The organism is Actinopolymorpha pittospori (assembly GCF_014873875.1).
Classification (GTDB): domain Bacteria; phylum Actinomycetota; class Actinomycetes; order Propionibacteriales; family Actinopolymorphaceae; genus Actinopolymorpha; species Actinopolymorpha pittospori.
In genome coordinates, this window is sequence record NZ_JADBEM010000001.1 from 2,456,003 (window position 1) to 2,512,619 (window position 56,617).

58 protein-coding genes and 4 pseudogenes (1 of these 62 only partly in view) are annotated in these 56,617 nt (G+C 65.8%); 29 read left to right on the top strand and 33 right to left on the bottom strand.

Annotation, left to right across the window (positions count from 1 at the left end):
- Both istA and istB read left to right on the top strand, forming a co-directional pair.
- Positions 1–1,097: the 3' portion of an IS21 family transposase gene (gene istA / locus HEB94_RS11625; protein WP_192749910.1), read on the top strand. 184 nt of this gene lie to the left of the window's left edge; 1,097 of the gene's 1,281 nt are visible here — the last part of the coding sequence; the start codon falls outside the window, past its left edge; the stop codon is at positions 1,095–1,097.
- Positions 1,094–1,891 carry an IS21-like element helper ATPase IstB gene (istB, locus tag HEB94_RS11630; RefSeq protein ID WP_192749911.1) on the top strand — a complete coding sequence of 266 codons (798 nt, stop codon included), beginning with the start codon at positions 1,094–1,096 and terminating at the stop codon, positions 1,889–1,891. The genes istA and istB overlap by 4 nt, the downstream gene beginning before the upstream one ends.
- A gap of 38 nt (positions 1,892–1,929) precedes the next feature.
- Here istB and HEB94_RS11635 read toward each other — a convergent pair whose 3' ends face one another.
- The 5 genes from HEB94_RS11635 to HEB94_RS11655 form a co-directional block, all read right to left on the bottom strand.
- Positions 1,930–2,667, bottom strand: coding sequence for a M48 family metallopeptidase (locus HEB94_RS11635; protein ID WP_192749912.1), 738 nt, complete (start codon positions 2,665–2,667; stop codon positions 1,930–1,932).
- Between the two features lie 632 nt (positions 2,668–3,299).
- Positions 3,300–3,635, bottom strand: a complete 336-nt coding sequence (locus HEB94_RS11640; RefSeq protein WP_192749913.1) for a DUF7677 family protein — start codon at positions 3,633–3,635, stop codon at positions 3,300–3,302.
- A 607-nt stretch (positions 3,636–4,242) separates the two neighbouring features.
- On the bottom strand, positions 4,243–4,758 hold the full coding sequence (locus tag HEB94_RS11645; protein WP_192749914.1) for a hypothetical protein: 516 nt from the start codon (positions 4,756–4,758) through the stop codon (positions 4,243–4,245).
- 631 nt (positions 4,759–5,389) lie between these two features.
- Complete coding sequence (locus HEB94_RS11650; protein ID WP_202896283.1) at positions 5,390–5,758, bottom strand: hypothetical protein; 369 nt, start codon at positions 5,756–5,758, stop codon at positions 5,390–5,392.
- Positions 5,759–6,124: 366 nt separating this feature from the next.
- The gene (locus tag HEB94_RS11655) at positions 6,125–6,466 is read right to left on the bottom strand and encodes a hypothetical protein (RefSeq protein WP_192749915.1); all 342 of its coding nucleotides are present in this window, start codon (positions 6,464–6,466) and stop codon (positions 6,125–6,127) included.
- Positions 6,467–6,648: 182 nt separating this feature from the next.
- Here HEB94_RS11655 and HEB94_RS11660 point away from each other — a divergent pair, with 182 nt between their 5' ends.
- A complete protein-coding gene (locus tag HEB94_RS11660) occupies positions 6,649–6,801 on the top strand; it encodes a hypothetical protein (RefSeq protein WP_192749916.1) in 153 nt (50 codons plus the stop codon).
- Between the two features lie 311 nt (positions 6,802–7,112).
- On the opposite strand, the gene HEB94_RS49160 is transcribed toward HEB94_RS11660, so the two are convergent.
- Entirely contained in the window at positions 7,113–7,271 is a 159-nt protein-coding gene (locus tag HEB94_RS49160; RefSeq protein WP_202896284.1) for a hypothetical protein, read from the bottom strand.
- 314 nt (positions 7,272–7,585) lie between these two features.
- On the opposite strand from HEB94_RS49160, the gene HEB94_RS49165 reads away from it, so the two are divergent.
- From HEB94_RS49165 to HEB94_RS11675, 4 genes are all read left to right on the top strand, one after another.
- Positions 7,586–7,735: a hypothetical protein gene (locus HEB94_RS49165; RefSeq protein WP_202896285.1), complete on the top strand. Its 150-nt coding sequence runs from the start codon at positions 7,586–7,588 to the stop codon at positions 7,733–7,735.
- Positions 7,736–7,906: 171 nt separating this feature from the next.
- A complete protein-coding gene (locus tag HEB94_RS52400; RefSeq protein ID WP_273375386.1) occupies positions 7,907–8,038 on the top strand; it encodes a hypothetical protein in 132 nt (43 codons plus the stop codon).
- Between the two features lie 334 nt (positions 8,039–8,372).
- Positions 8,373–8,702, top strand: coding sequence for a hypothetical protein (locus HEB94_RS11670; protein ID WP_192749917.1), 330 nt, complete (start codon positions 8,373–8,375; stop codon positions 8,700–8,702).
- Between the two features lie 483 nt (positions 8,703–9,185).
- Entirely contained in the window at positions 9,186–9,620 is a 435-nt protein-coding gene (locus HEB94_RS11675; RefSeq protein ID WP_192749918.1) for a hypothetical protein, read from the top strand.
- A 153-nt stretch (positions 9,621–9,773) separates the two neighbouring features.
- Here HEB94_RS11675 and HEB94_RS11680 read toward each other — a convergent pair whose 3' ends face one another.
- The 6 genes and pseudogenes from HEB94_RS11680 to HEB94_RS11700 form a co-directional block, all read right to left on the bottom strand.
- The gene (locus HEB94_RS11680) at positions 9,774–10,442 is read right to left on the bottom strand and encodes a hypothetical protein (RefSeq protein ID WP_192749919.1); all 669 of its coding nucleotides are present in this window, start codon (positions 10,440–10,442) and stop codon (positions 9,774–9,776) included.
- Positions 10,443–10,692: 250 nt separating this feature from the next.
- Positions 10,693–11,424, bottom strand: a complete 732-nt coding sequence (locus tag HEB94_RS11685) for a formylglycine-generating enzyme family protein (RefSeq protein WP_337917619.1) — start codon at positions 11,422–11,424, stop codon at positions 10,693–10,695.
- Positions 11,425–11,600: 176 nt separating this feature from the next.
- Positions 11,601–12,197 carry an IS701 family transposase gene (locus HEB94_RS49170; RefSeq protein ID WP_238362151.1) on the bottom strand — a complete coding sequence of 199 codons (597 nt, stop codon included), beginning with the start codon at positions 12,195–12,197 and terminating at the stop codon, positions 11,601–11,603.
- Position 12,198: 1 nt separating this feature from the next.
- Positions 12,199–12,861, bottom strand: a pseudogene (locus tag HEB94_RS54505) (IS701 family transposase); the annotation flags it as partial.
- Positions 12,862–13,223: 362 nt separating this feature from the next.
- Positions 13,224–13,814, bottom strand: a complete 591-nt coding sequence (locus tag HEB94_RS54510) for a GNAT family N-acetyltransferase (protein ID WP_420481526.1) — start codon at positions 13,812–13,814, stop codon at positions 13,224–13,226.
- 550 nt (positions 13,815–14,364) lie between these two features.
- A complete protein-coding gene (locus HEB94_RS11700) occupies positions 14,365–14,739 on the bottom strand; it encodes a hypothetical protein (protein ID WP_192749922.1) in 375 nt (124 codons plus the stop codon).
- A gap of 472 nt (positions 14,740–15,211) precedes the next feature.
- Between HEB94_RS11700 and HEB94_RS11705 the strand changes: the two genes are divergently transcribed.
- From HEB94_RS11705 to HEB94_RS11715, 3 genes are all read left to right on the top strand, one after another.
- Positions 15,212–16,591 carry an IS1380 family transposase gene (locus HEB94_RS11705; protein ID WP_192751886.1) on the top strand — a complete coding sequence of 460 codons (1,380 nt, stop codon included), beginning with the start codon at positions 15,212–15,214 and terminating at the stop codon, positions 16,589–16,591.
- Positions 16,592–16,836: 245 nt separating this feature from the next.
- Positions 16,837–17,805, top strand: coding sequence for an IS110 family transposase (locus tag HEB94_RS11710; protein WP_337918522.1), 969 nt, complete (start codon positions 16,837–16,839; stop codon positions 17,803–17,805).
- Positions 17,806–18,011: 206 nt separating this feature from the next.
- Entirely contained in the window at positions 18,012–19,103 is a 1,092-nt protein-coding gene (locus HEB94_RS11715) for an IS110 family RNA-guided transposase (RefSeq protein ID WP_192748806.1), read from the top strand.
- A 1,218-nt stretch (positions 19,104–20,321) separates the two neighbouring features.
- Here HEB94_RS11715 and HEB94_RS11720 read toward each other — a convergent pair.
- Entirely contained in the window at positions 20,322–20,822 is a 501-nt protein-coding gene (locus HEB94_RS11720) for a phosphoribosyltransferase family protein (RefSeq protein WP_337917620.1), read from the bottom strand.
- Positions 20,823–21,621: 799 nt separating this feature from the next.
- Here HEB94_RS11720 and ltrA point away from each other — a divergent pair.
- Positions 21,622–23,043, top strand: a complete 1,422-nt coding sequence (ltrA, locus tag HEB94_RS11725; protein WP_202896288.1) for a group II intron reverse transcriptase/maturase — start codon at positions 21,622–21,624, stop codon at positions 23,041–23,043.
- Positions 23,044–24,483: 1,440 nt separating this feature from the next.
- Here ltrA and HEB94_RS11730 read toward each other — a convergent pair.
- The gene (locus HEB94_RS11730; RefSeq protein WP_192749924.1) at positions 24,484–24,879 is read right to left on the bottom strand and encodes an HAD family hydrolase; all 396 of its coding nucleotides are present in this window, start codon (positions 24,877–24,879) and stop codon (positions 24,484–24,486) included.
- A gap of 78 nt (positions 24,880–24,957) precedes the next feature.
- Between HEB94_RS11730 and HEB94_RS11735 the strand changes: the two genes are divergently transcribed.
- Positions 24,958–25,353: a hypothetical protein gene (locus HEB94_RS11735; RefSeq protein WP_475555088.1), complete on the top strand. Its 396-nt coding sequence runs from the start codon at positions 24,958–24,960 to the stop codon at positions 25,351–25,353.
- A gap of 295 nt (positions 25,354–25,648) precedes the next feature.
- On the top strand, positions 25,649–25,846 hold the full coding sequence (locus HEB94_RS11740; RefSeq protein ID WP_192749926.1) for a hypothetical protein: 198 nt from the start codon (positions 25,649–25,651) through the stop codon (positions 25,844–25,846).
- Positions 25,847–26,471: 625 nt separating this feature from the next.
- On the opposite strand, the gene HEB94_RS11745 is transcribed toward HEB94_RS11740, so the two are convergent.
- The 5 genes from HEB94_RS11745 to HEB94_RS11765 form a co-directional block, all read right to left on the bottom strand.
- Complete coding sequence (locus HEB94_RS11745) at positions 26,472–26,810, bottom strand: ATP-binding protein (RefSeq protein ID WP_192749927.1); 339 nt, start codon at positions 26,808–26,810, stop codon at positions 26,472–26,474.
- The gene (locus HEB94_RS11750; protein WP_192749928.1) at positions 26,788–26,934 is read right to left on the bottom strand and encodes a hypothetical protein; all 147 of its coding nucleotides are present in this window, start codon (positions 26,932–26,934) and stop codon (positions 26,788–26,790) included. The genes HEB94_RS11745 and HEB94_RS11750 overlap by 23 nt, the downstream gene beginning before the upstream one ends.
- Positions 26,935–27,084: 150 nt before the next feature.
- The gene (locus HEB94_RS11755) at positions 27,085–27,603 is read right to left on the bottom strand and encodes an NUDIX domain-containing protein (protein ID WP_192749929.1); all 519 of its coding nucleotides are present in this window, start codon (positions 27,601–27,603) and stop codon (positions 27,085–27,087) included.
- A gap of 92 nt (positions 27,604–27,695) precedes the next feature.
- Positions 27,696–28,355, bottom strand: coding sequence for a hypothetical protein (locus HEB94_RS11760; RefSeq protein ID WP_192757192.1), 660 nt, complete (start codon positions 28,353–28,355; stop codon positions 27,696–27,698).
- A gap of 132 nt (positions 28,356–28,487) precedes the next feature.
- Positions 28,488–29,291, bottom strand: a complete 804-nt coding sequence (locus tag HEB94_RS11765; protein WP_192749930.1) for a GNAT family N-acetyltransferase — start codon at positions 29,289–29,291, stop codon at positions 28,488–28,490.
- A 234-nt stretch (positions 29,292–29,525) separates the two neighbouring features.
- Here HEB94_RS11765 and HEB94_RS54515 point away from each other — a divergent pair.
- Positions 29,526–29,933 (top strand): annotated as a pseudogene (locus HEB94_RS54515) (alpha/beta fold hydrolase); the annotation flags it as partial.
- 91 nt (positions 29,934–30,024) lie between these two features.
- A complete protein-coding gene (locus HEB94_RS50485; RefSeq protein ID WP_238361495.1) occupies positions 30,025–30,399 on the top strand; it encodes an alpha/beta fold hydrolase in 375 nt (124 codons plus the stop codon).
- Positions 30,400–30,518: 119 nt separating this feature from the next.
- Here HEB94_RS50485 and HEB94_RS11775 read toward each other — a convergent pair whose 3' ends face one another.
- Entirely contained in the window at positions 30,519–31,586 is a 1,068-nt protein-coding gene (locus HEB94_RS11775) for an acyltransferase domain-containing protein (protein ID WP_192749932.1), read from the bottom strand.
- Positions 31,587–31,715: 129 nt separating this feature from the next.
- On the bottom strand, positions 31,716–32,978 hold the full coding sequence (locus HEB94_RS11780) for an MFS transporter (RefSeq protein WP_192749933.1): 1,263 nt from the start codon (positions 32,976–32,978) through the stop codon (positions 31,716–31,718).
- A 179-nt stretch (positions 32,979–33,157) separates the two neighbouring features.
- On the opposite strand from HEB94_RS11780, the pseudogene HEB94_RS49180 reads away from it, so the two are divergent.
- The 4 genes and pseudogenes from HEB94_RS49180 to HEB94_RS11800 form a co-directional block, all read left to right on the top strand.
- Positions 33,158–34,151, top strand: a pseudogene (locus HEB94_RS49180) (IS256 family transposase).
- 408 nt (positions 34,152–34,559) lie between these two features.
- Positions 34,560–34,985 (top strand): hypothetical protein, encoded by a 426-nt coding sequence (locus tag HEB94_RS11790; protein WP_192749934.1) that lies wholly within the window; start codon positions 34,560–34,562, stop codon positions 34,983–34,985.
- A 253-nt stretch (positions 34,986–35,238) separates the two neighbouring features.
- Entirely contained in the window at positions 35,239–35,487 is a 249-nt protein-coding gene (locus tag HEB94_RS11795; RefSeq protein WP_192757193.1) for a hypothetical protein, read from the top strand.
- A pseudogene (locus HEB94_RS11800) lies at positions 35,467–35,820 on the top strand (IS110 family transposase); the annotation flags it as partial. The gene HEB94_RS11795 and the pseudogene HEB94_RS11800, both read left to right, overlap by 21 nt.
- 66 nt (positions 35,821–35,886) lie before the next feature.
- On the opposite strand, the gene HEB94_RS11805 reads toward HEB94_RS11800, so the two are convergent.
- From HEB94_RS11805 to HEB94_RS11815, 3 genes are all read right to left on the bottom strand, one after another.
- The gene (locus HEB94_RS11805; RefSeq protein WP_192749935.1) at positions 35,887–36,390 is read right to left on the bottom strand and encodes a GyrI-like domain-containing protein; all 504 of its coding nucleotides are present in this window, start codon (positions 36,388–36,390) and stop codon (positions 35,887–35,889) included.
- Positions 36,391–36,790: 400 nt separating this feature from the next.
- On the bottom strand, positions 36,791–37,366 hold the full coding sequence (locus HEB94_RS11810; protein ID WP_192749936.1) for a DinB family protein: 576 nt from the start codon (positions 37,364–37,366) through the stop codon (positions 36,791–36,793).
- 116 nt (positions 37,367–37,482) lie between these two features.
- The gene (locus tag HEB94_RS11815) at positions 37,483–37,812 is read right to left on the bottom strand and encodes an HIT domain-containing protein (RefSeq protein WP_192749937.1); all 330 of its coding nucleotides are present in this window, start codon (positions 37,810–37,812) and stop codon (positions 37,483–37,485) included.
- 240 nt (positions 37,813–38,052) lie between these two features.
- Between HEB94_RS11815 and HEB94_RS11820 the strand changes: the two genes are divergently transcribed.
- Entirely contained in the window at positions 38,053–39,093 is a 1,041-nt protein-coding gene (locus HEB94_RS11820) for a phosphotransferase (RefSeq protein WP_273377810.1), read from the top strand.
- A 313-nt stretch (positions 39,094–39,406) separates the two neighbouring features.
- Here HEB94_RS11820 and HEB94_RS11825 read toward each other — a convergent pair whose 3' ends face one another.
- Positions 39,407–40,180 carry a transposase gene (locus tag HEB94_RS11825; protein WP_192749939.1) on the bottom strand — a complete coding sequence of 258 codons (774 nt, stop codon included), beginning with the start codon at positions 40,178–40,180 and terminating at the stop codon, positions 39,407–39,409.
- Positions 40,181–40,337: 157 nt separating this feature from the next.
- On the opposite strand from HEB94_RS11825, the gene HEB94_RS54520 reads away from it, so the two are divergent.
- The gene (locus HEB94_RS54520) at positions 40,338–40,622 is read left to right on the top strand and encodes a GIY-YIG nuclease family protein (RefSeq protein ID WP_420481527.1); all 285 of its coding nucleotides are present in this window, start codon (positions 40,338–40,340) and stop codon (positions 40,620–40,622) included.
- 406 nt (positions 40,623–41,028) lie between these two features.
- Here the strand turns inward: HEB94_RS54520 and HEB94_RS11835 are convergent, their stop codons facing one another.
- Positions 41,029–41,373: a hypothetical protein gene (locus tag HEB94_RS11835; RefSeq protein WP_192749941.1), complete on the bottom strand. Its 345-nt coding sequence runs from the start codon at positions 41,371–41,373 to the stop codon at positions 41,029–41,031.
- Between the two features lie 421 nt (positions 41,374–41,794).
- Between HEB94_RS11835 and HEB94_RS11840 the strand changes: the two genes are divergently transcribed.
- Together HEB94_RS11840 and HEB94_RS11845 are read left to right on the top strand one after the other, a co-directional pair.
- Positions 41,795–43,054: an IS701 family transposase gene (locus HEB94_RS11840; RefSeq protein ID WP_192748296.1), complete on the top strand. Its 1,260-nt coding sequence runs from the start codon at positions 41,795–41,797 to the stop codon at positions 43,052–43,054.
- A 265-nt stretch (positions 43,055–43,319) separates the two neighbouring features.
- Positions 43,320–43,769 carry a DUF4304 domain-containing protein gene (locus HEB94_RS11845; protein ID WP_192749942.1) on the top strand — a complete coding sequence of 150 codons (450 nt, stop codon included), beginning with the start codon at positions 43,320–43,322 and terminating at the stop codon, positions 43,767–43,769.
- 766 nt (positions 43,770–44,535) lie between these two features.
- On the opposite strand, the gene HEB94_RS11850 is transcribed toward HEB94_RS11845, so the two are convergent.
- Positions 44,536–45,054: a hypothetical protein gene (locus tag HEB94_RS11850; protein WP_192749943.1), complete on the bottom strand. Its 519-nt coding sequence runs from the start codon at positions 45,052–45,054 to the stop codon at positions 44,536–44,538.
- A 64-nt stretch (positions 45,055–45,118) separates the two neighbouring features.
- On the bottom strand, positions 45,119–45,340 hold the full coding sequence (locus HEB94_RS11855) for a bacteriocin immunity protein (protein WP_192749944.1): 222 nt from the start codon (positions 45,338–45,340) through the stop codon (positions 45,119–45,121).
- A 419-nt stretch (positions 45,341–45,759) separates the two neighbouring features.
- Here HEB94_RS11855 and HEB94_RS11860 point away from each other — a divergent pair, with 419 nt between their 5' ends.
- From HEB94_RS11860 to HEB94_RS11875, 4 genes are all read left to right on the top strand, one after another.
- Entirely contained in the window at positions 45,760–45,939 is a 180-nt protein-coding gene (locus HEB94_RS11860; RefSeq protein ID WP_192749945.1) for a hypothetical protein, read from the top strand.
- 119 nt (positions 45,940–46,058) lie between these two features.
- Positions 46,059–46,475 (top strand): hypothetical protein, encoded by a 417-nt coding sequence (locus tag HEB94_RS11865; RefSeq protein WP_192749946.1) that lies wholly within the window; start codon positions 46,059–46,061, stop codon positions 46,473–46,475.
- 441 nt (positions 46,476–46,916) lie between these two features.
- Complete coding sequence (locus HEB94_RS49190) at positions 46,917–47,279, top strand: hypothetical protein (RefSeq protein WP_202897940.1); 363 nt, start codon at positions 46,917–46,919, stop codon at positions 47,277–47,279.
- Entirely contained in the window at positions 47,246–47,494 is a 249-nt protein-coding gene (locus HEB94_RS11875; RefSeq protein WP_192749947.1) for a cold shock domain-containing protein, read from the top strand. Before HEB94_RS49190 ends, HEB94_RS11875 begins: the two co-directional genes overlap by 34 nt.
- Positions 47,495–48,298: 804 nt before the next feature.
- Here the strand turns inward: HEB94_RS11875 and HEB94_RS11880 are convergent.
- The 4 genes from HEB94_RS11880 to HEB94_RS11895 form a co-directional block, all read right to left on the bottom strand.
- Positions 48,299–48,823, bottom strand: a complete 525-nt coding sequence (locus HEB94_RS11880; protein ID WP_192749948.1) for a hypothetical protein — start codon at positions 48,821–48,823, stop codon at positions 48,299–48,301.
- A gap of 244 nt (positions 48,824–49,067) precedes the next feature.
- Positions 49,068–49,679: a DUF2625 family protein gene (locus HEB94_RS11885; RefSeq protein ID WP_192749949.1), complete on the bottom strand. Its 612-nt coding sequence runs from the start codon at positions 49,677–49,679 to the stop codon at positions 49,068–49,070.
- 90 nt (positions 49,680–49,769) lie between these two features.
- A protein-coding gene (locus tag HEB94_RS11890) for an IS3 family transposase (protein WP_420481508.1) occupies positions 49,770–51,067 on the bottom strand; the annotation gives its coding sequence in 2 pieces (ribosomal slippage) (positions 49,770–50,773 and positions 50,773–51,067; 1,299 coding nt in all).
- Between the two features lie 439 nt (positions 51,068–51,506).
- Positions 51,507–51,938 (bottom strand): hypothetical protein, encoded by a 432-nt coding sequence (locus tag HEB94_RS11895; RefSeq protein ID WP_192749950.1) that lies wholly within the window; start codon positions 51,936–51,938, stop codon positions 51,507–51,509.
- Positions 51,939–52,441: 503 nt separating this feature from the next.
- Here HEB94_RS11895 and HEB94_RS11900 point away from each other — a divergent pair.
- Positions 52,442–52,759: a hypothetical protein gene (locus HEB94_RS11900; RefSeq protein ID WP_192749951.1), complete on the top strand. Its 318-nt coding sequence runs from the start codon at positions 52,442–52,444 to the stop codon at positions 52,757–52,759.
- Between the two features lie 493 nt (positions 52,760–53,252).
- Here HEB94_RS11900 and HEB94_RS11905 read toward each other — a convergent pair whose 3' ends face one another.
- The gene (locus tag HEB94_RS11905; RefSeq protein ID WP_192749952.1) at positions 53,253–54,902 is read right to left on the bottom strand and encodes a twin-arginine translocation signal domain-containing protein; all 1,650 of its coding nucleotides are present in this window, start codon (positions 54,900–54,902) and stop codon (positions 53,253–53,255) included.
- 671 nt (positions 54,903–55,573) lie between these two features.
- Here HEB94_RS11905 and HEB94_RS11910 point away from each other — a divergent pair.
- On the top strand, positions 55,574–56,347 hold the full coding sequence (locus HEB94_RS11910) for a transposase (RefSeq protein WP_192749953.1): 774 nt from the start codon (positions 55,574–55,576) through the stop codon (positions 56,345–56,347).
- Positions 56,348–56,617 lie beyond the last annotated feature (270 nt).

Genomic DNA, 56,617 nt, shown 5'->3' on the forward strand with positions numbered 1-56,617 from the left:
GGATCCGGGAGTTGTTGGCGGCGTGGCCGGACATGCCGGCCACGGTGATCGCGGAACGGATCGGCTGGGACCGGTCGATCACGGTGCTGAAGGACCGGGTGCGGGAGTTGCGGCCGGTGTATCTGCCGCCGGACCCGGCCTCGCGCACGGCCTATGATCCGGGCGGGATCGCCCAGTGCGACTTCTGGTTCCCCGACATCGAGATCCCTGTCGGGCATGGGCAAACGCGTACCGCCAAGCAGCTGCCGGTGCTGGTGATGATCACCGGCTACGCGCGTTGGTTGTGCGCGATGCTTGTCCCGAGCAGGGCCGGGGAAGATCTGTTCACCGGCTGGTGGCGGCTCCTGTCGGGCCTGGGCGGCGTGCCACACACGCTGGTATGGGATGGCGAGGGAGCGGTCGGCCGGTGGCGGCGCGGGGCCAGCGAGCTCACCACCGACACTCAGGCGTTTCGGGGAACCCTGGGCACGAAGGTACTCATCTGCAGACCCGCCGACCCTGAGGCCAAGGGGCTGGTGGAACGGGCGAACGGCTACCTGGAGACCTCGTTCCTGCCCGGCCGCAGCTTCAGTTGCCCGGCCGACTTCAACACCCAACTGGCCGGGTGGCTGGGGCTGGCCAACGGCCGGCATCGCCGCGCACTTGGCTGCGCGGCCACCGACCGGATCGACGCTGACCGGGCAGCGATGCTGGTCTTGCCACCGGTAGCCCCAGCCACGGGCTGGCGGGCATCGACCAGGCTCGCGCGTGACCACTACATCCGCCTGGACGGCAACGACTACTCCGTCCACCCGGGCGTGATCGGCCGCCGGGTCGAGGTCATCGCGGATCTGGACCGGGTGCGGGTGCTGTGTGAGGGACGCATCGTCGCCGACCACGAACGCTGCTGGGCCAAGCATCAGACCCTCACCGATCCAGGCCACCGCACCGCCGCGACATCCCTGCGCAAGGCGAGGTTGACAGTGGCTCGCGAGCCCGCCGGAAGCCAGGTGGTGGAGCAGCGGCAACTCAGCGACTACGACGCCATCTTCGGCCTCGAGGACCCCGCAGCAGCCACCCAGGAATCGGTAGACACCCAAGGGGTGGTGGCCTCATGAGCGCGGCCACCGCCAAGACCGGTCGGGACCTGACCGCCGAAATCGCCTACGCCACAAGGGCGTTGAAGGCACCGACACTGCGCGAGGCGGTGCCACGCCTAGCTGAGCGGGCCCGGGCAGAGAACTGGTCGCATGAGGAGTTCCTCGCTGCCTGCCTGGCCCGAGAGGTCGCGGCCCGAGAAGCCCACGGCGCCGAGGGACGCATCCGCGCCGCACGCTTCCCAGCGCGCAAATCCCTGGAGGAGTTCGACTTCGACCACGCACGCGGCCTCAGACGCGAACAGATCGCGCACCTGGGCACCCTCGACTTCGTGACCGCACGAGACAACGTCGTTCTGCTCGGGCCGCCCGGCACCGGCAAGAGCCACCTCGCGGTCGGCCTGGCGATCCGGGCCTGCCAAGCCGGCCACCGCGTCGCGTTCGCGACCGCCGCCCAATGGGTCACCACACTCGCCGAAGCACACACCGCCGGCCGGCTCCAGACCGAGTTGATCCGTCTCGGCCGCTACCCGCTGCTCGTCATCGATGAGGTCGGCTACATCCCGTTCGAACCGGAGGCGGCGAACCTGTTCTTCCAACTCGTCTCTGCCCGCTACGAACGCGCGTCCTTGATCGTCACGTCCAACAAGCCGTTCGGCCGATGGGGCGAAGTCTTCGGCGACGACACCGTCGCCGCAGCCATGATCGACCGGCTCGTCCACCACGCCGACGTCATCGCCCTCAAAGGCGACAGCTACAGGCTCAAGAACCGAGACCTCGGCCGCGTCCCCGCGGCCACCAACGACCAACCATAACCACCCCAGGGGGTCAACATTCAACCGACGCCAGGGGGTCAAACTTCACCCGTCGTTGACACTAACGCGTCTGCGAGGTACTCGGCCCGTTGCCCCGCTCGTAGAGTTAGCAACGCGAGCGTGATGAGGAGCGTCGCGGGAAGCATGCTGAGTAGGCGGAGTGGTACGCGCACGAGGAATGTGAATCCTCCGAGGATCTCGTCGCCTCTCATGTCCGCGGCTTGGCGTAGCAGCAAGTGGAGTTCTCCGACGGCGTTGAGCGCTGTGCCGACCACGAGCCCTCGCCTCAGGTCGCCGTTGACGAAGTGGCCGATCTCGTGGCCGAGAAGGGCGAGCCGCTCCGCGGGCGACAGGACGTTCCACAGTGGCAGGCCGAGGGTGAGCACTCGGCGCTGGCGAAGGCCGACCCAACCAGCAGACGCGTTGAAGTGCTGATCGACCACGATGGCGTCGAGCGGGCGGCCGCCGAGCGCGTTCGAGACTCGGTCGAGCAGTCCGTACAGGGTGGGCGCCTCGGCGCGTTTCAACACTCGGCTCCCAGCCTCAAGCTTTGGGAACCGTGGTCGCATCTGGACTGCGAGGGCGATGAGCAACAGTCCGAGGACGATGCCGACGGGAGATGGCCAGGTCGCCACCACCAGCCATCCGCCGAGGACCGCCACGGCGAGAGTTGTGAGATGGATGAATGCCGCGACAACATACGCCGCGACGGCGGCAAGGTCAGGTCGGCGCGCCCGCTGCGAGTCCTGTCCGGAGACCTCCTCGAATAGCGACATCACCAGGCGGTGTTCCACCTGCCGTCGGAGCCGTCGCAACGGGCCGGACCGACCGGTCCGGTCGGCGGTTGGATCGAGGTTCCACTCACATGCGCCGCACCACGCTACGAACTTCGGATCGATCGCAGCGATGGCAGCGCCACACTGAGGACACCGGGAGGGCCTCTGAGTGCCGGAGGTCGGGGGCACGGACACTGACACGCCGCACATCATGGCATCGTGCCGACAACACGATCAGTGCCAGTCCCGGTCTCCCCCGAGTCTCTGACGCCCCCACGGCGACGTCGGGCTCAGCGTGGCCGAGCCGGTCAGTGTCAAGCATGTGGTGGCACACGAGTGTCAAGCATCACCACAGACGAACGACCGTCGAAGGATGCGGGGGTCGGCCTGGCCGGGACGCTGACCGCCCCGCCTTCCTCGCGCGCCGCCTCCGGCCTCCACTCCACGCGTCAAGGGCGCCTTCGGCGTCACTACGTGATCGGCTCCGCCGACTCTTGACCCGCTCTGCTCCGACCTTCAATCTGGCTGGCTGCGAGGGCGACGGGGAAGAGTGGTCCGCGACCGCCCAGATCGGCGCGCGGCTCCTCAGCGTTGTGAGCGTCATCCCCGCCGCATGAGTCGACTCGCGGCCTCTAGTACGTCGTGGCCTCGTCGCCGCCGATGTCAGGCTCCCCGGGCGGGAGTTCCCCGGTCATGTACGAGAACAGGAAGGTCGCAGCTCGCCGCTCGGCGTACTTCTCGTTCGTCGGCTCACCCTCTTCGTCAAGCTCAAGGTTGTTCAGGAAGACCGCGAAGAGAGTCTCCAGCGAACTCGCCTCAGAGCTCAACGTCTCCCAATAGCCATCCACGTCGGAGCGCCCCTGAGGCTTATACTGATCGAACAATGGGTACCCGACCGACCCTCGACCCACCCATCCGGCAAAGCGACGAATCGCGCCCGAGGCGCCGTGGCTGACCTGTGTCGTCATGGCTGAAACCTAGAACAAAGCCTTGCGGTGCAGGCGGCAAGGAACCGGACAGTGGCGTATGGACCGCTGGGTGGAGCACCATCGATTTGTGCCTACACCAGCAATGCAGCCCGATGCTCCCAGTCTGTGCTTCGTCTGCGGGGTCGAGTTCGGCTATCAGGATGCCACCCTGGAGGCCGTTCACAGGTCGAGGGAAAGGTGGCGGCTACGGGGCTACACCTGGCACGACGAGCGCATGCGGCCAACTGTCTGGGGCCCGGAGGCCCAAGCTCAGCCGGCTGCCGCGCCGCGCGAGGTGATGCGCGTCCCCTGACACCAACGACCGGCACCGCCAGCCGATGGTAAGCACCAGGACCGACGACCAGCGGAGCGCAGACGAGCAGGTCGCGATCGAGTTGCCTGCCTCTACGGATCTAGAGGTCGGCCGGTTCCGGCGCGTCGTCGTGCAACTCGCGTGCAATTAGGCACGGCCCTCGGCGGTCATGAACGGTCTGTCAGGAGTAGCCGCCAGGCGAGACGGGAGGCGCGACCAGGGGTCCGCGCCAGCCTTCCAATCTCATCCTTCCGTGGCGAGCTTGCAGGGCGTCTGCTACCGTCCGGTGATTGATCAGACGCAGGCCTGGCCGCGGTCGAGAACGGCGGCGAGATCGTCGAGGGTCGTGGCGAACTCCGCGACCTCCATGTCGATCTCGAAGACTGTTCCCGCATGTTCGGGATGCTTCACCAGGTGCTCTTCACGCCAGAACTGGAACGTGATCGCCAGGCGCGTCCCTTGGCGAAAACCGAGGGCCGAGATGTTGTCGGTCGTGGGTCCCCACTGGAGGATCCAGAACTCCTCGCGCAGCCCGTCGTCCTCCTCCGGGTCGATCGCGAACCCGGCGAGCAGCCGCCGATGCGTGGCTGCGACAGGTAGGCCGGCGAAGGGCGGAGGCGAGCCCTGGCCGGACCGCACCCAGGCAGCGGTGTCGCTCACAGAGCTGCGGAACTGGCGGACGAAGACCGTGTTGTCGTCACAGGTCAACCACTGATCGGCGGCCCACAGGTCTACTCGACACAGGTTCGGACTGACCCAGTCGCCGATCTCGGCGGCGAACTTGTGCTTGTCCCCCAGCAATGCCTCCACTCGGGCAGCGTGGCAGAAGCAATGTCGAGGGCACAACCAGGGCCACGCACAGCGTCGGGCCTGCTAACGCCGTTGCCTAACACAAGACCTGGACAACCATGGACGGCGATCGCTCGCGCGGGCCGCTCACACCCCGGATGCTCGCGGAATATGGACGATCATGGACTGGGCTGGCAGGTCGTCGGCCTGCTTGTAATCGGGTGACTGCTGAACCGATCTCTCTTGAGGTCAAGAGCGCCGCTGACGCGGCGCGGTCAGCAACTGAGACCATGACGTCCATGGCTACTGACCCGCCGCATTTGCGAGCTATCCCTGGGGCTGGTCCACTGTGGGATGACCCGTCCGAGGACCTGATCTTCGAGCTCTTCATCACGTCTCGCTCCGCGGGACCAGGTGCGTGGCTGGTGCCGGGCCGGAGGCGTTAGCCACCTCGCTTGGTCCGGGACCCTACGAGCGGCGGCCCACGGCGGGCGGTTACGGGCGGGCAGCCAGCTGCCCGCCTGCGCCGGGACAGGCTACGAGCCGCCACTCTCCCGGACCAAACGAGGACACCGGCCAAACCCTCCGGCCCGGCTGCGACAGCTGGCGCTTACACGTCGAGGCAATGGCCACTACCTGCGCGTGGGCGACGTTACTCGGCCTCGCCTTGGTTGTCTCTTGAGGCGAGTAGCCGGCGGAGTCGTTTGATTTCGGCGATCAGGCGGGGGATGTCTTGGCGGGCGTTCGCGATGAACAGGGCGTTTTCGTCCCAGCATTCGTCCGCGACGTCGACGTAACGGTGAGGGCCTTGGACGAGCGTTGCGGCCACGATCTCGCGGTGATCGAAGTCCGGCCATCGTTCACCGTGACCGCTGTCAGGGACAGTGCTGATGGCCACGAGGTTCATAGCTAGGTCGTCATCGAGAGCGCGGACGAACCATGGCCCCGGAGTTGCAGCCTCGGCGAGTTCTTCGATCGCGGTCAGTTCCTCATCGGTCAGCGGCTCAGGAGTGGTCATCATCAGGCTCCCGCTCCTCACGTTCGACCATACGTCCCACTTCGAAGCTGGCCCCGGTACGGACCCGTAGGACGAGCTACCGACCTGCCTAAGATCACCCGGAACCGTGCTGCACGAACCGTCACTTCGTCCATGCGGCCTGAAGTGTAGACGGCAAGCTGAGCCCGAAGCTGCTTCCCCAGCGCTGCTTCGTAATGCGTAGGTCCTGGGCGTGACTCCCACTGCCCGGTCCACCTGACACGGGGCTTGACCTGCTGAAACGCTGGGATGGGTTCGCTGCCCGCCGAGCCCGGACAGGCTACGGGCCCCCGGTCTCCCGGACCAAGCCGGGCCACCGGCCAACCGCCGCCCCTTTGCGAGCAGTTGGAGCTAGATGACCGTGACTGCTGCAGCCATCAGGAAGGTAGCAGCCGATGACACCAACGCAACCGAGGCTGCGGCGGCCACACGCCGACTTCTCGAAGTTCCTCGGGCTGCCAGAATGGCCACGGCGATGACCCAGGGCGCGGCGGCGATGCAGAGGTCGATGGCGGTGGCTGCGGCGAAGCCCGTCCCGCCCTGTACTTGGTTGTAAACGAAAGTGGCCCAGATCGCGGACGCGTACACGCTGACCGCGACTGCGATGACCGTCAACGCAACGACTCCGACAGTCTTTGCACTCATCGCCATCATCGTCTCCGCCTTGCGCATCTTCGGGAACCCCAGGCGCATGGTCCCACCCCAGCGGCGAGCTCCGGTATGAGATCTTGCTGACAGGCGAGCTCCATCGGGCATCGCTTGTGGTTCGCTCGTGCAATTAGCGTGCTATTACCCCGCCTGAAGTTGGCCGCAGCCGGCCAACCCGGCGTTCCGATCCGGCCGGCAGCGTGTCGTGCGAGCTGTACCGTCCACACATGCTGCTGGTCCTGCTGACCATCGTCCTCATCGGCGTCGCCCTGATTGCCGGCAAGACCCTGGCGACCCGAGTGCCAACATGGATCCTGGTCGTGGTCGCCATCATCCTGGCCTTCGCCACCTGGTCCATCGTCGGCGACGTGCAGACTTAGGCATGCAGCAACCGATGTAGCAGTAGCACCTGACGGCACTGGACCAGGCGACCCCCGATCATCGCCGACCGGCAGGCGAAGGCCACCGGTGGCCCGCCCAGACCTGAAAAGCGAAAGGTCGGCGGCCGGGCGTGGCTCCCACAGCTAATCCCACCTGGCATAGGCCCTGACCTGCGGAGATACCTGACCCGGGTCACTGCCCGCAGGGGCGGGACAGGCTCTGGGCTCCGGCCTCCCGGACCAAGCCAGGCCACCGACCAAACCCGCCGGCCCTCCGCGCTTCGCCGCCGCGCCCGTGGTGATCCGGACAGCTAGGGTCCCAGCGTGATCAGTGATGAGGGCGAACGCCTGGCGTGGCGGCCGCGCAGCTTCTGGCTGAGCTGAACTGTTGCGAGATCGCGCCGGGACTGACGGATGCGGAGTTCGATCGGGTCGAGCGCGAGTTCGGCTTGGTGTTTGCTGATGACCACCGAGCCTTCCTCGCGGCTGGGCTCCCCGTGGGCCAGCCCTGGGAGGAAGGTCAGACCTGGGAGAAGCCCTGGCCCAACTGGCGCAACGGTGACCCTGACGAACTCCGCCACCACCTCAACTGGCCGGTCGACTTTCTGTTGCAGGACGTCGACAGGGGCACTGGGGGACGGAGTGGGGCGAGAGGCCGGAGACTCCGGAGGAGGCCGTCACGACGGCGCGGCTGCAGCTGGCGTAGGTGCCGAGGATGGTGCCGGTCTACGCACACCGATTTCTGCCGGCCGATCACGGCACTTACGGTCACCCCGTCCTGTCGATGCGAGGGTGGGACATCATCTACTACGGCACGGACCTGCTCGACTACATCAGCTATGAGTTCCGAGAACCGCGCCCAGAGCCTCCTGAAGACTGGGCGCCTCACGCGACGGTGTCGTTTTGGCGCGAGTACCTGCAACAGCCCCGCTAGGCAGACCGGCCGGATCGTCCGCTCTGGGACGGCCCGGCGTGATGGCAAAGTTCCAGTGTGTGTGCGGGTACGTGATCTCGACGAGTGGTGACATACCGCACTCGTACCAGTGGGGCGCTTCTGTCCGACGTCGACTTCGAAGCGTTCTCAGGATCGGTCGACGCTGATCAGATGTATTTGCAAGCAACGGTGATGTTCCGCTGCCCCCACAGCGGTCACCTGTGGATCTACTGGAACGGCATGGACGAGCCACCTGCCATGTACTGGCCGGAGCCGTACTGCGGTGCGTCGGACGAAGGATGACCCTTGTGCCAGTCACCCGGCGGCGCTCCACGACGGGGGAGCGGCTGCGCCGTACAGCGGAGAAGTACAGCAACCAGGCCGGCCAGAGGCACCCGATCATGATCGCTATCACCTCGCTGACCTGCGCAAACGCGTCTCGTGGATTACCGCGCCCGTTGATGGCATGGAGAGGGCCGAAGGACCGAGACGCCCCGGGGGCAGGGGACCTGCTGAGCCGAACCTTGACCAGACCGTCGCCGTCTCGATCCAGGAGCGGAGGTCGGTCCTGCGCCCCATCCCTGCGAGCGTGTTGTTCCGGCTCCAGGCCGCGCTCCCAGGTGCCATGATCACGCCGTTGTCGACAGCGTATGAGGTGAGCGCCGTGGACCTCCCACTTGTGGCCATCGACCGCAATAACTGGGTCGGTGTCTTCGACTCAGTTGCCGAGCTCACCGGGTACATCGAGTGGGTCGATGTCCTGGACGGTGAGTACCAGCTGTGGGATGCGGCCGGCCGCCGGCTCCAACTGCGCGCGACCGATGACGGCAGGATCGAGGTCGCGAGCACCTGCGACGTCGAACACGAAGCGCTGAGGAAGAGGTTGACCGAGTACATCAGCGCAGCAACCGCACCGCTGTCGCCGGCGACGGACCAGGACCCCCGAGACCTCTCCTCGCCGACCTGATCGAAGCGTGCCGGCCGCTTGAGTAAGTGACGTCGACCCGACCCGGCGTGGTCTCAGTTGTGGTCTCAATTCCCGCCAGTTCAAGCCCGTTCAGGACCCACCAGAGCACCACGATCCACGCCTGAACGAGGCCTGCCAGCCACCCGCGAACAGCCTCCGTGCTGCTTCGTAATGCGTAGTTCCTGAGCGCGACTCCCACTGACCGGTTCACCCGACATGCGATCTGACCTGCGGAAACGCTAGCGTGTGCTAGTTGCCTGCGGAGCCGAGCAAGGCTAGGGGCCCCGGCCTCCCGGACCAAGCCAGGCCACCGACCAAACCCGCCACCCCGCCGTTCCCGGTTCGGGCTCCAAACGGCTCCGGCTCTGTCATGATCACGCAATGACACCGCCTCGTCGCCGCGTACCGCACTCGGCCTGGATCGCCGTCGCAGTGTTGACCGCGGTTGCCGGCTAGTCGCTGCTGTGGTTCGCCGGCCAGGTGGTGAGTGTCAGCCGAGAGCCGGGCCAGTCGAGTCGCGAGTACGTCGCGGACCAGCAGGACCAGGCAGACGGCGTGCCAATCGTCCTGCCGGTGGACCTCCCTGACGGCTACGACTCCGGAAGCGACTACGGCAACATCAACCTCGACAAGCGCGACGAACCCTATGACACCCCGGCGACTGTCGACGGCCGCGAAGTGAGCTTCATACCCGTCGAGGGCGTCCAAGGACACGATGGGCTCCCCGCCATCCAGCTCTGCATCGAGGACGCCAACGCGAAGGACGCGGTATGCCCCAGCGACCCGCACGCCATCCACCGACGCCACGGAGGAGCCCTGCTCACCTTCTACGCTGCCAGTGACCGTGACCATGACCTGAGCGCCTGGCAGACCGTCGAACTCACCACCGACCTCAACAAGGTGACCTGGCTCCACTGAAGCCCCCGCTGCCTGCTGAGACGAAGGCTCGTCACGCACCTCGAGCGCCAAAAGGATGCGGAGGAGGGACACCATCACGCGGCTCGTTGCCGGCCCACCGGCGGGTGCGGGCGAGTAGACACGCCTGAGGAAGACTGATGGGACGACCCACCTCTAGATGGGTTCAAGGAACTCCTCCGCAATCCACGGCCGATTACCCCGTCTCCCGAGGTGTTGGATACTCGCCGTAAGAAGCGGGCGAGTCAGTTCTGCCGTCGACATGACATCAGATGTACCGGCCCGCGCTCGCAGCGAACGTGCGGCGAGTTCTACCAGGTCATCGGTCAAGTTCCAGCCGGTCAGGAGTCGGAGGACTGCACGAGCAAGGGACGGCCATGGATGATCGGGGTCATCAGGTCCCAGTATGTGGACGTCGCCGTCGGACACGCATTTGAGGCGCCCGGGATGCTCGCCCATCGATCCGCGGCCGAGATGAAGGTCCCAGCCTCGTGGAGCATGTAGGTAGTTTGCTGCCATCGGGCTCGATGGGTGCACGGTTACCACGTCGCCCAGCCACAGGTCTTGGAACTGGTCAGCAGTGGCGTCCACGATCGTTCCGTCCGCGAGCCGATTCCAGCAATGCACCCAGCTCACGGTGCCATCGAGGAGTCTCAAGTAGCCCGACTGGGCTTCCCATCCGAACTCGGCTTCGAGCGCGCCCGAGACGTGTCCACATCGGCCGTCGTTTGGCCGCGCGTCGCGGAACCGTACTTCGGCGCGCAGCTCGTAGATGCGCCGCAGGACCGCAGAGTCCATCAGATCGTCGCCTGTCGCAGTCGTCACCCGGCCAGCGTTCCAGCCGCAAGATTGAGTAGGCAACACCAATTCGGGTGGGGGCTCGACGGCACACGCTCTCGCAGGACCGTCGACGTGCCACTTGCGTGCCAGATGGAGCGGCCGATCATGGTCTGTCACGGCAATAATGGTCACCACCGCACGTCCGGGCCACGAGGTCGATCGACGCTCAGCCGAGCGTGGAACACGAATATGCCTTTGCAAGGCAGGGGGTGAGCCGGCCCGATCCATCCGTGCGCTACTTGAGATGTGCCGCGGGGCGGAAGCCGTGGTCGTTGGTGTCTCGGGAGTCTGGTGGGTAGCACAGGCGTTGCGCGCCGCGGCTGGTGTGGGCTGTGGAGAGCCAGGCGCCGCCACGTAGTGAACGGCAGGGGCCAGTTCCGCGAGGGCTGAGCCAGCAGGCCCGGTCGAATCTGCCGCCGGATTGGAGTCGGCTGCAGCCACCGTTGAGCCAGCGGCGCCATTCGTCGTAATCGGTGAATGGCCGGCCGGCCGTGTCCTCGCCGCAGCGACAGACGCCTGGCCGCCAGTCGTCGCCCCAGGGGAAGGTCGAACCGGCGGGTCCTCGGGCCGCGTACTCCCACTCCGCCTCTGTCGGGAGCCGGACACCTGCCCAGGCGCAGTAGGCGGCGGCGTCATCCCAGCTGACCGAACTCACCGGCAGATTCTCGCCGCCCGGGATCGGTGCCCCGTCAGCCCAGGCGCTGTTCCACGGGCCGTGGACGGCGGCGTCGACCGGGGCGGGGTATCCGGTGGCAAGCATGAACCGGTGGTACTGGCCGATCGTCACAGGGTCGCGGTACATCCAGAAGCCGTCGAGTTCCACCTCGTGGGGGAACAGCTCGCCGATCCAGTCTGTGCCGCCGACCTGTCCGTCGAACCACCGACGGTCCCAGCCGTATCGTTCCCACAGCTGCAGCACCGCTGCGCGATCCGAGCCCATAACGAACGACCCAGCAGGAACGAACACCGTCGCAGCACCATCGACTGGATTGGTCGCCTCGTCCAACAAGGCCCTAGTAGGACTTTGTCAGGTCGGGGCTGTTGATTGGATGCGGTCGAGGTTGATGGGTTGTTGGCAGGTGGGGCAGGCGCCGGCCAGGAGGGCGAGCACGATTTGCAGCTCGCGGATTACGGCATAGAGGGTCAGGCCGGCGCAGGGGCTTTTGGGTCGAGTCGGAGCATGGTGACAAAGGCTTGGGCAAGGGCAGCGAGAGTGACGTGGCGGTTCCAGCCGGTCCAGGTGCGCCCTTCGAAATGGTCCAGTCCGAGTCCGGTTTTCAGTTCGCGGTAGTCGTGTTCGATTCGCCAGCGGATCTTGGCCAGGTCGACGATGTGTTCGATCGGAGTGTCGGTGGGCAGGTTGGTCAGCCAGTAGTCGGTGGGTTCGTCGGTGTTGTCTGGCCATTCGACCAGTGCCAGCTTCAGTCGCAGGCTTCCGTCCTCGGCGCGCGTGTTGTTGCGATTGGCGGGCCGCACCTGCACCAATGCAAACTTCGAGGCCATGTCCGCTGCCGGATTTCCTGCTGTTTTCCGGGTTCCTTGTCGCCAGCACACCTGGGAGAATGTGTCGCGACCGGCAGCCAAGGCCAGCTCGCGCAGACTCATCGGCGGAATCGGATAGCTGGGCTTGGGACGAGGGCCACGGCCCGAATAGGCCGCGGTGACCAATTCGACGTCCCCAGGGTAGACACTGGTGTCGGCCTTGACCGCGACCACGTAGCCCAGTCCGCGTTCTTCCAATCCCACCCGAAAATGGTGTGGCCTCGCCGTAACCGGCATCAGCGACAACTGGCAGCCGAGGAAGGCGCCACACACTGACCTGCTCATCCAACATGTCCAGCGCCAGCCGCCACTTCTCCCGGTGCGCCACGTCATCGCCCAAGCCGGCCTTGGCGCGCCGGACTCGGACCTGTTGCGCCGTCACCGGATCACCGGCGAAGCGCTCGTCCCACGACTTCGGACAATACAACCGCCAGTTACCCGCCACCGATGCCGTATCACTGACTTGGTGCAGGCTCACCCCGATCTGGCAATTACCCGTCTTGCCGAGCGTCCCGGAGTATTGCCTGGCCACACACGCCGACGCCGGCCCGTCCTTGGCGAACCCCGTATCGTCAACCACGTAGGCGATCGGGTCGATCACCTGTGCCGCCCACTCGGCAAGATTACGCCGCACCGCGGTGAAGTCCCACGTCGAAGACGAGATGAACTGCTGCAACTGCTGGTGATCGATCCCGAGCCGGTCCGCCATGGGCTGCATCGACTTACGCCGACCGTCGATCAGCAACCCACGCAGATACAGTTCACCCTTGACCCGCTGATCGCAACGGGCAAGACAGCCAAGCATTCCCGCCGCGAACTCCGCCAACTGCGGCCTCAACACCGCGATCTCTTCAGGCGTCATACACCGACCATGTCAGACCCAGAGCAAGATCACAGACCACGACACACCTAACGAAGTACTACTAGCGGTTGTCTCTGGACGATCCGGTACGCGGTCAGCCACGACGACCATGGTCCACTGACAGTTGTGCGGGCGGCCGGCATCTCGACCACACCTGGACCATCACGCCAGATCGGGAACTTCAACCCTCGCCAGCACGTACATCGAGACAAACCAGCGTCCCTCGCCGGCTCGGCGTCGGCACGTGCCTTGAGCTCGAAGTGGCGCTCGCTGAGGGCGGTTTCGACTCGCGAGCAGACCGGTGGTGGCGGCTGAGGGCCGATGGAACGCATCTCGCCGGCCGAGCGACTCACCGACTGGCGCTAGTTCGTCGGCGTGGAGTCGCTTGGCAGATGTGAGTAGAGCGCCATGTCATGCCACCCGTCGTCGTGAAGCGTGCTCGATCGGCAAACTCCCTCGAAAACGAAGCCTGCGCCAACCGCGACCAAGCCCGAGATTTCGTTCTGCGTCGAGTGCATGAGCCGAACACGTTGGATGCCTACATCGTGCGCCCAACGTGTCGCTGCGGCCGTTGCGCGAGTGGCAGCCCGTTGTCGACGACCAGTAGGCGCGACCCAATAGGTCACCTCCCCAGTGCCGCGGCGGGGTGAGAAGTGGACCGCAACGCTCCCGATTGGCGTGTCCTGCGGCGAGTGGATGATCACCCAACTGGCGCAGGTCTCGGCGACCCAAGCGGCTTGATCGGCCGCGATCCATTCCTCGGCTTCGCTGATCGACCCGCACCCTCGGAAGTACCAATGCTCGATGTCACGGTTCGAGAACGCTTCCAGCACGAACGCTGCGTCACTCTTCAACCACGGCCTTAGGGACAGATTCTCATCCACGGGTATCGAAGGCTGCGGCTGCGAGCCGATGGCACCCGCAGGTAGGACACTCGGTACTAGTCGAGGCATCTACGCGAAGCCCTCCCGCATCGGAACCGAGCCGCTACCCGCACAGAGTGCCCGACACTTGTAGTGAGCGGCAGTCGGGTGCCCATCATGCAAGCCTGTGTAGTCCTCGACCCTCCGGCGGGCCGACGTGAACCCCCGCAGGTTGGAACTCGTCGCACCATCGCCGAGATTCCCGTCCGACAGCTTGCCATGCACCAGCATCTCCTCGGTCGGTTCATCGGACAACCACCAAAGACCCTAGCCGTGTCCCGGTCAGGTCAGCGAGGTGGTTTGGCCGGCCACACTCGATCGAGATGGCCATTCACCGGCCGTTCGCCCCTTGGCGTATGGCCGAGGATGGTCCGGTTCCATCGGCGTCGGGTGGGCGACCTTGTTATCCGTAGAGACGGGCACCGCGAACGCGACCTGCTGGTTCGCGCTCCCGAGTCGTCGACCAGGTGCTCATCGTCGCCTCGTGTTGCATCTCGGGGGGGTCATGTTGGGGTCAGCCTGAACCGCGTCCGTGTCGGGAGGGGGTCACCTTGGGGCCGGGGAGCCTCATCGCGGTCCACTACAGTCCGCCGATCGGTGCGATCAGCACCTCCTCTGCTGGGCAGACCCACACCGCCTGCCGGTCGCGGGTGGAGACGATGAGTGGATGGCGGTGATGCGGGCACGGCGGCCAGTTTGTTGGTGCCCACCGTCCCTCGATCGCGATTTCTTGAACTTGATCAGCGATCATCGCGACGCGCTCGAACTCGGGTGCGGAACGGTCTACCCAGATCCCGGTAGCGCCGAGGCCTTCAGGGGCCAACACCATCGCCTCGTCGGGATCCGGGTTACTCGACGGGCCTGTCCAGCCGTCCGCGAGACGAGGCAACCTGATGCCAGGACTCCGGAGATCGCGTTGCACCGGCTCCAGCGCCTGCCGCAGCACCTCGTCCATCGAGTCAGCATCGCAGGTCGGCCGACGCCAGGAGAAGGCTCGGGGTGTTGCGCTCCGAATCGACTGACGATGGGGCCACGAGTAGCCCTGCCTAATGGGGGTTATCGGGTCAGCCGCTGGCAGACTCGGTGATCTGGTAGCGGCCGTTGGGTGAGCACTCCCTCTGCCTGGCAGTGGATGCCTGTTGCAAGACCGTGCCCTCGGTGGTCGCGAGGAGGATGGACAGCTGATGGGGTGTCGTGCCCGCTGGCTTTTTGCGTGAGCACTGTTCCATTAGCCTCGGCTATTCACGTGGGTCGGCGGCACGGGGTCTAAATGCGGCGGAGTGCCTTGTCTGTAAGGAAGAATCGGTGTTTGAGGACAACGATCTTTCTTGCAGAAAGGCACTCCGTAGGTGAAGCGTAGCAAGGGTTCGTCGGGTGGGAAGAAGGCACGCCGAGGCAAGGATGGTTCGGCTGGCGGCAGGGGTGGCGTGGCTGGGCCGCGGTTTCGGGTCAGCTCGGATGGGCACGGGTTGGCCTCGCATGCGGGTGTGTCGATGCTGCGCGAGCTCGCTGAGTTCGTGGGTCTGACCAGGTTCGTCACCCAGGCGTTGGCTGACACGTATCGGGGCCCGTGGCTTCACTCCCCGGGGCAGGTGTTCGCTGATCAGGCGTGTGCGATCGCCGATGGGGCGACGTCGACGTCGGGGATCGCGGTGTTGCGGGACCGCCCGCAGCTGCACGGGGCGGTGGCCAGTCAGCCGACCGTGTGGCGGCTGGTCGACAGGATCGATGAACGGCATCTGGGGCTGGTGCGTCAGGCGCGGGCGAAGGCGCGTGAGCGGGCCTGGCAGGCGGGAGCGGCCCCGGACCTGGAGGCCACCGGTGGGTATCTGCACATCGACTTCGATGCCACGATCACCATCGCTCACAGTGAGAAGTCCGGCGCGGCACCGACCTGGAAGAAGAGCTTCGGGTTCCATCCGCTGCACTCCTATCTGGACCGGCCCGAGATCTCCGGCGGGGAGTCGCTGGCTGGGATCCTTCGGCCCGGAAACGCCGGGTCGAACACCATCGCCGACCACAAGACACTGCTGGACCTGACCCTTGAAGCGCTCCCGGAGTCCTACCGGCCTGGCGTCGACGGTGCGCCGGAGATCCTGATCCGGGCCGATGCGGCCGGGGCGACCTACGACTTCGCCGCCTACTGCCGGCAGAAACACTGCGAGTTCAGCTTCTCCACCGAGTCGACCCCCACCTATGTGGGGATCGCCGACGCGGTGGACGAGCAGCTGTGGGCGACCGCGATCGAAGACGACGGGATCCGTGACGGTGCCATGGTGTTCGAAGCCACACACTGTGTGGATCTGTCGAAGTGGCCGCAAGGCACCCGGCTGATCCTACGCAAGGAACGCCCGCATCCGGGCGCCCAACTCCAACTGCACAACACCACCAGTGACGGGATGCGGCTGACCGCGTTCATCACCGACACCCCGGCCCGTGTAGTCCCCCACCAGATCCAGGGACTGGAGCTACGACACCGCCAGCACGCCCACGTCGAAGCACGGATCAAAGACTCCGGCCACCTCGGCCTGGGCAACCTGCCGCTGGACGCGTTCTGCCACAACCAGGCCTGGTTCGAGATAGCGCTCGCCGCCGCGGATCTGATCAGCTGGGCGAAACTGCTCGGCTTCAAAGACCACCCCGGGATCGCCAAAGCCACACCCGAAACCTTCCGCTACAAAGTCCTACACGTCGCCGGAAAAATCGTCTCCACCGCCCGACAGCTGTATCTGAAACTGGACTCTTCCTGGACCCCCAGCCCCGCGATCGAGAAAGGCTGGACGCGCATCCGTACGGCCTTCGGCTAACACCCGCCGTCCCTGACCACCTCGCGAGCCGCAGAAACGGAGACCCGCAAACCCCCACTGAACAACAACAACCGGCCCCCAACCGCCGGGCCCGCCAGCCTACCCGCAAGCAGCTTTCACAACCACGCAAGCCCAAACAAGAATCGATCACCACTAGATCAATTTCCGTGAATAGTTGAGGTTAGGCCGCTGGTGTTCTCCTCGACGCTACCTGGCAAGGCGTTCTCGATGTGGCGCGGGAGGCTGTGTTGCTGTTCGTTGGTGACGATTGGGCTGAGGACCATCACGATGTGGAGCTTCAAGACGAGTCCGGTCGCAAGCTGTGCACGGCTCGACTGGAGGAGGGCGTCAGCGGGATCGGCCGGCTGCATGCTCTGATCGGGCAGCAGTTGGGTGAGGATGCCAGCCCGGACCAGGTGCTGGTGGGGATCGAGACCGACCGTGGGCCGTGGGTGGGTGCACTGGTCGCGGCTGGCTACAGCGTGTACGCGGTCAACCCGCGGCAGGTCGCCCGGTTCCGGGAGCGGCACCGAAGTTCGGGAGCCAAGAGCGACACGGCCGATGCACACGCCCTGGCAGAGATGGTGCGCACCGACTCCCACCAGCTCCGCCAGGTTGCCGGCGACAGCGCGCAGGCCGAGGCGGTCAAGGTCGTGGCTCGGGCGCACCAGAACCTGATCTGGGAACGCACCCGGCACACCCAGCGGCTACGGGCGGCGTTGCGGGAGTACTTCCCGGCCGCGTTGGACGCCTTCGCCGACACGGGCCTGACCGGCGCGGACACTCTCGAGCTGCTCGCACGTGCGGCGGACCCGACCGCCGCGGCGAAGCTGACCATCGCCCAGATCAGCGCGGCGATGAAAAGGGCCCACCGCAGGAACATCGCCGTCAAGGCAACCAAGATCGCTGCCTGCCTGCGGACCGAAGAGCTCGGCCAGCCGGAGCCGGTGACCGCGGCCTATGCGGCCGCTGTCCGGGCCGAGGTCGCGCTGCTCGGCGCGTTGAACACGCAGGTCAAGGCCATGGAGGCGCAGGTCGAGGCCCATTTTGGCCGGCACCCGGACGTTGAGATCTACCTCAGCCAGCCCGGCATCGGGCAGATCGTCGGCGCCCGGGTGCTCGGAGAGTTCGGCGACGACCCAGATCGTTACACCACCGCCAAGACGCGCAAGAACTGTGAGGATCATGGCGTGTCGTCCCAGGCCGTGGCCTGACCCGCGCAAGAACTGGCCGTGATGCCTTCGTGTAGATCTGTCGGCCACGGCCTGGGACGGTGCGTGCGGCCGCCGGACCGGCGGGGCGTGTCCCGATAGGGGCCTTGCCGTGAACAGGGCACCATCACAGTTCTGACCGCCCACGCCTGGACCGGCGGTGGCCTTCCGTCCCCATGGCGATCAGGAGTCAGACGACCATGCCCAGCATGTCCCAACCCGTGCGGCGCGACCAGGATGAGACCAACCTAGACGACGTCGTCGTCGGCGTGGATACACACAAGAACACGCACACCGCGGCGGTGGTCACGCTTCTGGGTGCGCTGCTGGCCACCGCGACGTTCCCCGCGACCACCGCCGGCTACCGGGAGCTGGTGGCCTGGACGCGTGGTTTCGGGACGCTGCGGCGGGCCGGCATCGAGGGCACCGGCTCCTACGGCGCAGCGCTGGCCCGGTACTTGCGCTGCAAGGGTGTCGAGGTGATCGAGGTAAATCAGCCTGACAAGGCCACCCGCCGCCGGCGGGGCAAGACCGACGTCATCGACGCCGAGTCGGCCGCCCGCGCGCTGCTGTCGGGCCGGGCCACGGCCGCGGCGAAGACCGGGGACGGGCCTGTGGAGATGCTGCGGATGTTCAAGCTGGCCAAAGCATCCGCCCTCAAGGCTCGCACCCAGACGATCAACCAGCTCAAAGCCGTGCTCGTCGCCGCCGACCCGGCTCTGCGGGAGGCGATGTCCGGACTGAGCAACACCGCCCTGGTCCGGCACTGCGCAGCGCTGGAGGCCAGCACGCCCGACGATGTCGTCAGCGCCGCGGCCTACACGCTGCGCATCCTGGCCCGCCGGATCCTCGCGTTGACCACCGAGATCAGCGACCTGGAGCAACGCATCACCGAGGCGGTCAAAACCCGAGCACCCAGGCTGCTGGACCGGCCCGGCATCGGCCCCGACAACGCCGCGACCCTGCTGATCACGGTCGGCGACAACCCCGAACGGCTGCGCAGCGAGGGATCCTTCGCGTCGCTGTGCGGTGTCAGCCCGGTCGAGGCGTCCTCCGGGCAGACCACCCGCCACCGCCTCAACCGTGGCGGCGACCGCAACGCCAACGCCGCGCTCTACCGCATCGCCCTGTCTCGCCTGCGCTGGGATCCGGCCACCCGCGACTACATGCAACGCCGCATCAGCGAAGGCAAGACCCGACGCGAGGTTCTGCGCTGCCTCAAACGCTACATCGCCCGCGAAGTCCACCAGATCATCACCAAGTCCACACCAGACACAACCGCCAGTCCCGCAGCGGCTTGACATCCATAGGGGCATCTACGCCGGCACCAGCCCGATCACCATCCAGTCAGGCAAGAAGAAGACCGTCTACGCCAGGTACATCCACAACGACCGACTCGTTGACGCCCTGCAAAAGCAAGCGTTCGCAGCACTCACCGCCTCACCAGGCGCCCGCACCTACTACGACGCCTTACGCCTCCGCGGAGCCGGTCACAACGCCGCCCTGCGCCAGCTCGCCAACCGACTCGTCGGAATCCTCCACGGTTGCCTCAAGACCCGCTCCCACTACAACGAAGCAACAGCCTGGTCCCACCACGCCAACGCCGCAGCTTGACTAACAAGCGCCATGGGGTGTCTTGCAAAGGCAAATCCAGGAGTCACGCTCCACCGAGTGGTAGATCACCCCGCCGGGCGCACTCGGCCGATCTACCCGCGGGTGACCGCTGTAGTCCATGATCGGCCCCGTCATCTGGCACGTATGTGGCACGTCGCGGCCTCACGCTCGTCGTGGGTGCCCGTCCACGACAATCCAAGCCGTCGACTTCTCCCACCACCTCCGTCGGTGATTCCCCGGGCGGGCGGAAACCTCTTGTGACTTCCAGTTGCCCGCCTGTTCGGTGCCGGCCGTGACTATCGAGGTGGCCGTACCTGCCGCTGCCCATCGACCAGTCGGGCGTGGTCTACGCCCACGGCCCGTACTCCCATGTCCAACCGGATGTGCCCAGCGGCGACACCATCGAGTTCGAGTGGAACGACAGCGCACCTATCCGGGCACGTCACGGAAGTTCTGGGTCCATGTGCCCGCGCAGTACGACCCTTCCGAGCCGGCGGCGCTGATGGTGTTCCAGGACGGCTGGTGGTATCTCGATCCCGACGGGCAAGTTCGCGGCGGAATCGTCTTGGACAACCTCATCCACCGCAGGCTACGACTTTCGCCTCGTGCTGGGCGATGGTGGCCACAGCCCGAACCACGGTGGCGTCCTGCTGCCCGACGCCCTGCGCTGGCTGTGGCGGTCGGAGAGCAGCTAAGGCCATCTGGCAGATCCCTGAGCGGAACTGCTGGCTTGACCGTCCTATCGGCTAACGGCGCGTACATTGCCCGACAGCGCCCAGCTTGGAAGGCTGGCGCGGACCCCTGGTCCCGCGTGGTGAATGCCCCTGAACGACCGCGGGTGACTGGTGTCGGCCGTGTCTAATGGCACGCTGATTGCACACTGGGCCCGCCGACATCCTCGCTCGCTAGAGTTCTCGGACGTGAAGCAAGCTGCGGAGGTTGAGTGGCCGTCGCAGCTCAGGCCGTTCCAGGCTGTCCACGATCACGGATGCGCCGAGCCAGGTAGCCCCGGCGTCTGCGACCAGACCCTGGCATGCAAGCGCCTGGGCACCGGTGGCGATCCAATCGTCGACGAGCAGTGCCCGGTCACCGCTGTTGATGAGGTTCCGTCGGAACCCCAACGTGAGATGCCGGTCCTCATAGTCCGGGGGTGTCGTGCGCTGCCACAGTCGGTCGCTGGCGGCTGACCGGGCCGGATCCTTGCGAACCTCGATCAGCCCCAGACCAAGGTGCTGCGCAACGAGGGAGCCGAGGAGGCATCCGCGGGATTGGAGCCCGAGCACCACAGTCGGGTGAGTGTCGCTGAACTGGTCGGCGAGGGCTGGGCCCAGCGACGCCAACACTTCGGGGTCGCGCCACCAGCCGGTCTCGTTCGCTGAGCGCCACTCGTCGTTCCGGTCGCGCACCCATTCGAAGGTGCGTCGGAGGCGTTCTCGCAGTTCGCTGGTTGGTAGTGATCGGTTCCTCACGGCCTCGACAATGCACCACGTCCGGTCGGAACGTTGAAGGGGCGTCGGGGTTTGGCCGGTGTCCTGGTGCGCCGTGAGGCGCTGTTGGTTCGAGTGGAGGTGAGAGACCTTTGCCGCTGGGTTGTCGCAGCAGCCTGGTGAAGCTGGGGGCAGCCTGATCCGGGAGGTGCCGGGGAGGGTGGGAGCAGCCCTGACAAAGCCGGGGTGGGCCAGTACTGCCAGATGGTCTGGGTCCGGTGAGTGTGGTGGAGAGGAGTACGCGAGGAACCGGCGTTTTACGTCTCACAATGGCCTACCGGCTCGAACCTGGTGGATGAGGGCCGGGTGCGGTGCGCACTCACCTGCTGGTGTGGGTGGGGAACTTCCTGGGCGGCTTCAGGACGTCGTTTAGGGAGGCCACGGCGAAGTGCTGCGGGGTAGTCGTGGCGATGCCGCTGGGGCATAGTCGGGCTCCTCCTTCATCGAGCGAATCGACAGTGAACACGGGAACCTCCCTGGTCCTTGCCCCTTTCTGCGCCTCCAACGTGGGTGGTGGGCTGGGCTCACCGTCAGCCGATCGGTCTGGGGAGGGGCGGAGCCGCCGTAGTAGTCCGAGGCCGGGAGAGCCGGCCACATGGCGAAGGGCGGCAGCGGAATCGTGGAGGGGAGACATTCTGTAATGCCGAAAGACGCGCCGGTGAATGCGGGCGCTCCGGCCAGCGTGGTCCCGGTGGGGACTGGTGGGCGGGTATCGGGGATGCAGGCCAAACTCCACCGTTGGGCGGCGGCCGATCCAGGCCGCAGGTTTGACGACTTGTTCAACTTCGTGCATGACCCGGCCACGCTGGCTGCGGCGTGGGACAGGGTCGCGGGTAACACCGGAGCCAGGACCGCGGGAGTGGACGGTGCAACTGCCGCCCAGATCGAGGTCGAGATCGGGCTTTCGGTGTTCTTGGATGAGGTGGCCACCGAACTGAGGGCGGGAACGTTTCGTCCGCTGCCGGTGCGTCAGCGCATGATCCCCAAGGCGGGCGGCAAACTGCGCGCGTTGGGGATCCCGACGGTCAAGGACCGACTCGTCCAAGCGGCGCTGAAACTGGTGCTGGAACCGATCTTCGAGGCGGACTTCGAGCCGTGCTCGTACGGGTTTCGGCCCTTGCGGCGGGCACATGATGCGATCGCTGAGATCCAGCGTTACGGCACCCACGGCTACCGGTGGGTGCTCGACGCCGACATCGAGGCGTGCTTTGACCGCATCGATCACGCGGCCCTGATGGACCGCGTGCGGCTGCGGGTCAAGGACAAGCGTGTGCTGGGTCTGGTGAAGGCGTTCCTCAAGGCCGGGGTGATGACAGAGACCGGTCACCGTGAGGACTCCGACACCGGCACCCCGCAAGGCGGGATCTTGTCTCCACTGTTGGCCAACATCGCCTTGAGTGTGCTCGATGAGCACCTGATGAGGCCATGGAGGTCGGGCGGGGAACAAGGCACCGCCAGCCGACGCGCCACTCGACGTGGCAAAGGGCACCCCACCTGGCGGATCGTCCGCTACGCAGACGATTTCGTCGTGGTGGTTCATGGGACCCGGCGCCATGTCGAGGCCCTGCGCGAAGAGGTCGCCCACGTGCTCGCTCCGCTGGGTCTGCGGCTGTCACCAGCCAAGACCCAGATCGTGCACATGAGCGACGGGTTCGACTTCTTGGGGTTCCACATCCAGTGGCGCCGCAAGCCAGGCACGAACCGTTGGCACGTCTACACCTTCATCGCCGACCGGCCCATCCAGTCGCTGAAGGACAAGATCCGTGCCCTGACGAACAAGAGGTCGCAAGCTGACCCCAGGCAAACGCTGATCAGGCTCAACCAGATCATGCGCGGCTGGTCCAACTACTTCAAGCACGCCGTATGCAAACACGTCTTCAGCACCCTGGAGAACTTCGTCTGGCGACGAGTGATCCGATGGCTGGTGACACGGCACCGCCTGAGATGGAACGACGTACGCCGACGGCTCATCGGCCCCAACGGGCGATGGACGCCGATCACGGTGGACGGGATCGCCCTGTTCGACCTCCAAACGGTGCCGGTCACCCGATACCGCTACCGAGGCAACACGATCCCCAGCCCCTGGACCATCCAACAACCACACCCAACGGCAGAGACCGTGGAGAGCCCGGTGCGGTGAAAGCCGCACGCCGGGTTCGGCGAGCGGCCCGGGGAAACGGACCAGTGGCAACACCGGCACCGCGCCCCGGGCCGACTCAACCATCGGGTCGCGGAGACTGGGGGGCCGTAAGCTTCCGCGGCTCGGGCGGGTCCTTGGCCTGCCCGCGGTGGCCCGAGGTGGCCCCGGTCTTAGGGACCCGACCCGAGGGAGGTGGCTAAAGCCTGACGGCCCGGCGACCACCTCAACCACGGCTCCCTCGCCGTCGTGCCGCCCGGTGAGCCCGAGGACGGCGCGCCAGCGCCGCCCGCAAGGGCGGTAGCCGGGCGGTGCGCCGCGTCAGCGGCGCTCTTGACTTCTAAGAGATCTATGCAGCAACGCAGAGGCCAGTCCCGGTGTCCTATGCCAGGTTATGCACGAGACTGCAACAGGCAGGGTATTGCTGTTGCTGAAAGTTTGGGCAAAGCTGATCGCAGTCGGTGAATCGGGGGGACATCATGTCGTATCTCATGGTCACGGAGGCTCCGCCGGCTTTGATGCGGGGGTACCGCTCGGGGGTTCATGGAACGAGCGTGGAGGAGCTGATGGTTCCGGTCAGCTTGCGACATGCGTGGCAGCGGGACAGTTCGACGACGGCATGCGGCTTAGACGTGACGGACTGGCACTGCTGGGACTTCCCTTACGCACCGGATCCCCCGCCCAACGACCAAAGGGACGCGCCCTGCGCGGCGTGTAGCGCCGTCGTCAAGGCTTCGGCTGAGTCTTCTTCACCCCAAACGGACCCGCCAGCGGAGATGCTTACGCCTGGTTGGCAGCTCGCCTCCGTGACCTCCGGTGCGGGTCTGACGACCGGTGTTTGGACAAAGGACGGTACGACCGTCACAGCCACAGCTGCCGATGGCTTCGTCGTGTACGCCGAAACCCACGACGCTGACGGATACGACGACAGTGAGGGATACGCAGCAGTTGGCGTCGGACGGCGCGCAGGAGGACCAAAAGATCCGACGCCGAAGATGAGCCAAGATCAGCTTTCGGGCATGGTGTCGGCCACGTTCGGCATGAGCCAAGCAGAGGCCGATGCGTGGGTTGAGTCTCTTAAGGAGACTGGTTCGGATGCTGGGCCTGATGCCCCATCCTCTGGGTGAAGCACGTCATCAAGTGAGGGTCGCGCACTGCCGAGTACGTTGGTGATCTGGCCGCGCGTGACCTGGCGCTGTCCAGCATCCAAAGGCGGGTGTCACGACCAGATCGCGGTGCCGCTGCGCCCGTCTGCGCGATGCCCGGACACGACGGTCGCCCACGCCGTACTCCGCGTCTACAAGCGCGACCGCCCCGCAGCCGCCCACAGGAAGCGCCAAGCGCCGCCGATCACGCTCGATCGCTCGCGCGCCAGGGGGACGGCGACCGATCCCGAGGCGTTGCCAGGCTGCGCGCCAGGTGATGCGCGACATCCTGAGCCCGTCAGGACGTGGGTCGGCTGCTTCGGACCGCCTGGGCGATGGCCGCCATGCTGCCGGTCACGGCATGGGCCCCGGCGTTGACGAGGCCGGGGAGCCGCTCAGGTGCCTTGGCGTAGCCGATGCTGTGCACGCCGGTCGCGTGGGCGACCTCGATGTCTGTGAGGGAGTCGCCGATCAGCACCGGCCTCTGCTGGTCATCGAGGAGGCGGAGGGCTCGGTGCACAGGGTCCGGGTGTGGCTTCATCAGGTCGGGCCGGGCAGGTGTGCGTCCGGTGATCGCCTGGACGAGTTCGCTGAGTCCGTGGTCCTCGAGGTAGGTCCGGATCGACTGCTCGGAGTTTGTTGCTGACGATGATGATAGGGCGGCCGACCTCGTGACATGCGCGGATCGCGTCATGTGCTCCGGGAGTGGGGGTTCCCTCGCGGGCGGCTTCGATCTCCCCGGCGATGAACGTGTCCTCGACCCGGTGAGCTTCTGGCGTCGTATCTCGGCCCGGATGGGCTTGGTCGGACGGCTCCGGAGACGTTCGCTGGCAAGGTGCCGGCGGCGCGCTGGCTCGCGACTGTCGAGGCGGAGATCATCCAAGGGCGCTGGACTGATCCGTTGCGCGGCAAGGTGCTGTTCGCGGACTTTGGTGACCGATGGATTACTGAACGATCTGGGCTTCGTCCACGAACGCGCGACCTGTACCGCTGGCTGTTCGGCAAGTACCTCACACCGAGCCTGGGCCGGAAACGGCTTGACGACCTTGACGCCGCCGTGGCAATGGCGGCATGGGCTGATCTCGTCGGGTGTGTCAACGACCGTTACGGCGAAGACGTATCGGCTTTTGCGCGCCATGATGAACACCTCAAGCCGCGGCAACGATGAGAAGTGAGCCGGAGTGGCGGCGGAACCTTCGCGACGCGCCGAGGTCTGTCAATGGTTCTGTCAATGAAACGCCGTCGTCGAGGGCCAGCCGTGACAGGTCAGACAGGCAAATGGCCAGGTCAGCAGGTGTGGCAGCCGGTTCGGGACTGGTCGGCCCTCTTTTAATCCGCGGGTTCTGGGTTCGATCCCCAGGCGGCCCACCGCATCTGACCTGGGCATATGCCGCGATCGAAGGCTTGCCCAGCCGAACGTCTGTCAATGGTTGTGTCGGCGGCCGCCCCGGCGAAGGGACGCCGTGGGTGGCGTGCAGCGCGGCTTCGTCGGCCAGCGCGGCAGCTCGTTTCAGGTCCTCGTCTGCGCCGGACCTGACCCGCTGGCCAGCGAGGACACCTACATCAGCGAGTCCACTCGCGACCGTCGCCAGGTCGAGAAGGTCCGGACGCGGCTGCTCGCGAAGGTCGACCAGCAGCGCCCATGGGCTAGACGAAGGTGACCCTCGGCTACACCATCGACGCGTGGCTGCAGGTGCACGAGGCTGACGAGCGGACGCTGGAGGGGTTCCGCGGGTACTCCGAGCGCACCATCAAGCCGGCCCTGGCGACGTGCCTATCGCGAAGGTCAGCGGAACCATGATCATCTCCGTCATCTGGCACGCCGCCCTCAGATCCATGACTGCCTCAGGGTGTGTACTGGCACCCCGGCTACCGTCACCGCATGTCCCGGTCTTCCAAGGACACCCGACGCTGGTGCCGCAGCAAGGATGGGCTCGAACATGTCCCGATGGTGACCATGCCGTCGGCAGGCTCAGTCCGCTGCCATTCACATTCGTGGTGGAACCTCGACGAACCGGTCTGGTCCTGCTGGCACGTCTCGATATGCAAGCGATGCGGCAAGCGCCTAAGCAAGGAAGTTCGGTGCCCCGACCTGCCGCAGGGAATGAAGCAGCTCGGGATCGACTGGCCGGACTTGCATGGCGGGGAGTGACCGAAATTGCCGACCTCGCTATCCGTAGGAACGGGCGCCGTGGTCACGAGCTGGTCGTCCGCGCTCTGGAGGTCGTCGGCCTGGTGCTGATCGTCGCCCGGTGTTGTAGGTCGTTGGGGTCGGTCACGCTGGGGTCAGCGCCGGGCTACGCATCTGGGGTTGGCGCCGCTGGCGCGTAGGCGTTCGACGAGTTCTTCGTGCTGGGTCGGTGTGAGCTGCATCCACAGTCCTGTGCCGGTGTCGCTCGCGCTGTAGATCAGATCGTCCGCTTCGGTGTAGCCCTCCGCGTTGATGGTGAACGGCGATAGCGCCACCAGGAGGTCGAACTGGTCGTCATCAGTGACTTCGACCTCGATGCCGACGTAGCCCACGGGGTGGCTCGGGTCGTGTTGGCGCGCATCTTGTGTTCTGGCGAGGTCGGTCAGGCGCTGGACAGCGTTCTGGGTGCCCTCAGGGGCCGTCGGAGATGGCATCGACCCAGGCCCGACGAAGCGTGCTACGCAGAACATGCAGTGCCTCGCGGTGAGCGGCGATCACAGTGGCCCCGTCCGCGGTGTCGTCAAGGACGAACTCCTGGCGGCCGATGGGTCTGGACACCTGGCCCTCCTCTACTCGGGGGTCGTGAGCCGAGTGCGGGCATCTTCCCAATCGCTGTAGTCCTCGGCCGTGAGCGGCCTGGAATGGCCGTCCGAGACCTCGGCTAAATGGCCCGCGGATGGCCCGCCGCATGCCCGTGGGTGCAAGGGTTTAGTGCCAGTCCGTGGTCTGTTTCAGCGCGACGTCGACGATCTTCGTATGTGCATAGCGGGTGAGTTGGTCAGGTGACACCCATGCGGCCATGTCCGAGGTGCCATCGACTTCGTAGCGCAGCTCGCCATCGACAATCTCGACGCGGTACATCACGTTCACGCTGTGGACCCGATGTCCGGCGAGTGTGGTCCAGGTGTTGGAGTGGATGCCGATCAGGTTACGTACCCGGGCCGCGTAGCCGGTCTCCTCCGCGACCTCCCGGATGACGGCCTCTTCAGGGTGCTCGCCATGATCGACGCCGCCGCCAGGAAGAGTCCATGTTCCAGACGTGTAACGAGACAGCGAATCGAGCCACCGTCGGCGAGGCACACGGCGTAGGCGCCGATCCGTTGGATGCGCGAGTCTGATGATGTTTCGCCGGAAGATGGCATGATCAGGACCATACTGTGATTGCTGGCGCTCCCGTGAGGCAGAAGAACCCAACCTTCTTATCCGTGGAACGGGCACCGTGATCACGAGCGGCTCGTCCGCGCTCTGTTGTGGTCGGCCTGGTGCTCGTCGTCGCATGGTGTTGCCACTCGTTGGGGTCAGGCTGGGGTCAGTGCGAGCTATGCGTCATGCGAGTGGCTGCTTTTCGGGACGAGCCGAAGCCAGTGATCCACCTCGCTCCAGTGGGGAACTTGGTCGACCGGCATACCGCGGCGATGCGTTGTCGGCGGCGCGTCTGGGGCCGATGGTCGCGCCAGCGCGTCGCGGTGCGGGAAGGACGTGCCACCGGCGGGTTTGTTCTGCACCGCCCCGCCGAAGGCCTGAGTGAAGAAGTTGCTGTCATCGGTGGGTGCGTCGTTCATGTCCTCCTGGATCTCCTGGACAAGCCATCGCCGGCGACCGTCGTAGTTCGGCGCGCCGCCCATCTCGGGTTCTGTCGCGAGATCCCACTCATAGGTCCAGGCGACGGCGAGCGTGCCGCGAAGCGTGTAACGGTGCCCGACCGTTGGCCCGGGTGGGTCCTGATAGCTCAGGAGTAACAGCCCGCCCGTGTCGAGGACCCAGTGGTTACCACACGATCGGGCGGTGCCCGTCGCCGCGTAGAGGCCATGGCTGGAATCGGTGGCTCGAAGGCCGTCACCGACCTCGGCCGTATCCCGACGGTCCGCCGAGATCGCCAAACCGCCGACGAAGGTGTCCCCGACTCGGAGTGGTTCGATCTGGCCGTCTCCTACCAGAGCAAAGTCCAGCCGGGCCCAGAGCGGCTCGTGGGCAGTCATGAGTCCGAGCCTAGAGCTGCTCTCCGAGTTCCTCCCGTCGGCCGGCCAGCGCATGATCAGGGTGGTGGGCAGGGGAGGGGTCGAACCGTCGACCTTCGGCTTTTCAGGGGAGTGATGCGCCTGGAAGTGCCGTCAGGTCCCGGCAGTGCCTCTGTACAGCGAGCAGAGCGGGTGGAGTTTCTCTGCTTCGCCGTCTCGAGGTCGGTGGAGTCTCCATGTCCAGCCGATCTCGAGGAGGTTTAGGCGGTGAGCTACGCGCTGTGAGGACAGGTTGTCGGTGTCGGTGCTGTAGAAGAGGTGGCGCCCTGGTGCGCGCACCAGCGGTACCCAGGCCGCGGCTGTTGCGGCCGCGTAGCCTCGCCCGCGGAACCGGGGGTCGGTCCATACGCCGCATTCGCCGGCGCTCTTCGTGAGCGGTCCCGGCGTGTGGCAGATCGAGATCGCCCGCCCGCTGTCGGTGATCATGGTCCACGGGCCGAGTTTGCCGTCGAGCAGCTCGCTCCATTCGATCGGATGCCAGTTGCCCGGGTTGGCGCCCCGCAGCGCCTCGGTATCCGCTCCGTCGGAGCGCGTGATGGTTGTGCCGACGGCGGACTCGGTGTCTTCCAGGATGACGTCGTCAGGGATGACATAGCTGGGGCCCGAGGTGTGCGTCAGTTCTCCATTGACCCGGGCGAGGATCCGTTCGCAGGCGGTGAGCGCCGGCGGCGGCTCGATCGGGCTGGACGGCGGTGGCGCGCGGTCGAACTCGGCCACGAGTTCGGTGGCCGTATCGTCTGCCACGTCGGAGCCGATCCACAGCGACTGGCCGTCCGTGGAGGACGCGATGGTGGCGCCGTAGCAGCCGGCGATACGACCGCGGGCGTCGAAGGATGCGCCGGCCTGGATATGGAGCAGCTCCAGGCCGGGAGGGTGCGGGTGGTGAGCGGACGACATCGACCCGGAGATTACGGGGCGAAGTTGTCGAGCGGCAAGAAGGCGGAGAAGGCGAAGTTGGGGACGTCGACCAGCTCGCTCTGCAGGCCGAGCGCGCATGATCCCATCCGATTCAGGCCACCGGCCAAGGCCTGCCGCCCCTTAGGGTTCCGCCGCCGTTGCGCGTCCAGTCTGAGCCACCGCCGCCAGGAGTGGTCCGGCTCCTTTCGGTTCGGCTGCGCGAGACTCTGAGCCATGACTGGTGAGGCGCACGTCTTGATCAACGGGGTCCGGCACTGGGTGCGCAGGGCGGGGGATGGGCACCGGCGCGGGTCCGTCCCTCTTGTTGTGGTCCATGGCGGCCCTGGAGGAACGATCTATGACTTCGAACGCCTGACAGGACCGGCCATCGAAGCCTTCGTCCACGTCGTCTACTACGAGCAACGTGGCTCTGGCCGCACCGATCGGCCGGTTGACGGGGCCTACTCGATGCCGCTGCTGGTCGAGGACCTCGAGCAGTTGCGCGTACACCTGGACGTGCCGAGGATCTGTCTGCTTGGGATCTCCTTCGGCGGAGATCTCGCGGCCGAGTACACCGTTGCCCGTCCCGAGGGTGTCGAGAGGCTGATCCTGCACGGCACCGGCCTGTCGGGACCGCTTGCCCAGTCTCCGCAGTCAGCGGGATTCGACGCGGTGGCCGCAGATGATCAGGTCCGCAATGCAGTCCGGGCCGCCTACCAACAAGGTGGGCCAGATGCAGTCTGGGACGTGGTTGATCGCGAGACGGTTGATCGGTTCCTCTTCCACCAGCCCGGCGCGTGTCCGGCACCTGTGGGAGGAGAGCGGGATCGTCAACACCGGCGAGATGGCAGCAGCGCTGGCGAAGCTCCCGCCGCGGGAGATTCCGCTGGTAGACCAGCTCTCGGCTCTGGACGTACCGACCCTGATCATCATCGGCCTATGGGATCGAAACGCCGGTGTCGACGCATGCCGTGATCTGGCCAGCCGGCTACCACAAGCGAGACTGCGTGTCTTTGAGGGAAGTGCCCATTTCCCCAACGTCGACGAACCGGGCCGGTACGTCGAGGAGATTGCGAGCTTCATGGTTGGCGGACTGACCCGAGCGTGACCCGACGACCTGCACCGTCGGACGTCGATGCCACTGGTCTGCCTGGGCCAGGAGAGCAGGCCTTCTGGGCCGGGCCGTGGATGGCTGACACCCTTCTCGCAGTCGTCGCCGGATGAGGCCTAGAAGGGGCGCCAACCGGTTCGTGTGTGCCAGTAGCGTCCCGATCGCCGGTGCGCCACATAGGCCCGTTGGAGTGTGGTGTCTTGCGGTAGCTCGTCGAGGTCGGGTGTGTTGCCGGAGCCGCCGAAGAAGTATTCCTTTACGCGTTCGCATCGGGCGGCCTCTTCGTCGCCTGGGGCGAGGGGGAGTATCTGGAAGTGGCGCTGGAACTGCACGATGTTGGAGCTTGCTGGGAGATAGTCGGCAAGTTGTGGATCCAGCAGCCACGAGGAGCAATGGAAGAGGGCTATCGGCTCCTCGGGAAAGTGCCGGGGAAAGAACTCGCGGGCGGCGTTGAAGGACTCCTCACAGGCGGCGGAGTCCAGGGGGGCTCCTCCTGGGATGTGGACGCCGATCGTGTATCCGCACGGCCCGTCCGAGAAGGAGATGGCGCCGCGGTTGTAGTCCAGCCTGCCCAAGCGGCGGTACAGAGCGCCCCGGAGTTGCAGAGGCGCGCCCCACAGACCATCGAACAGGCCGAGGCCGCTCTGGCCGGTTACCGCTCGGTGGGCGCCCATCGCGTCGCCAAGGACGAGACTGGCCCAGGAGGCCTCGTCAGGGATTCCGCGGACACTGTGGTACCGGCGGACTTCGGGGAGGACTGCGAGGTACGCCCAGACGGCTAGATGCCGACCCACCGCGCCGGTGCGCGCAGGTAGGGCAGGCCAGCCGGCGTGGCCCTCGATCGGCACGACGGCCCCCATCGAATCAACGGTGTGGCGGTAGATGCGGTCGAGTACCCACCACAGGGCGGGATGATGGTGGGGGTCGGGCCGCGCGGCCAGAGTGTCGGCACGGTCGCCGGGCTCAACGTCAAGCTGCGTCAGCAGCTGCTCTGCCTCCACATCGTCGGGCAGGATTGGTCCGCGAAGCTCCACGGCTCGGTTGATGTCTTGCAGCCAGGCGACGGCGCGCTCGGACAGACTCAGCTGGCGTGCCACGTCGCCGATCTCAAGCTGCTCAGCGGCCAGCGACGCGGTACTTCGAAGCAGAGGCGAGGACGTCTTCAGATCACGATTAGTCGACACTGCACACACTCCTTCCACGCTGGAAGGCCGCCGGTTTGTGTGCAGTGACGGCAAGGCGAAACGGGAATCTCGCAGAGCACGGTACTCACCACATGAGACGCCACACAAGCCAACTCCCAGTCGTACGGCTTACGGTCGCTGCGGCAGGTACCATTCCGATTCGGTGTCAGGCGGGTCGGTGCGCAGGTTCCGGGCTTGTGGATCGAGACATAGCCGGAGGCCAACCAGGAGCATCGGAATGGCGGCGACTGCGAATCCCCAGCTGACTGAGTGGGCAAGCATGACCCCGAGCAGCGCGATGGAGACCGGCTCGAGTGCGACGCGCGGCAGACCGATGAGGCTGCTTGTGCGTCCCAGGAACTGACGGGGAGTGCGGGTCTGGATAAACGTCGGCAGCGCAACGTCGCTGGAGTATGCGACGCCGAAGCCAACGACCACCAGGATGGTGGAGGCGGTGAGGGCGTTCGGTGAGATGCCCAGCAGGGCGAAGGCTGTTGCCTCGACGACGGTCATGCCGATGATGAGTAGGCCCCACCGTCGCGGTAGGCCGGTGATCGCGGCTGAGATGGTGCCGAGAAGCTGGCCGACGCCCCATGCCGAGATCAGCGTTCCTAGCGCTATGGCGTTGGTCGAGAACGATCGAGCAAGTGTGGGCAGGCCCACGGCAAACAGGCCGCTGTAGCTCAGTGTGGAGGCACTGACAATCAGCAGGACGATCCGTACTTCGTGGCTTCGGCGGGCGACGCGCAGACCCTCGCCTATGTCCTTGAGTACGACTGAGACGGACAGCGCCTCTTGGTGGGTTGCCTCCCCGCGCGGCGCGGCGCGCACTGTCACGGCTGCGACGAAGAAGGTGAGCGCGTTGAGTTCGATCGCGACGGCAGGGCCAAGCCAGGCAGTCAGCAGGCCACCAAGCATCGGACCCGCGATCATTGCGCCCTGTTCGGCGGCGCCCTGGAGCGCGTTCCCGCGCGGAAGGTGCTCAGCAGGCAGGAGGAAGGGGAGGACGCTTTCGGAGGCCGGGCCGAAGAAGGCTGCCGCTACTCCAGCCACCACAGCGAGCGAGTAGAGCTGCCACATCTGGACGCTGCCGACCCATGTGAGGATGCCTACTGTGGCCACGGCCACCCCCCGAACTACGTGAGTCCAGAGCATGACTGTTCGGGGTGAGAGTCGGTCTGTGATGGCTCCGCCGAACAGCATCAGCAGGCCGCGCGGGATCGCTTGCGCCAACATGACTGACGCGAGTGCAACCACCGAACCGGTTTCCTGAAGCACCAACCAGGCCAGGGCTACGCCGAAGGCGCCGTCGCCGATCATGGACAGCCCCTCGCCCGACAGCACAACAGCGAAGGGTCGGAACCGCAGCGGCACTCTCACCTGGTCAAGCATGCGTGCCTTCCGGTTGCGCGATCCGGGCAGTGTTGCAGGACATGGGCCAGATGGACACTCATTTAGCCCGGATGCACCGACGAGGGGACTGTCAGGAATTTCGTGGGTGAGCCGGTGATCCGGAATGCTGGGGCGTCCGTCCTGGCAGGAGAGGATCATCAGTGTCTGAAGCGGAGAAGCTGGCCGTCGATGCGGCCGAGCTTGAGGGGTCGACGGGTCGCGGGCTGGATGTGCAGATCGCGCATGAGCTTATTGAGCGGGCTCGCGCCGAGGGCGTGTCGCTGGTCGGGCAGGGCGGCCTGTTGCAGCAGGTCACCCGTACGGTGCTGCAGACCGCGTTAGAGACGGAGATGGCCGACCACCTGGGCTATGAACGGGGTGAGACGCCGCCGGGTGGTTCGAGCAACCAGCGCAACGGGACGTCGGCCAAGACGGTGCGCACCGAGGTCGGAGACGTGCGCCTCAACGTGCCACGGGACCGGCACGGCACGTTCGAGCCGAAGATCGTGCCCAAACACGCCCGACGCCTGGAGGGGTTCGACGAGGCGATCGTCAGCCTGTATGCCAAGGGCCTGACGACCGGGGAGATCCAGGCGCACCTGGCCGAGATCTACGACGTGGAGGTCTCCCGGGACCTGGTAAGCAAGGTGACTGACAAGGTGGCAGAGGAGCTGACGGCGTGGGCATCACGGCCGCTGGACAGGCTCTATCCGGTGGTGCTGATCGACGCTATCCACGTCAAGATCCGGGACGGGCAGGTCGCCAACCGGCCCGTCTAGGTCGCGGTCGGGGTGAACCTCGCCGGCGAGCGGGACGTGCTCGGGATGTGGGTCGGCACCGGCGGTGAGGGCGCCAAACATTGGATGACCTGCCTGGCTGAGCAAGCTGTGGCGATCGGCGTGGGAGCAGTTCACGCCGTTCTTGGCATTCCCGCCGGAGATCCGTCGCATCGTCTACACCACGAACGCGGTTGAGTCGCTCAACGCCAGGTTCCGCCACGCCACCCGCCGGCGTGGGCACTTCCCCACCGAGCAAGCCGCGCTCAAGGTGCTCTACCTGGTGATTCGCAACCCCCGACCCAACCGGGCTAACGTCACCGGCAAGACCACCGGATGGAAGAAGGCGTTGAACGCGCTTGCCCTCTACTACGGCGAGCGGATCACCGCAAACTAGAAGGCGATCACCGGCCTCACCCACAAAGATTCGGGCACTCCCTCGCCAGGGGGTCCAGATTCACCCGTCGTTGACAGGCGCCCGGTCGGCCGGCGCGACGGGGCACGAAAAGAGGGCCGCCAGAAGACTGGCGACCATCATCAACTCCCGCTCCGCGGGACCAGGTGCTGCGTGTGGCTGTGCCGGGTCGGAGGCTTTAGCCACCTCGCTTGGTCCGGGACCCTACGAGCGGCGGCCCACGGTGGGCGGTCAAGGGCAGGCAGCCAAGCTGCCCACCGCGCCGGGCAAGGCTACGGGCCGCCACTCTCCCGGACCAACCCAGGCCACCGGCCAAACCCTCCGACCCTCCGTTCCTCCGTGCGCCCGATTCCGCCGCGCAACGGCCCACCGACCTGTCATGATCTCGGCGTGAGCACGACCGAGCATGCGCCGCTCAGAAGTCGTATGCGCACCATTGCCGCGGCCGCTCTGCTGCTCGCTCTGGCGGTCACGATGGGAGCCTTCTTCCTCGACCGAGCAAACACGTTCGTGACAGCCGCGGGAGATCAAGGCTGCCCGCGCACCGTCCTGGACGAGATGTTCAACCTGAACGAGGGCGCCTACCACCAGGGCGAGCCACGCTCCGACGCACAGATCAGCGACCAGAAGAAGGCCTGTCTGCGGGCAGCCCTCCCGTCGATGACAGTAGCCACCACAGCGATGACCGGCGCCGTGCTGCTCCTCCTGGCCGCAGTCGAGCTCCTGACACGCGAGAGCAGGGGCGCGCGGTGGTTCCTGCTCGCCGCCATGGGCTTCGGCACCACGGTCACGCTCGTCGTGGTCACAGCCGCATAGCCCTGAACGACGACCGCCAGCGAGGGAGTCATGGCGTACAGCAGGGAAGTACGGCAACCAGGCCGACCAGAGCCACCCGTTCCTGATCGTTAGTAGCCCGTTGACCTGCGCAAACACACTCCTCCGACTGCCGCGCCCGTTGATGGTATCGAGGTGGTCAACTGACGTGGGTGGCGCCATGAGCTGGTGACGCGGCAGGAGGCCATCTCGAGGCTCAACGACGCCGCAGTGTTGTGGGCTATCGGTTAGGGGAGTGCGACCGACGTCATTCGGGCCGCGGGCCGCCTGTGATGCCCTGGTCGCTGGGGTCGACGGCAGCGAGCTGGAGATACTCGCCGGCGCACCACGTCGCCGGGCCGACGAGGAGATCGGGGATGTTCTGCCCGCGGTCGTTCGCGAGCTGGGACTCCCCGACTTCCCCGAGAATAGCGAGGAAGCCGAAGTCGCAGCACTCAGGATTCTGGCGACCCAGACAGTGGCGGGTGACGACCCCGATCGCTAGACCACCGCCAAGTCTCGCAAGAACTACGCCGGCACATCACCAGTGACCGTCGCATCGAGAAGAAAACAAGCTGTCCTCGCCCGCAACGTCGACAACCGCCGCCTCTACGACGTCATGTAACAGTGGGCGTACTGCTCCCTCACCGCAAGCCCTGGCTGTCGAGCCTTCTACGATCAGCGACGAGCTGCCGGCGACCTCCACCACCAAGCCCTGCGAGCACTCGGCAACCGACTCGTCGGCATCCTCCACGGCCTCCTCCTCCGCCACCACAGCAACTACAACGAACACACTTCCTGGGCCCACCGCGCGACTCCCACAGCCGATGCTGCCTGACCACGGTGAGTCCCGACGTCGCCGTGGCGTCGGGGACTCGTTGGAAGCGGGGATGGGTGGGCCAGGTCAGCCTCTGACCGGCCAATGCAACTCGGTGTAGTGGTTGTCGGGGTCAGGCGTGACGGTTGGGTCTGAGAGCCAGATCCAGCGCAATGGGCCGGCCAGTTCGAGGCCAGCCACTTCGATCTGCGCTCGTAGATTCGCGATCACAGCCTCGACTTTCTCGACGTCCGCCCAGTTGCCCGCGAAATAGGCTGATGCCACCTCGCCTCCGGGAAGAACGGCGGGAATGACACGGCCTTCAGGGGCGCCCGCTTGATCGACGGGCAGTCCAGCCTCCCATCCATCTGCCTTGGGCTCCTGGTGTCCTGGGCTCAAGTCTTCACCGAAGATCGTGTAGGGCGGCCCCGCCGCCGCCAGCCCCTGATGCTCCAGAGCTTGGAACGATTCTCCAATCGCTTCGCCAACCATCTCGTCCGTCCGGTTACTCCGAACGCACAGGACCGGCTGGTCGCTGAGCATCTTGCGCACGATCGCGGTGACGTTCACGTTCGTCTGCTGCGTCGACATAACTCTCCTCTGGGATCGGAAGTGCCGGAGAGCAGCCGTGTACGACTCGCCAGTGCGCTGCATGCGTTGTCGAACGAGTCGCTTGCGATTGCGGTTCGCCGTCATCCGGCCCTCCACGCCCGGCGCTACGCCCCCCAGCGACGGCGCCCGGCAGTGACCGGGACAGCGATCCCGAGGATGTGGTCCCCTTTGCCTCCAACAAGCGGCCCTGCTGGGGAGAACCGACGGAGGTTTGGCGGTGGATCGACGCCACCAAGAGGTTACTCAGCCTGGGCCTGACTCCGCAATGGTTGCGTACCGCAACAACACCGCCGACGCACCCTTGACTGTTTGATCCCTGGGATGTCTAACCCGTGTGTCGGGCTGAAGGATGCTACGGAGGCGATCGGCGGGATTCGAGCTAGCGCGCGGCGGCCGCACGGGCCGCCGCTTCCAGGCGATCGACGTACTCCCGCCGCCACTTTTCGTCCGCACCCTCGTGGAAACCCGACGCGTCAGGCCCGCCGCCGGCGAAGCCGTCGATCAGCTCACGCACAATGTCGATGTGCCCGGCGTGGCGTTGGGTCTCACCCAGCATGTTCAACAGCATCGCGCCCAGCGTCGTCTCCTCGCCTTGCGACCACGGCACCGATCCGATGGCGTCCAGATCCAGCGCACCGATCGTCTCGTCCGCGTGCGCGCACGCACGGCGATAGAAGCCCATGATGTACTCGGCGCCCTCCTCCGGCGTCGCCCACATGTCGCCGTAGTGCCAGATGGATCCATCGGCGACGCAGGCGAGCTGCTCCGGAGCCGGCCGCCCGAACACCTCGCCAAATTTGCCGTACTCCTGCGAGCCCAGGTGTTTGACCAACCCGAGCAAGTTGGTTCCAGTCGGCGTCATCGGCCTGCGCAGGTCGTACTCACCCAGGCCGTCCAGCTTCCACACCAGTGAGTCGCGGGCTGCCCGCAGCTGTGACCACAGCATCTCCTTCATGCCACCACCTTCGCATCGCGGACCGACACTCTCACGGTTGGCCGGGGGAGGCGTCCTACTCACACGCCAGCATCCGCTCCACTCCTCGCGTTCTAAGGCGTCACTTCGTGAGAGCGCTATCGGAGCGGGCTCCCGGCCCCGATATGGAAGTGGAGATGTTTGGAGTCCTGGTACTGACCAAGATTGGTCAAGACGCGGCACGCGCCGTGTTCCGATTCCACTCGGCCTGCGACCTGACGAACCACTGCCAGCAACTTGTGGAGGACTTCCTGGTCAGCGTCGCCGAGGTCGACCAGGGAAGGAACGTGCTGCTTCGGGACTACCACGATGTGAACCGGCCAGTACGGCCTGGTGTGCTGGAACGCCAAGATTTCATCAGTCTCGGCTACTACCTCGATCGGCGTCCGACCACTCAACGCCTCGTCGCAGTAGAAATCCTCGCTCATCGGCCAAAACCCTCTGCTCGCGGTCCATTGCCTCCGACTGTACGGAGATCCGGACTTAGCGCTGTCGGCAGGCCATCCCGCGCTGACAGCTCCAGGCCGGTCACGGTGAACGTGATGCCACTACTAGTGCCTACCGCAGGTAGGTTCGGCCTGGTGTGGGTGGCCGGACTTCGAACCCGGGGACCCTCCGGGCTATACCGAAATGCTGCATAGTTGGGCGGCATGACGCAACGCGAGCGCATGAGGCATCTGAGGAGTCCGGGGCTACCGGACGAGCGGTTGGTCGCGGACGCCACGAACGCGTTCGGATTAGGCAGCCCCTTGAGGCTGGAGCCACTGACCACTGGCTTCATGAACCGCAGTTGGCAGGCGACGACATCGGCAGGCACGTTCGCGGTCAAGCAGACCCTCGACCACAGCCCCGAGCAGGCCAGGCGTCAGCACGCCGTCCTCGATGCCCTGGCGGCACGGGGGTTTCCGGCACCGATCCCGCTGGCCCTTCCCGACGGTGACACCTTGCTCGACCATGCGTGCGGCAGCTTCACGCTCACCCCATGGATGCCGGGGGTACTCCGCGAGGGTGTCGACCTCGCGCCGGCTGAGTGCACTGCGGCCGGCCACCTGCTCGGTGAGTTGCACCACCACCTGGCCGCCGTACTGCCGCCTGAGCCGGACACCGCGGTGTCCCATCACCGCGAACCCGCGACGGATCCACGCGCGGCGCTCGAGGCCATCGACCATTACGCGAGCCTGATTGAGGCCCGACCGGTACCTGATGAGTTCGACGAGCAGGCCCGCCGGATGCTCCGGACTCGGCACGAGCACATCACCGCGCAAGCGCATCTACGGCCCCTCGGCAGTACCTGGCTGGGCCCGTACGGCTGGATGCATGGCGACTTCCAGCAGTTCAACTTGCTGTGGGAGCACGGGCGCATCAGCGCCGTTCTGGACTGGGACCGGCTCTGTTTCGGCTCACTACTCGGTGAAGTCGTACGCGCGGCGGTCTTCCTGTTCATGAACCGCGAGCGAGGTAACGTCGATCTGGACCGGGTGTCGGCGTTCATCGCCGGTTACCGTGCGACCAGGCCCGTTACCGAAGCACAATTGGTCGACGCCGTGCACCGCTGGTGGTGGGACTACCTCTGCGGGCTCTGGCCCTTGGACTGGCACTACGACCACGGTGACACCTCCTGCGACCAGTTCTTCCTCGCCGCATCGGCCCTCCTGTCGTGGTGGTACGACCACCACGACGCAGCCATCGAGTCCTTCACACGTCCATGACCCGACGCGCTGTTCTCAACCGGCTCCTGGCGAAGTTGCTGCGGGACGTCGCGGCGATGTTCGACGGGCACGTCGTCCGCCCCGCGCGATGGTCCCGGCCGTGATCCGCGTGGAGCGCAACAGCTATAACAATGTTCACGTCGCAATCGACGGTGTTCCTCTTAGCTAGGAGGTCAGGTGGACTACATCGATGCGCTTGAGCATCCGACCAGGCTGCGGACAGCCACCGAGGTCTTGGCGCGTCCGTGTCCAGTCCCTAAAGGTTGTCCCGTAATTGATCTTTGGGGGCGTTGAGCCTGTCTGGGTTGGTGGTTCAGTCGGTGGTGAGGGTGAGGTTGCGCATGAGGGCGATGCCTGAGGTGGCGTAGTAGACGCCTTGGCGTTTGCGTCGGCAGTTGCGCAGGATGTTCCAGTTCTTCATGCCGGCCAGTGCGTGTTCGGCTCGGGCGCGGATGCGGCGGTGGCGGGTGTTGATCTGTTCTTTCCATTCCGGCAACGTGGCGCCGGCTGGTTTGCGGAACGGTGTGATGACCCGGGTGCCTTGGTAGCCGCCATCGCCCATCACCGCCATCTGCGCGCAGGCGGCATCGGCGCCAGAGTCGGCGAAGGCGCGGCAGTCGTTGCGGTTGCCCGGCACCGGTTTGCCGACCGCGACCGTCAGGCGGGAGTCGGCGTCGATGACGACCTGCAGGTTGGTGGAGTACCGGTAGTTCTTCGACGACGCCGCGATGCTGCGGTCATGGGTGGGAACCAGGGTGCCGTCCACGATCAGCACCTGCTCCGGCCCCCGGCGGCGCCGCACCGGGCAGAGCACCAGATAGGGGGCGAGATGGTCGACGACCCGACCCGTCGCGGACTTGGAGATCCCGAACAGCAACGCCACCTGCCGCAACGTCAGGTTCGTGCGGTAGTAGACCGCGACCAGCAACACCCGGTCCTCAAGTCCCAGACCCCACCGGCGGCCCGCACCGGTCTGCTCGGCGCCACGAGCCCGCACGATGCCCACCAGCTTGCGGAACTCCCGCACCGACAACCCCGTAAACGGTCGGATCCAGCCATCCGAGGCGGCACTGATCACCTGCACCACGACATGATCGAGGCTGAAGACCGGCCACATGGCCCGACACGCCGATTACGGGACAACCTTTAGGGTTCCCGGTTTGTACGGTTGGCACTTTGACGAAGTTCCCAGCACGATGGTCGGGGCCGGCCGACTCCTCTACGTTGGCATTGCCCCTCGCCACATGACCACCCGAACGAGCAGCCAGAACCTGCGGACTCGAGTGTGCTACCACTTCCGCGGCAACGCCGAAGGGTCGACACTGCGACTCACCCTTGGCTGCCTCCTCGGGCTAGAGCTTCGGCGGCCGAGCGTGGCGCACACCGGCACCGAGCTGACGAGAATGCCTCGACCGGTGTGGGCGAGGATGAGAATCGGTCGTCGTGGCAGTCGGTCGATGACGATGCCGGCGAACAACCCGAAGATGAGCCAGGGTGCCCCACCGATCGCCGCCAAGACTCCGACCTGAGCCGCACTGGCGTGTAGGGCCAGGATGGCGAGTGGGAGTGCGATCCGTCCGAACTGGATGCCGAGCAACGACAGGCTCTGGGCCGACCAGAACTTGAGAAAGTCGGAGTGTCGCCACAGGCCATCAAGACTGCGAAGCACGCATGCCTCCTACACGTGCCCGCCTCAGTCCCTGTTCGACGATATGAAGTTGAGTCCAGCGGCCAGCATCAGCCGCGGCAAGGAAGCGTACGGCAGTAACCGCCCGGCCGACAAGGAGCACCGGCTACCGCCGGGATTGGTCGCCGTGCATCTAGCGTGCAACTAGGCACGGCCCACGAGGGTCATGAGCGGTCTGTCAGGAGTAGTCGCCAGGCGAGACAGCAGCCGCGAGCAGGCCCCCGCGCCAGCCTTCCGAGCTGGTGCTGCTACGCACGCGGTGCGTCTCGCTGGGTTCGCCGGAGCAAGACGAGGCTGGTCGACTTCAGGACGGCCTCAAGCTCGCTCCCGCGCACCGTGGACTCGACATACAGGAGTGTCGGATACTCGGCGTGCTCCGCTTCGGCCGGCTCGTCCAAATCCTGGTTGCGCTGCACAAGGAACGTCTCCGAGTCCGGTGTCCACCAGCCGGCTGTGCGCAGGTAGTCGCCACCACGCCAGTCGCTGTCGTGCAACTCGAACGTGACCCCCAGGGTTCGCTCAAGCTCGCCGGCGACCGTTCCGAGGTCTGACACGCTGCCGTAGAGAAGATCAACGACGTAGCGGGCGTCCATGACGCCATCCTCTGCCCTCCGTCTGCTCGATGCCCCCGAGGTGCCCCCGAACGACCCTTGGCAGCCCTCAACAACCCATGACTACAAGGAGCAATCCACGGTCAGGGACACGGGAATCGAGGGACGACCTGCGGACGTAAACCCACTCGTAATGCGTCGCTCCTGCTAACGCCCTTGCTAACACGAGGCCTGGACGATCATGGACAGCTATCGCTCGTACGGGCCGCTCACGCCCTGGACTCCCGCTCAGGATGGACGATCATGGACCCGGCTGGCAGATCGTAAGCCTGCTTGTAATCGGGTGTGATCCGACAGCTGATGCGCGACACATGTCCGCCGGGTGATCTGCGACAGGGCTAGTAGTACTTTGTTAGGTGTGTCGTTTCGTGTTCTGTGGTTGATGTTCTGACATGGTCGGTGCATGACTCCTGATCAGATAGCGGAGTTGCGGCCGAGGCTTGGCGAGTTCGCAGCCGACATGCTGGGTTGTCTTGCGCGTTCGGATCAGCGTGCCACGGGTGAGTTGTATCTGCGTGGCCTGTTGACTGATGGTCGGCGTAAGTCGATGCAGCCGATGGCGGAGCGGCTGGGTGTGGATCATCAGCGGTTGCAGCAGTTCGTCACCTCCTCGACATGGGATTTCACCGCGGTGCGGCGCAGGTTGAGCTCGTGGGCTGCGCAGGCGATTGGGCCGCGGGCATACGTGATCGACGACACCGGATTCCCCAAGGACGGGCCTGCCTCGGCGTGTGTGGCCTGGCAGTATTCCGGGACGTTGGGCAAGACCGCCAACTGCCAGATCGGGGTGAGTGTTCACGCGGTCAACGACACCTGCTCGGCGGCGGTCGACTGGCGGTTGTTCTGCCCGGAAAGCTGGGACGACAAGGCCTGTGATGATCCCGAGCAGGCCGAGAAGGTCCGCCGGAAGCGAGCCGAATCCAAAGTCCCTGACGACGTGAGGCATGTCGAGAAGTGGCGGCTCGCGCTGGACATGCTTGATGAGCAGACCGAATGGGGGTCGCCGAGGCTTCCCGTCGTTGCCGATGCCGGATATGGGGATTGCACCAGGTTCCGGCTCGGCGTGGAAGAACGTGGCCTGGACTATGTGGTCGCACTCAAAGCCGGCACCAGCGCCCACCCCGGCGAAGCGGAGCCGGTGAGACCGCCACGTAACGGTGGTCGTGGCAGACGTCCCAAGCCCCACTACCCGAAGCCGGCATCGAGTCTGCGCGAGATCGCCATGGCGGCCGGCCGCGATGCCTACCAGGAGGTGGCGTGGCGGCAGGGGACCAGAAAAACGAAAGGTAATCCGAGTGCTGCCATGACCTCGAAGTTCGCGGTGTTCGTGGTACGTCCGGCCAACCGCGACATCCCTCGCGCAGACGATGGGACCTTGCCGGCGAAGCTGCTGCTGGTCGAATGGCCCGATGAGGCGAACGAGCCTACCGACTACTGGCTTTCTAACCTGCCTGCCGACACACCGATCGATCAGCTCGTCGACCTGGCAAAGATCCGGTGGCGGATCGAACATGACTACCGCGAACTGAAAACCGGGCTCGGACTCGACCACTTCGAAGGACGCTCCTGGACCGGCTGGAACCGCCACGTCACACTCGTCGCGATCGCCCAAGCTTTCTGCACCATGGTCAGACTCGACCCAAAACAGGATGCGCCGGCCTGAGCTTGTACGCAGTCGTACACGAGCTACAAATCGTGCTCGCCCTCATCGCCGGCGCATGCCCCACCTGCCGACAAGAAGTCACCATCGACCACATCGAAGCACTCGCCCCACCATGATCGACATGACAAAGTCCTACTAGAAGCCTGCCCGCCACATGACGGACGGCAACGCACGGATCTGCCGATGATGGGGCGTTCTGGCCCAGTAGGGTTGCAGGCGACCGTGACGAGGATCTTGACGTCGACAGCGCCGGAGGGAGACGGCAATGACGCCGCGTGAGGCGATGGATGGCGCCTTGAAGGATGCGATCACACAGCACCTACGTCCAAAGGGATTCACCGGATCTCTACCGCACCTGCGTCGCCGTTCCGACGCCCAAGTCTGCTTGATCAGCTTCCAGTTCTTCTCAGCTGGCGGAAGGTTCGCCGTCGAGGTCGCTGAGTGTGGGCCTGACGGCCTCACTACCTCCTGGGGCAAGCACAAGGCTCCTCACAAGGTGACGGCCCAAGACATCCCCGCGCCTCGGCCGCGACTTGGAAGTGCGGACTTTCCCCAGGGCGATCATTGGTTCGTCTTCGGGCCGCGAAACTACGAGGCGGGCGCGGCGAAGCTGCGGCCCCATGAGGACTACGAAGCGCTCGCTGCTGGCGTGCTGGGGTTTGTCGAGTCGCAGGCAGAGCCATTCTGGGAGCAGCAACTCTCGGCGCGGACGTAGATTCAGCCGACCCGGCGGCGTACCCGTAAGCCCCTACTGCCGCATCGCTGCGGGTGCGGCGTAGATCCAACGCCCTCATCTGCCGCGATCCGGTGCTCGTGCCGATGTACGGGACCATCAGGCCCGGAAGGTCTGGCCGTACCGTTTGGTACACTCCATCGCGTCGCCGCTGACCTCGCGGCCGATCCGGGCGAGTCGAGGTTGGACGGCCGTGGCGGATCTGTTCGAGTGACCACGCGTCGTCGGAGTAGTCGTCGAACGCGCATCCGCCCTCGGCCAGGAGACGCTCAACAAGATCACGCATCTCAGCCTGGTAGTCCCCGCGACCGGACACGCGAACCTCGACCCACACCCCCGCGAGTTCCTGGCCCTCCTGCCGCAGGGCTTCCACCTCGGACGCGGAGAACGAGCCCTGGTCCTCCAACGCCTGGATCAGGTCTTGCGCAGACTCGTAGCGGTTCACACCGACCTCAAGCCGGCGATTGGCAACCCCGAACCATTCCGACCCTGCACGTTCGGCCACGCTATCGAGCAGGGACAGCAGCCGAGGCAGGTCCATGACCGGGAACACCTGCACCGACCTCATGGCCGAAGTGTCTCAGCCGCCCACCCAGACGTCCGCACATGCCGCGATCCGCGCTCTCGCTCTGTCGCACATCACCCGGCGTACGATCGTCGCGTCTCGCCCGCCCAGACGAGTCGTCCCTTGTCTTGACGCAGTAGGTGCTTGACGGAGCTGTGCCAGCTGCTGACGTTTCGCCGCGGCTCAGGCCGCGATCAGTGCATCTCGGAGTCGCCTGGCGAACGCAAGCAACTGGGCGAATGCCTCGAGGTCCTCGGGCGTGACTTCGTGTATCGGTTCTTCGCCCAGGCTCTCAAGGGCGGCATCCAGGACGACGCAAGAGGCTCCGTCCGCCCGCGCTCGGGAGTCTCGAAGTGCTGGAGCCGCCGATAGCTCGGTGAGCGTGACTGCTGCCGCGGCGAGCGGCGGTGCTGTAAGTGAGCCCTCTGAAGCGCTCAGGGCGGCGAGGACGTCGGTTCCGACTTGGCCGGGGCCGAAGCGAAGACTGAGCCACGCGCCCATCACGACCGGTCGCCACGCGCCCATCACGACCGGTCGCCACGCGCCGGCCCTCAGCAGCCAAACGACGTCATCAAGCTCGGCGGTGCGGCCGACCTGGACCAGATCATTCCACACCTCGTCCCCAACCCACGTGGCGTTCAACCTCATCAGATTCAGGTAGAACGGCACCACGAACGTCGTTTCGCGCGGAGTCAGCGCCATACGTTCCAGTCTTGCATCACGCCCGACGGCACCACGCGAATCGAACAGCCCGCTTCTGCCGCTGTCAGAGCTCGATCGGACTGTAACTCAGGGCTCGGTCGACAACCTCGGCCGCCGTGGGCTCGTGATCGAAGTGGTCCGTCGACCAGAAGATCAGCTCGGTAGCTGCGGGGTCGAGAACGCCGCCCTGAAACTCGGCGACCAGACTGTCGACTTCCTCTTCGCTGGAGTAGTCGCCATCCATCAGCCGCTGGACGATCTCGATCAATCGTTCACGCTCAGACACGCATCAAGGGTGGCAGCCAGCCGCGAGTAGCGCCACGCACATGCCGCTGATCCGCGCGGTCGCGGCGACGAGCGGTAACCCCACCGATGAGCCAGACTGGACGGGTGGACACGAACTCGCCGAAGTCCGACTGGGCCGATCGGTTGCCGACCGGACCGCCCCTGCGTGACGAGTTGGCCCTGCTCGTTGATGCCGATCAGGGGCGCGACGAAGCTGAGAACGGCTACTTCGAAAGCACCAACGATCCCCAGTTTGTTGCGACTGAGACGGCGCAGCGACGGTTCAGGGGACAACTGCGGCGGAGGCTCAGACACCGCGGATCGGAGGCACGCGGACGGACGTCCGAGTAGCAAGAACCGACCGCACATGCCGCGACGAGGGCGACACGTCCGTACGGGCAGCGCGGCAGACTTAACCTCGTGAGTGACAAGGACCGTGCTGAAGTCTTCGATCAACTCCGACGTGTCATCACCTGGGAGATCGAGGCTCAGGTGGGCATGCATCGGCCCATCGAACAGCTCCCGGCGATGATCGCTGACACCTTGCTCGACTTCTTTGACATAGCCCTGAAGCCCGGAGCGCAACCGCCCGCTGAGTAGCGCACGCTCATGCCGTCGTCCGCGCTCTCCTGTCCCGTGGATGGCCTCGACGGTAGCGTTCACCCGTGCCGCCATGTATCGACGTCTACGTTTGGGTGCGGAAGGATGAGCGGGCATCCGTGCTGGAGCGGTTCATTGACCGATACGTCGACACGGAGAACCCCGGGGAGCCGCGCTTCGAGGCACTCGTGCGGACCTTGATCGACGGCCTGCCCGAGCCGGGCGACGTCGACGCGCTGGCGGAGTTGCGCCGAGACGACCCTGCGGTGGAGGCGTTCTCCATCTACCTTCGAGCCGTCGACCACTACGGAGCCATCATCACCGTGACCGAGGAGGGTGACCTGGTGCGCGGCCTCGAGCTCGACGATCGGTTCGACGAGCCTGAGTTGCTGGATCAGGCGGCCACCTTGATGGCGGCTCTCAAGCAAGAGTTTGGGGCGGCTGGCGGCCTTGCCGGCGTCGAGCTGCCGCCTCCACAGTCCGCATCGGAGTGGGCTGACGACGCACTCGTGATGCTTCGAGATGGACGCGTTTAGAGGCGCACGCACGTGCCGCGATCCGCGTACTCGGCGTCGCACATCACCTGGCGGACGAGCGTCGCGCATCGGTCGACGGAGCACAGGACTTTTAATCGGGTGACTGCCGAACCGACCTCTCTTGAGGTCAAGGCGGCGCTGACGCGGCGCTGCCCCCCGGCCGCCCTGCGGGCGGCGCCGGGGCGCCGTCCTCGGGCTCACCGGGCGGACAGGCGACGCATCTCGTCGCCGCTGGCTGGTCATCACTGTGAAGTGACACGCCCCGTCCTCCTCGCATGCCAGTCTCCGGCCTCCACTCCACGCGTCAAGGGCGCGTGTCGGCGTCGCTGACGCGATCTTCGACCCTTGACCCGCTCCGTGCCGGCCTTCAATCTGGCTGGTTGCGAGGATGACGGGAACCAGTGGTCGCTGGGCATCTTCCGTCCGTGGAAGTATGACCCCGTGCAGCAGCTGGACATCCCTGTCCTGGTCGATCCCTGGCAGGACCTATGCAACCCGGACCAGGCCATCGCCAGCCAGGTCCATGACCTCACTCGCGAGCTGCTCGCCGAACTCGCGCACGGCCACCCGCTGCATGGCGCTCCCTTCACGATCATCGGCAGGTCCTACGTGCGAGACGACGTCCTGCTCGACACCCCGCACGGCTGGGCCCTCGTCCACCTGACCTTGGACCCGCGACCCAGAGCCGCCGCCGTATCCCTTCACGCGATTCTTCGCCACGGCAGCAGCCGTCGAAGCGGCGATCGACCTCGACACGTGAGGTCGAGGCCATGGCAAAGCACCGGAAGCGCGATCAGACCGTAACGGGCGTCGTCGAGTGGTACGACAGCGATGAAGGCTGGGGCGCGATCACAGCACCCGAAGTCCCCGGTGGCTGCTTCGTCCACTTCTCAGACATTCAGATGCCCGGATTCAAAGAGCTCCGCTCCGGCCAACGGGTGCGATTCACCTTCGAAACCCCCGGGTTCCTCCAGGACGGCTACCGGTATCGCGCCCGCGCAGTCTGGCCACTTGACTAGCTAGAGGGCGGGCGCGCGGGTGGACGGTGGAACTCGAGGAACCCGTCAGGACATCAGCGCCTGACCGGTCCTGCCTCGCTCGACCGGCTCCGCGGGCTTGGATTCTGTCCGAGCCCGGCTAGTTCTGTCACCATGTGCGCGTGGATGAGGAGCGAGGCGTGGGCGGTGCCCCAACGTGGCTCATCGTGGGCGCGAGGGTTCGGCACCAGGCTTTCGGCACGGGTTCCGTCGCCCGTGTCGGGTACTACAAGGGGATCCCGAGTGTCTGGATCGACTTCGATGCCGGTGCCCGCAGGGCGTTGGATCTCCAGATTGCGCTTCCCTTTCTCACGTCCGACGACGGTCGAAGCGCAGCTACGTCACCCGATCCGCGCCAAAAGTGTGATGTCTGTGGCGCCCGTCCTGTCGTGCTTGACGTTGCCCATGCTGGCGGCCACATGCGCCTGTGTGAGGCACACCGTAGCGAAGCAGGCGAGCACCTCGGGCAGTCGAGACACCGGGGGTTCTGGGCCAGGCTGACCCGTAAGCGGAGTTCATGACGTCGGTGGATGCTGACAGAAGGTCAGGATGGAACTTGAATCTGAGTCGGCGTGCCCTTCGCGTGCCCCAAGCCAGGGCCGTTCATGGTCCCCAATGGTCAACCACAGGCAGGACGGTCGGCCTCGGACGCCGCGACGGTCCACGTTCAGCGCAGCCTGACCGACGGAGATGCCTTTGCAAGGCAGGGGTTGATCCGTGTGTCTTGGCCGACCGGCCCGCCTTCAGAGAATCCGGCCAATGAGCATCGCGCGTGTCATCGTCCAGTCACCCAATCAGAGGTGTGCCAGGCCCACGGTCCAGAATGGCGGCGAGATCGTCGAGGGTCGCGGCGAACTCCACAGCCTCCATCTCGACCACGAAGACCGCTCCCGCATGCTCGGGATGCTTCACCAGGTGCTCATCCCGCCAAAACTGGAATGTGATCACCAGGCGAGTCCCGTCGCGGAAGAGGAAGGCCAACAGGTTGTCGGTCGTGGGTCCCCAATGGTGGAAGAGCCAGAACTGCTGGCGCAGCTCGTCATCCTCAACTTCGTTCCCAGACCCAGCGAGCAGCCGCCGATGTGTGGCTACGAGAGGTAGGCCGGCGAAAGGCGGAGATGAACCCTGGCCGGACCGCACCCAGGCAGCGGTGTCACTTACAGAGCTTCGGAACTGGGGGACGAACGCCGTGTTGTCGTCACAGGTCAACCACTGGCCGGCGGCCCACAGGTCTACTCGACGAAGCTCCGGACTGTCCCAGCCGCCGACCTCGGCGGCGAACCTGAGCTTGTCACCCAGCAACGTCGCCACCCGGGCATCATGGCAGACGACGCCCGTGGGCAACTACCGGGCCATTAGGCCGGGTGAACGAGGCTAGCGGGAGCACGACCACACCCGGACCGTTTCGACATCTTCCAAGCTGGTCATAACCTTCGTCCTTGGACGCGTGATAGGACACACGGCCACGGGAACGAGCGGGCTGGCTTCCGCGAGACGCCTACACCGGCTTTGATGCATGCCGCAGGTCATCGTCGACCGCAGTCCGCATGGTCACTCAACTCAGTTGCTTCGCCAGCTCGTGATGGAAGTAGATCAGCTCGGCCATAGGAACGGCCTTCCGAGAGGCATTCGCAAGGTCCTGACCTTGGACGGTTGAGGGCGGTGGCCAGGTATGTATTCCTTCGGAGAGGCCCAGCGCGGCCACTTCCGTCTCCCAACCGGGCCAGCGGAGCGCGTCGTAGAACTGCGTCAGGGAGCCGGTGAGGACAGCGTGCAGCCAGGCGGCATACCCCTGCTCCAAGTCCAGCCAATCAAGTGTGTCGGGTGCGAAGTAATGGACTGTCGGAGGCGCTCCGGGTTCGGCCGGCACCCAAGCGAACTGGCCGCCGAGTACGTCGAACCCGATAACGAGGCCCCGCGACGCTGGATCTGCATCAGTCGCCACGTCAGGGAGGTCCGTCCCGCCACTGCCAAGCACTCGCAGCCATCCATGATCGACACAGATCCCGCCCGTATGAGTGATGACTGCCCCCAACCACGACCTCACCGTGATGCCCAGATTCGCCAAGCACGACTCCGCGCGATCAGCGTCTGGGGCCAGCATCTCAACCGGATAGCGCGCCGCCTGCGCCGCCGCAAGAATCTCGTCCCATGCTGCGCTGTCCACGTCAGCAGTCTGTCACTCACCTCAAATCCTGTCTCCCCGGCGGGCAGCTGTCCTGCCGGATGAAGCGCCCCGGGTTTCGTGGAGACTCGGTTACTTGGATCCGACCGCTGCGGGGACGGGTGTTTCAGGGTAGTGCTCGGTCGTGAGGCTGGCCCAGTGGTTGGCCTCGAACTCTGCCGGCGGGATCAGTCCGATCTCGCCGTGGAGGCGTCGGTGGTTGAACCAGTCGATGTACTCGGCGACGGCGATCTCGACGTCACCGACGGACTTCCAGCCCCCGCTGGGGCGCATGGCCGGGTTGCGGATGCACTCGGCCTTGAACAGCGAGTTGAACGCCTCAGCCATCGCGTTGTCATACGAATCGCCCTTGGAACCAACCGAGGCGACGGCCTCGGCCTCGGCCAGCCGCTGGGTGTAGCGGATGGCTCGATATTGAACTCCGCGGTCTGAATGGTGGGTGAGCCCGGTGACGTCCTGCCCGGCTCGCTGCCGGGCCCACAGACCCATGTCGAGCCCATCCAGGGCCAGGTCGGTGCGCAGTGAGGTAGACACCTGCCACCCCAGGACCATGCGGGAGAACACGTCGAGCACGAACGCGGCGTAGACCCAGCCCGAGTGGGTGCGGACATAGGTCAGGTCCGCCACCCAGAGCTGGTTGGGAGCCTGGGCGAGGAACTGACGCTTGACCAGATCCTCGGGACGCTTGGTCTCGGCGCCCTCGCTCAGCGTGGTCTTGCGGGTCTTGTCCCGCCTGATCCCGGCCAGCCCCTCGGCTTTCATCAGGCGTTCGACGGTGCACCGGGCGACCAGGGTGCCCTGCCGGTTGACCTCGGCGTGGACCTTGCGGGCGCCGTAGACACCGAGGTTGTCGGTGTGGACCTGACGGATCACGGGCACCAGTTCGGCGTCTCGGATCGCTCTGGCCGAGGCCGGTCTGGTCTTGGCTGCGTAGTAGGTGCTCGGGGCAATCTTGGTCCCGCCAGAGGACAGGACTTCACAGATCGGCTCGACCCCGAACCTGTCGCGGTGGGCGTCGATGTAGTCGACCAGCACCGCTGTCGGCACGCTTACTTGATCTTGCGGTCGAGCTCCGCGGCCGCGAAAAACGCCGACGCCGTTCGCAGGATCTCATTGGCTCGCTTCAGCTCACGGTTCTCTCGCTCCAGGTCCGCGATCCGCTTGGACTCGTCGCTGCTCGTGCCGGGCCGGACCCCGCCGTCGATCTCGGCTTGGCGCACCCATCCACGCAACGTCTCCGGATGCATCCCCAACTGCTCCGCGATCCGAGCGATCGCACCCGGCCGACTCGCCGGGTCCTTACGCGCCTCCACCGCCATCCGGGTGGCCCGCTCACGCAGCTCGTCGCCGTACTTCCTCGGTGCCGCCATGACTCTCATCCTCCATGGATTGAGAGCCTCCACCAGACCCGGGGCGCTTCAGGACGTGCGCCTGAGATACCCCCGAACGACCCTCACCAGCTGTCAATGATCATGGCTCGCCAGCATTGATGCCCGCTCAGCGGCAGCGGGACGAAGCGGCGAACTGCGCAGAGAACCCACTCGTAATGCGCCGCTCCTGCTAACGCCCTTGCTAACACGAGGCCTGGACGATCATGGGCAGCTATCGCTCGTGCGGGCCGTTCGCACCCGGAAGTCCCGCGCAGGATGGACGATCATGGACCCGGCTGGCAGGTCGTAAGCCTGCTTGTAATCGGGTGTTGCCGAACCGACCTCTCTTGAGGTCAAGAGCGCCGCTGACGCGGCGCAACCGCCCGGCCGCCCTGCGGGCGGCGCTAGCGCGCCGTCCTCGGGCTCACCGGGCGGAGACTCACTCGGCACGCCGCTCGCCATGTTCGGCCGAATAGAGCACCTGGCCGGTCGTCGCATCCACGATGACGGTATCGGTGAACAGTGTCCGGCGGTGTATCTCCTGGTCCCGCTCCCGTGACTTGCGCGGGCCGCGGATCACGCCGGGCACGTCCCGCCAGGTCAGCGCCCAGACGAGTCGATCCGTGAGTTCGTAGCCGCCGCTGGTCGTGGGGTGGTCCTCGTCGGCAAGGACACCGCCGTTCGCGATCATCAGCTCGGTCTCGGGCTGACCAGGGCTATCCCAGACGCCCTGCGCCTGCGCGATCGCCTGTTCCGCGGAGACCTGCGGCAGGGTTCCGGCCGGTGCGGGCACGACCACCAGGCGCCCGCTGTCGTAGCGGCGACAGCCAGCCGGCGAGGACGCAGGCTCCCCCCGTTCCGGCCGATCCATGACTCAAGTGTGCGCCGAGCCCCGCCCACCCGATGGGTCAAACCCAGGTGGGCGCGGGCTGAGGCCACCCACGAACGTCTCGGCCCCGCCCTCCTCGCAGGCCAGTCTCCGGCCTCCGCTGCGCGCGTCAAGAGCGCCTTCGGCGTCACACGTGATCGGCTCCGCCGACTCCTGACCCGCTCCGCTACGACCTTCAATCTTGCTGGTTGCGAGGACGACGGGGAAGTTTGGTTGGCTACCAGGCACGACGACGGCCAGGTCGCCACGCCAGCAGCCGTGCGCGGTGCCGGGTGCGCTGCAGCGGCGTGCCATTAGGCCAAGCCGCAAGCGGTCGACGAGCGAGCCCGGCGGCCCTGCACAGAACACGGGTGCGGACAAGCTGTCCGACCGACGGAGAGAGAAGCCCTCCGGAGCGAATCTAGACGGCGCGAGTGGCGTGGCCCACACTATGGCGAGCTGGACTTGTCTGTGATGCCGTTCGAGAGGGGACTCGCGTGTCGCACATGGACGGGCTACCGGTAGCGGGCTCGCTGTCACCGGAACAGATCGCCGAGCTCAACAACCGTGCTCTAGATGCCGATGCTGTCAGTGGACTGCCGGTGGATGGCCCGTTCGATCCTGATCAGATCGTTGAACTCGCACGGACAGACGTCCGTGCCTTTCGCGACACGATATTGCGGGCGCCAGTCGATGGGCCGTTTAGCCCGAGCGAGATACTCCGGCTGTCCCGGCTGGAAATCGACTCGCTACGGCAAGTTCGTAACGACTCCGACGGTCCGATGAGTCCCGATGCCTTCGTCCGGGCGGCCGAAGCACGCTAGACACCCTACCGGCCGACGCATCGTGCAACCCGCGTGCAATTAGACAAGGCACGTGCCGGTCACGAGCGGTCTCTTAGAGGTAACCATCAGGCGGACACGAGCCCCCACCAGGCACGCCCGCCAGCCTTCCAAGCTGGTCGTCTTGGGCGCCTCCGACTCGCGAGTCCCTGTTTTGTCCCTGATCCGACTTGGTTGTCCGGGTCCTGACTGGCCGCCGCGGCTAGCTTCGTCATCAGGCAGGAGTTCGGTAGGGATACCTTGGACTACAAGACCAAACCGTTGGCGCGCGGATACATCGGCACGGCCTATGAGGACGCGACACGTACGGTGGTTGTCGTCGTCGACCCGGAGCTGGTCGATGTCCAGACGTTGACCGACCACCTGACCGCGGCAGCCGCTGGGGGCGACGTCTCAGTGCGCGTGGAGCCGGGGGACGCCGAGATACGCAAACTCGCCCGCGTCGACCCGCTCATCCTCTCAGTTCGGCGTACGCTCAGGCGTCGAGGGCTGGGAGGACCTTCTGCTCGTACCAGTCGCGGAAAGCCTCCTCGTAGAACGTCGGCGAGTGGGTCCGCCAGAACCTCTCGTGTGCCTCGTAGTACTTCCGGGCGTCCGTGACGAACTCCTCGTCCGGAACGCTCGACGTGAAGCCGACCGTTTGGCTGTTACGGACCTCCTCGGTACGCCGCAGGTCACCGGCGGCATCGGCCCGGCCGGGCTCGAAAAACCACTTCGAGAACGCGTCGTCGATGGCCTCGGACGTCGGTCCGGTCTGGTCCTCGGCGGGGATGTACCACGCGGTGACGGGGATGAGGGGATGCGCGGTCGCCGCCCGGATGGTATCCATGAACTCCTTGCCCCACGCCTCGTCCGGCGAACCCGGCATGTTCTCGAGCGAATCCCTGAGTACCGGCGTGATGTTGGCGGAGCTGTAGACCTGCTTGAGGTCATTGGTCTTGTCGTACAGAAAGTTCGTCTGGCTGACGAAGCCCTCCCCGACCATGAACAGATAGAGGTCGAAGGCCGCAGCGAGCTCGTCGTCGTCCAGATCTGGACTGAACGACACCGAGTCGATCTGCCCCTGCGACACCCCGGAGGCGCCGTAACCGTTACGCCCCATCGGGAGCGGCATCCAGCCGACCACTTCTTCCAGCGGCTTCTCGAGGTTTTTCGCCAACGTCATGTGGGTGGTGTCGGATGTGGGCGAGGAGGTGTAGTAGACGACGTTGTTGAGGTGCATGCAGGCCTCACCGCGGATGAAGGCGTTCCAGATCTCGCCGTCGCCGAACGCAATGTCGGCCAGCACCGACTTGTCGTCGAACCGCATCGCCCGCATCTCGCCGATGATCTGCGCCCAGTAGTCGACGTTGGCCGCGTAGTCCCAACGCCAGTTCCAGGAAGTGTCAGGCGCCGGAAGCGTGGTGAGCAGGCCGAATCCTTCGGCTGAGACAATGTTTTCCAGCCCCCAATCCTGCAGCGCAATCCCCTTGCGCTTGCCCTCGGTCATCCCGGCGGCGAGCTCCCGGACATCGGCCCAGGTCCAGTCAGGCGTGGGTAGCTTGAGGCCGAGTTCCTCGATGAGGTCGCGGCGGTAGTGGATCCCGTCTCCTACGTTGTAGGAGGACGGCCCGGCGTAGTAGCTGCCGTTGACGGTCCAGGTCTGCTCCCAGAGCGGCTTGGCATAGTCGGCCAACCGTCCGATGAGCTTGCTGTCTTTGACCAGCTCGGTGACGTCGGCCGCGAGTCCCTGCAGGAACGCCGAGCGGATGCCGGCGTCGCCCCAGCCACCGATCACGTTGCTGACGAACGCCGCGGGCGCCGTGCCACCAGCGAGGGCGGTGGTCATCGTCTCCTGGTCCCAGATGTCAACCGCGACCCTCTTGAGCGAGACGCCCGGATTCTTGTCGAGCCAGGCCTGCAGTGCCTGGGCGTACGCCTCGTCTCCGACGGACGCCTTCCGCTCTTCCTTGGTCGGCATTGGTCCGTACGGCCCCTCGGTGCTCACCGACAGGGTCACGTCGGAGGAGCCCCCGAGACCGCCGCTACAGGAGCTCGCGAAGACGCCGGCGCCCAGTGCCGCGCCAAGGGCACCCGCCGCCTTCAGGAACTCCCGCCGAGACGTGCACTCCGACAAGCCGTTCACCACTCCCCGTGAACCTCGCCCGCGCATCGCTTCACCTACCCGACCTCTTCAGTGAAGGGCTGTTCGGTGCCTCCGCCAGCCCCGTGGCACTCTGGCCGACTGCTCTGAAACGCACGCCACCGATGCAGCGGATCGTACCAGTTGGACCAACCTGATTCCAGACCGCGAAGGTCACGCCTGGACAGGCGTCCGGAGCCGGCACGACGGGCCTGCACGACGCTGGACGAGGCGACACAACCGGCGCCTCCTACCTGTGCCGCGCACCTCGCCGACGCGGCCGCGTCACCCTCACCCTCCACCGGATCTCCACCCCCGCCGGGCACACCGCCATCCGCGTCATCCCTCTCGGGGGGGCAGCGGTTGGGGTAGTGGCGGCCGGAGACCTGGCGTTTGCGGCGGCCCTGGTGCTCTACCTCCGCGATCATCCAGCGCGGAGGTGACGAAAGTAGAGCGCCCTGGCGCCGTGTCTTCCTGACGTCCTGGCGCTATAGCCCACGCAAGTAGAGGCCGGGACACGCCCTGACATAGGAGTTCCCGGCCTCTTCGGTCGATGGGTTTCCTGTTGTCAACGACGGCTGAAGTTTGACCCCCTGGCGTCGCGCGGGTTCTTAAAGGTTGTCCCGTAATCGGCGTGTCAGGCCATGTGGCCGGTCTTCAGCCTCGATCATGTCGTGGTGCAGGTGATCAGTGCCGCCTCCGATGGCTGGATCCGACCGTTTACGGGGTTGTCGGTGCGGGAGTTCCGCAAGCTGGTGGGCATCGTGCGGGCTCGTGGCGCCGAGCAGAGGGGAGCGGGCCGCCGGTGGGGTCTGGGACTTGAGGACCGGGTGTTGCTGGTCGCGGTGTACTACCGCACGAACCTGACGTTGCGGCAGGTGGCGTTGCTGTTCGGGATCTCCAAGTCCGCGGCAGGCCGGGTCGTCGACCATCTCGCCCCCTATCTGGTGCTCTCATCAGTGCGGCGCCGCCGGGGGCCGGAGCAGGTGCTGATCGTGGACGGCACCCTGGTCCCCACCCATGACCGCAGCATCGCGGCGTCGTCGAAGAACTACCGGTACTCCACCAACCTGCAGGTCGTCATCGACGCCGACACCCGCCTGACGGTCGCGGTCGGCAAACCGGTGCCGGGCAACCGCAACGACTGCCGCGCCTTCGCCGACTCCGGCGCCGATGCGGCCTGCGCGCAGATGGCGGTGATGGGCGATGGCGGCTACCAAGGCACCCGGGTCATCACACCGTTCCGCAAACCAGCCGGCGCCACGTTGCCGGAATGGAAAGAACAGATCAACACCCGCCACCGCCGCATCCGCGCCCGAGCCGAACACGCCCTGGCCGGCATGAAGAACTACAACATCCTGCGCAACTGCCGACGCAAACGCCAAGGCGTCTACTACGCGGCCAGCGGCATCGCCCTCATGCGCAACCTCACCCTCACCACCGACTGAACCACCAACCCAGACAGGCTCAACGCCCCCAAAGATCAATTACGGGACAACCTTTAAGCTGCAACGTGACGGCCATGCACGAAGCCTTCCAGACAGCCAAGACAGGTTGGCGACTCTGCCGGCTGGCCGACAAGAACAATCATCCGGGCGACGATGCCCCTGACGTGCCCCCGAATGTCCCTCACCAGCCGTCGATGATCAACGCCCGCATCGATCCACGCTCGGCGGCAGCGGGGACGAGGCGGCGACCGGAGCACGAGAACCCGCTCC

Coding starts and splice junctions, on each gene's coding strand:
- istB (WP_192749911.1), top strand. CDS start 1,094: ATGAGCGCGGCCACCGCCAAGACCGGTCGGGACCTGACCGCCGAAATC.
- HEB94_RS11635 (WP_192749912.1), bottom strand. CDS start 2,667: ATGTCGCTATTCGAGGAGGTCTCCGGACAGGACTCGCAGCGGGCGCGC.
- HEB94_RS11640 (WP_192749913.1), bottom strand. CDS start 3,635: ATGACGACACAGGTCAGCCACGGCGCCTCGGGCGCGATTCGTCGCTTT.
- HEB94_RS11650 (WP_202896283.1), bottom strand. CDS start 5,758: ATGATGACCACTCCTGAGCCGCTGACCGATGAGGAACTGACCGCGATC.
- HEB94_RS11655 (WP_192749915.1), bottom strand. CDS start 6,466: ATGCGCCTGGGGTTCCCGAAGATGCGCAAGGCGGAGACGATGATGGCG.
- HEB94_RS11660 (WP_192749916.1), top strand. CDS start 6,649: ATGCTGCTGGTCCTGCTGACCATCGTCCTCATCGGCGTCGCCCTGATT.
- HEB94_RS49165 (WP_202896285.1), top strand. CDS start 7,586: ATGCGAGGGTGGGACATCATCTACTACGGCACGGACCTGCTCGACTAC.
- HEB94_RS52400 (WP_273375386.1), top strand. CDS start 7,907: ATGTATTTGCAAGCAACGGTGATGTTCCGCTGCCCCCACAGCGGTCAC.
- HEB94_RS54510 (WP_420481526.1), bottom strand. CDS start 13,814: ATGCCTCGACTAGTACCGAGTGTCCTACCTGCGGGTGCCATCGGCTCG.
- HEB94_RS11700 (WP_192749922.1), bottom strand. CDS start 14,739: ATGGACGAGGTGCTGCGGCAGGCGCTGGAGCCGGTGCAACGCGATCTC.
- HEB94_RS11715 (WP_192748806.1), top strand. CDS start 18,012: ATGTCCCAACCCGTGCGGCGCGACCAGGATGAGACCAACCTAGACGAC.
- ltrA (WP_202896288.1), top strand. CDS start 21,622: ATGCAGGCCAAACTCCACCGTTGGGCGGCGGCCGATCCAGGCCGCAGG.
- HEB94_RS11730 (WP_192749924.1), bottom strand. CDS start 24,879: ATGACGCGATCCGCGCATGTCACGAGGTCGGCCGCCCTATCATCATCG.
- HEB94_RS11745 (WP_192749927.1), bottom strand. CDS start 26,810: ATGCCATCTCCGACGGCCCCTGAGGGCACCCAGAACGCTGTCCAGCGC.
- HEB94_RS11760 (WP_192757192.1), bottom strand. CDS start 28,355: ATGACTGCCCACGAGCCGCTCTGGGCCCGGCTGGACTTTGCTCTGGTA.
- HEB94_RS11765 (WP_192749930.1), bottom strand. CDS start 29,291: ATGTCGTCCGCTCACCACCCGCACCCTCCCGGCCTGGAGCTGCTCCAT.
- HEB94_RS50485 (WP_238361495.1), top strand. CDS start 30,025: ATGCAGTCTGGGACGTGGTTGATCGCGAGACGGTTGATCGGTTCCTCT.
- HEB94_RS11780 (WP_192749933.1), bottom strand. CDS start 32,978: ATGCTTGACCAGGTGAGAGTGCCGCTGCGGTTCCGACCCTTCGCTGTT.
- HEB94_RS11805 (WP_192749935.1), bottom strand. CDS start 36,390: ATGTCGACGCAGCAGACGAACGTGAACGTCACCGCGATCGTGCGCAAG.
- HEB94_RS11810 (WP_192749936.1), bottom strand. CDS start 37,366: ATGAAGGAGATGCTGTGGTCACAGCTGCGGGCAGCCCGCGACTCACTG.
- HEB94_RS11815 (WP_192749937.1), bottom strand. CDS start 37,812: ATGAGCGAGGATTTCTACTGCGACGAGGCGTTGAGTGGTCGGACGCCG.
- HEB94_RS11820 (WP_273377810.1), top strand. CDS start 38,053: ATGAGGCATCTGAGGAGTCCGGGGCTACCGGACGAGCGGTTGGTCGCG.
- HEB94_RS54520 (WP_420481527.1), top strand. CDS start 40,338: ATGACCACCCGAACGAGCAGCCAGAACCTGCGGACTCGAGTGTGCTAC.
- HEB94_RS11835 (WP_192749941.1), bottom strand. CDS start 41,373: ATGGACGCCCGCTACGTCGTTGATCTTCTCTACGGCAGCGTGTCAGAC.
- HEB94_RS11840 (WP_192748296.1), top strand. CDS start 41,795: ATGACTCCTGATCAGATAGCGGAGTTGCGGCCGAGGCTTGGCGAGTTC.
- HEB94_RS11845 (WP_192749942.1), top strand. CDS start 43,320: ATGACGCCGCGTGAGGCGATGGATGGCGCCTTGAAGGATGCGATCACA.
- HEB94_RS11850 (WP_192749943.1), bottom strand. CDS start 45,054: ATGGCGCTGACTCCGCGCGAAACGACGTTCGTGGTGCCGTTCTACCTG.
- HEB94_RS11875 (WP_192749947.1), top strand. CDS start 47,246: ATGGCAAAGCACCGGAAGCGCGATCAGACCGTAACGGGCGTCGTCGAG.
- HEB94_RS11895 (WP_192749950.1), bottom strand. CDS start 51,938: ATGGATCGGCCGGAACGGGGGGAGCCTGCGTCCTCGCCGGCTGGCTGT.
- HEB94_RS11900 (WP_192749951.1), top strand. CDS start 52,442: ATGGACGGGCTACCGGTAGCGGGCTCGCTGTCACCGGAACAGATCGCC.